Annotated in this window: 52 protein-coding genes, 1 other RNA gene and 1 pseudogene (1 of these 54 cut by a window edge); 12 read left to right on the top strand and 42 right to left on the bottom strand. The window is 64.2% G+C overall.

All coding sequences use genetic code 11. The annotated features are described in order from the left end of the window. The 4 genes from pilB to coaE all read left to right on the top strand — a co-directional run. Positions 1 to 1,552, top strand: the 3' portion of a protein-coding gene (gene pilB / locus PSV05_RS14210) for a type IV-A pilus assembly ATPase PilB (RefSeq protein WP_300066497.1). Its footprint begins 167 nt before the window's first position; the window shows 1,552 of its 1,719 coding nt (coding positions 168-1,719); the start codon falls outside the window, past its left edge; its stop codon occupies positions 1,550 to 1,552. A gap of 10 nt (positions 1,553 to 1,562) precedes the next feature. Continuing rightward, entirely contained in the window at positions 1,563 to 2,828 is a 1,266-nt protein-coding gene (locus PSV05_RS14205) for a type II secretion system F family protein (RefSeq protein WP_300066494.1), read from the top strand. A gap of 4 nt (positions 2,829 to 2,832) precedes the next feature. Further along, positions 2,833 to 3,696, top strand: coding sequence for an A24 family peptidase (locus tag PSV05_RS14200; RefSeq protein WP_300066491.1), 864 nt, complete (start codon positions 2,833 to 2,835; stop codon positions 3,694 to 3,696). A 136-nt stretch (positions 3,697 to 3,832) separates the two neighbouring features. Beyond that, positions 3,833 to 4,444, top strand: a complete 612-nt coding sequence (coaE, locus tag PSV05_RS14195; protein WP_300066488.1) for a dephospho-CoA kinase — start codon at positions 3,833 to 3,835, stop codon at positions 4,442 to 4,444. A gap of 21 nt (positions 4,445 to 4,465) precedes the next feature. Here the strand turns inward: coaE and PSV05_RS14190 are convergent, their stop codons facing one another. The 3 genes from PSV05_RS14190 to PSV05_RS14180 form a co-directional block, all read right to left on the bottom strand. Further along, positions 4,466 to 5,419: a Nudix family hydrolase gene (locus PSV05_RS14190; protein WP_300067031.1), complete on the bottom strand. Its 954-nt coding sequence runs from the start codon at positions 5,417 to 5,419 to the stop codon at positions 4,466 to 4,468. Then, a complete protein-coding gene (secA, locus tag PSV05_RS14185) occupies positions 5,416 to 8,154 on the bottom strand; it encodes a preprotein translocase subunit SecA (protein ID WP_300066485.1) in 2,739 nt (912 codons plus the stop codon). Before secA ends, PSV05_RS14190 begins: the two co-directional genes overlap by 4 nt. Positions 8,155 to 8,349: 195 nt before the next feature. After that, entirely contained in the window at positions 8,350 to 9,201 is an 852-nt protein-coding gene (locus PSV05_RS14180) for a M23 family metallopeptidase (RefSeq protein WP_300067028.1), read from the bottom strand. 144 nt (positions 9,202 to 9,345) lie between these two features. Here PSV05_RS14180 and PSV05_RS14175 point away from each other — a divergent pair, with 144 nt between their 5' ends. Further along, a complete protein-coding gene (locus PSV05_RS14175; protein WP_300066482.1) occupies positions 9,346 to 9,801 on the top strand; it encodes a DUF721 domain-containing protein in 456 nt (151 codons plus the stop codon). A gap of 138 nt (positions 9,802 to 9,939) precedes the next feature. On the opposite strand, the gene lpxC is transcribed toward PSV05_RS14175, so the two are convergent. The 16 genes and pseudogenes from lpxC to rnpB all read right to left on the bottom strand — a co-directional run bounded on the left by lpxC (position 9,940) and on the right by rnpB (position 28,281). Then, positions 9,940 to 10,863, bottom strand: coding sequence for a UDP-3-O-acyl-N-acetylglucosamine deacetylase (gene lpxC / locus PSV05_RS14170; protein WP_300066479.1), 924 nt, complete (start codon positions 10,861 to 10,863; stop codon positions 9,940 to 9,942). Positions 10,864 to 11,258: 395 nt separating this feature from the next. Then, complete coding sequence (gene ftsZ, locus PSV05_RS14165) at positions 11,259 to 12,515, bottom strand: cell division protein FtsZ (protein WP_300066476.1); 1,257 nt, start codon at positions 12,513 to 12,515, stop codon at positions 11,259 to 11,261. A gap of 145 nt (positions 12,516 to 12,660) precedes the next feature. Next, positions 12,661 to 13,896 (bottom strand): cell division protein FtsA, encoded by a 1,236-nt coding sequence (gene ftsA / locus PSV05_RS14160; RefSeq protein WP_300066473.1) that lies wholly within the window; start codon positions 13,894 to 13,896, stop codon positions 12,661 to 12,663. Beyond that, complete coding sequence (locus tag PSV05_RS14155) at positions 13,893 to 14,699, bottom strand: cell division protein FtsQ/DivIB (RefSeq protein WP_300066470.1); 807 nt, start codon at positions 14,697 to 14,699, stop codon at positions 13,893 to 13,895. Before PSV05_RS14155 ends, ftsA begins: the two co-directional genes overlap by 4 nt. Next, on the bottom strand, positions 14,696 to 15,682 hold the full coding sequence (locus PSV05_RS14150) for a D-alanine--D-alanine ligase (RefSeq protein WP_300066467.1): 987 nt from the start codon (positions 15,680 to 15,682) through the stop codon (positions 14,696 to 14,698). Before PSV05_RS14150 ends, PSV05_RS14155 begins: the two co-directional genes overlap by 4 nt. Further along, entirely contained in the window at positions 15,679 to 17,121 is a 1,443-nt protein-coding gene (gene murC / locus PSV05_RS14145) for a UDP-N-acetylmuramate--L-alanine ligase (RefSeq protein ID WP_300066464.1), read from the bottom strand. The genes PSV05_RS14150 and murC overlap by 4 nt, the downstream gene beginning before the upstream one ends. Before the next feature lie 46 nt (positions 17,122 to 17,167). Further along, positions 17,168 to 18,211 (bottom strand): annotated as a pseudogene (gene murG, locus PSV05_RS14140) (undecaprenyldiphospho-muramoylpentapeptide beta-N-acetylglucosaminyltransferase); the annotation flags it as partial. A 44-nt stretch (positions 18,212 to 18,255) separates the two neighbouring features. Then, complete coding sequence (gene ftsW, locus PSV05_RS14135) at positions 18,256 to 19,608, bottom strand: putative lipid II flippase FtsW (RefSeq protein WP_300066461.1); 1,353 nt, start codon at positions 19,606 to 19,608, stop codon at positions 18,256 to 18,258. Position 19,609: 1 nt separating this feature from the next. Further along, positions 19,610 to 20,695 carry a phospho-N-acetylmuramoyl-pentapeptide-transferase gene (gene mraY, locus PSV05_RS14130; RefSeq protein WP_300066458.1) on the bottom strand — a complete coding sequence of 362 codons (1,086 nt, stop codon included), beginning with the start codon at positions 20,693 to 20,695 and terminating at the stop codon, positions 19,610 to 19,612. After that, positions 20,685 to 22,160: a UDP-N-acetylmuramoyl-tripeptide--D-alanyl-D-alanine ligase gene (gene murF, locus PSV05_RS14125; RefSeq protein WP_300066455.1), complete on the bottom strand. Its 1,476-nt coding sequence runs from the start codon at positions 22,158 to 22,160 to the stop codon at positions 20,685 to 20,687. Before murF ends, mraY begins: the two co-directional genes overlap by 11 nt. Continuing rightward, entirely contained in the window at positions 22,157 to 23,746 is a 1,590-nt protein-coding gene (locus PSV05_RS14120; protein WP_300066452.1) for a UDP-N-acetylmuramoyl-L-alanyl-D-glutamate--2,6-diaminopimelate ligase, read from the bottom strand. Before PSV05_RS14120 ends, murF begins: the two co-directional genes overlap by 4 nt. Next, positions 23,743 to 25,494 (bottom strand): penicillin-binding transpeptidase domain-containing protein, encoded by a 1,752-nt coding sequence (locus PSV05_RS14115; protein ID WP_300067022.1) that lies wholly within the window; start codon positions 25,492 to 25,494, stop codon positions 23,743 to 23,745. Before PSV05_RS14115 ends, PSV05_RS14120 begins: the two co-directional genes overlap by 4 nt. 131 nt (positions 25,495 to 25,625) lie before the next feature. Next, positions 25,626 to 25,892 carry a cell division protein FtsL gene (gene ftsL / locus PSV05_RS14110; protein ID WP_300066449.1) on the bottom strand — a complete coding sequence of 89 codons (267 nt, stop codon included), beginning with the start codon at positions 25,890 to 25,892 and terminating at the stop codon, positions 25,626 to 25,628. Then, a complete protein-coding gene (gene rsmH, locus PSV05_RS14105; protein ID WP_300066446.1) occupies positions 25,889 to 26,839 on the bottom strand; it encodes a 16S rRNA (cytosine(1402)-N(4))-methyltransferase RsmH in 951 nt (316 codons plus the stop codon). Before rsmH ends, ftsL begins: the two co-directional genes overlap by 4 nt. A gap of 20 nt (positions 26,840 to 26,859) precedes the next feature. Further along, positions 26,860 to 27,306 carry a division/cell wall cluster transcriptional repressor MraZ gene (gene mraZ, locus PSV05_RS14100; RefSeq protein ID WP_300066444.1) on the bottom strand — a complete coding sequence of 149 codons (447 nt, stop codon included), beginning with the start codon at positions 27,304 to 27,306 and terminating at the stop codon, positions 26,860 to 26,862. Between the two features lie 614 nt (positions 27,307 to 27,920). After that, positions 27,921 to 28,281, bottom strand: an RNA gene (gene rnpB, locus PSV05_RS14095) — RNase P RNA component class A. Between the two features lie 106 nt (positions 28,282 to 28,387). Here rnpB and PSV05_RS14090 point away from each other — a divergent pair. Continuing rightward, positions 28,388 to 29,329 carry an integron integrase gene (locus PSV05_RS14090; protein WP_300066441.1) on the top strand — a complete coding sequence of 314 codons (942 nt, stop codon included), beginning with the start codon at positions 28,388 to 28,390 and terminating at the stop codon, positions 29,327 to 29,329. A 25-nt stretch (positions 29,330 to 29,354) separates the two neighbouring features. Here PSV05_RS14090 and rsmI read toward each other — a convergent pair whose 3' ends face one another. Beyond that, positions 29,355 to 30,212: a 16S rRNA (cytidine(1402)-2'-O)-methyltransferase gene (gene rsmI / locus PSV05_RS14085; protein WP_300066439.1), complete on the bottom strand. Its 858-nt coding sequence runs from the start codon at positions 30,210 to 30,212 to the stop codon at positions 29,355 to 29,357. Positions 30,213 to 30,274: 62 nt separating this feature from the next. Between rsmI and PSV05_RS14080 the strand changes: the two genes are divergently transcribed. The 3 genes from PSV05_RS14080 to PSV05_RS14070 all read left to right on the top strand — a co-directional run bounded on the left by PSV05_RS14080 (position 30,275) and on the right by PSV05_RS14070 (position 32,986). Then, a complete protein-coding gene (locus PSV05_RS14080) occupies positions 30,275 to 31,630 on the top strand; it encodes a penicillin-binding protein activator (RefSeq protein WP_300066437.1) in 1,356 nt (451 codons plus the stop codon). 12 nt (positions 31,631 to 31,642) lie between these two features. Beyond that, positions 31,643 to 32,020, top strand: a complete 378-nt coding sequence (locus PSV05_RS14075; RefSeq protein ID WP_300066435.1) for a YraN family protein — start codon at positions 31,643 to 31,645, stop codon at positions 32,018 to 32,020. A gap of 111 nt (positions 32,021 to 32,131) precedes the next feature. Further along, entirely contained in the window at positions 32,132 to 32,986 is an 855-nt protein-coding gene (locus tag PSV05_RS14070; RefSeq protein ID WP_300066432.1) for an SGNH/GDSL hydrolase family protein, read from the top strand. On the opposite strand, the gene thiL is transcribed toward PSV05_RS14070, so the two are convergent. From thiL to PSV05_RS14025, 9 genes are all read right to left on the bottom strand, one after another. Continuing rightward, complete coding sequence (thiL, locus tag PSV05_RS14065) at positions 32,951 to 33,940, bottom strand: thiamine-phosphate kinase (protein WP_300066429.1); 990 nt, start codon at positions 33,938 to 33,940, stop codon at positions 32,951 to 32,953. The two genes, PSV05_RS14070 and thiL, sit on opposite strands and share 36 nt — an antisense overlap. Positions 33,941 to 33,952: 12 nt before the next feature. Further along, on the bottom strand, positions 33,953 to 34,417 hold the full coding sequence (gene nusB / locus PSV05_RS14060) for a transcription antitermination factor NusB (protein WP_300066426.1): 465 nt from the start codon (positions 34,415 to 34,417) through the stop codon (positions 33,953 to 33,955). Between the two features lie 48 nt (positions 34,418 to 34,465). Beyond that, a complete protein-coding gene (gene ribH, locus PSV05_RS14055; RefSeq protein WP_300066423.1) occupies positions 34,466 to 34,951 on the bottom strand; it encodes a 6,7-dimethyl-8-ribityllumazine synthase in 486 nt (161 codons plus the stop codon). Between the two features lie 44 nt (positions 34,952 to 34,995). Next, entirely contained in the window at positions 34,996 to 36,102 is a 1,107-nt protein-coding gene (gene ribB, locus PSV05_RS14050; protein ID WP_300066420.1) for a 3,4-dihydroxy-2-butanone-4-phosphate synthase, read from the bottom strand. After that, positions 36,099 to 36,701, bottom strand: a complete 603-nt coding sequence (locus PSV05_RS14045) for a riboflavin synthase (protein ID WP_300066418.1) — start codon at positions 36,699 to 36,701, stop codon at positions 36,099 to 36,101. Before PSV05_RS14045 ends, ribB begins: the two co-directional genes overlap by 4 nt. Beyond that, positions 36,701 to 37,822, bottom strand: coding sequence for a bifunctional diaminohydroxyphosphoribosylaminopyrimidine deaminase/5-amino-6-(5-phosphoribosylamino)uracil reductase RibD (ribD, locus tag PSV05_RS14040; protein WP_300066415.1), 1,122 nt, complete (start codon positions 37,820 to 37,822; stop codon positions 36,701 to 36,703). The genes PSV05_RS14045 and ribD overlap by 1 nt, the downstream gene beginning before the upstream one ends. Beyond that, complete coding sequence (nrdR, locus tag PSV05_RS14035) at positions 37,819 to 38,349, bottom strand: transcriptional regulator NrdR (protein ID WP_300066412.1); 531 nt, start codon at positions 38,347 to 38,349, stop codon at positions 37,819 to 37,821. Before nrdR ends, ribD begins: the two co-directional genes overlap by 4 nt. Positions 38,350 to 38,356: 7 nt before the next feature. After that, on the bottom strand, positions 38,357 to 39,643 hold the full coding sequence (glyA, locus tag PSV05_RS14030; protein WP_300066410.1) for a serine hydroxymethyltransferase: 1,287 nt from the start codon (positions 39,641 to 39,643) through the stop codon (positions 38,357 to 38,359). A gap of 69 nt (positions 39,644 to 39,712) precedes the next feature. Then, the gene (locus PSV05_RS14025) at positions 39,713 to 40,630 is read right to left on the bottom strand and encodes a LysR family transcriptional regulator (protein WP_300066407.1); all 918 of its coding nucleotides are present in this window, start codon (positions 40,628 to 40,630) and stop codon (positions 39,713 to 39,715) included. Between the two features lie 91 nt (positions 40,631 to 40,721). Here PSV05_RS14025 and PSV05_RS14020 point away from each other — a divergent pair, with 91 nt between their 5' ends. The 3 genes from PSV05_RS14020 (at position 40,722) to pyrF (ending at position 44,481) form a co-directional block, all read left to right on the top strand. Beyond that, positions 40,722 to 41,759 carry a putative sulfate exporter family transporter gene (locus tag PSV05_RS14020; RefSeq protein WP_300066404.1) on the top strand — a complete coding sequence of 346 codons (1,038 nt, stop codon included), beginning with the start codon at positions 40,722 to 40,724 and terminating at the stop codon, positions 41,757 to 41,759. Between the two features lie 134 nt (positions 41,760 to 41,893). Then, positions 41,894 to 43,558: an energy-dependent translational throttle protein EttA gene (gene ettA / locus PSV05_RS14015; protein WP_300066401.1), complete on the top strand. Its 1,665-nt coding sequence runs from the start codon at positions 41,894 to 41,896 to the stop codon at positions 43,556 to 43,558. Positions 43,559 to 43,668: 110 nt separating this feature from the next. After that, positions 43,669 to 44,481 (top strand): orotidine-5'-phosphate decarboxylase, encoded by an 813-nt coding sequence (gene pyrF / locus PSV05_RS14010; RefSeq protein WP_300066398.1) that lies wholly within the window; start codon positions 43,669 to 43,671, stop codon positions 44,479 to 44,481. Here pyrF and PSV05_RS14005 read toward each other — a convergent pair. From PSV05_RS14005 to gspE, 13 genes are all read right to left on the bottom strand, one after another. Next, positions 44,472 to 45,323: a glycosyltransferase family 2 protein gene (locus PSV05_RS14005; protein ID WP_300066395.1), complete on the bottom strand. Its 852-nt coding sequence runs from the start codon at positions 45,321 to 45,323 to the stop codon at positions 44,472 to 44,474. The two genes, pyrF and PSV05_RS14005, sit on opposite strands and share 10 nt — an antisense overlap. Further along, positions 45,320 to 46,165 (bottom strand): glycosyltransferase, encoded by an 846-nt coding sequence (locus PSV05_RS14000; protein WP_300067020.1) that lies wholly within the window; start codon positions 46,163 to 46,165, stop codon positions 45,320 to 45,322. Before PSV05_RS14000 ends, PSV05_RS14005 begins: the two co-directional genes overlap by 4 nt. Before the next feature lie 50 nt (positions 46,166 to 46,215). Further along, positions 46,216 to 48,363 carry a type II secretion system secretin GspD gene (gene gspD, locus PSV05_RS13995; protein WP_300067017.1) on the bottom strand — a complete coding sequence of 716 codons (2,148 nt, stop codon included), beginning with the start codon at positions 48,361 to 48,363 and terminating at the stop codon, positions 46,216 to 46,218. 2 nt (positions 48,364 to 48,365) lie between these two features. Then, positions 48,366 to 49,130, bottom strand: coding sequence for a hypothetical protein (locus PSV05_RS13990; RefSeq protein WP_300066392.1), 765 nt, complete (start codon positions 49,128 to 49,130; stop codon positions 48,366 to 48,368). Beyond that, positions 49,123 to 49,743 carry a type II secretion system protein GspM gene (gene gspM / locus PSV05_RS13985; RefSeq protein WP_300066389.1) on the bottom strand — a complete coding sequence of 207 codons (621 nt, stop codon included), beginning with the start codon at positions 49,741 to 49,743 and terminating at the stop codon, positions 49,123 to 49,125. The genes PSV05_RS13990 and gspM overlap by 8 nt, the downstream gene beginning before the upstream one ends. After that, positions 49,730 to 50,860 carry a PilN domain-containing protein gene (locus PSV05_RS13980; protein WP_300066387.1) on the bottom strand — a complete coding sequence of 377 codons (1,131 nt, stop codon included), beginning with the start codon at positions 50,858 to 50,860 and terminating at the stop codon, positions 49,730 to 49,732. Before PSV05_RS13980 ends, gspM begins: the two co-directional genes overlap by 14 nt. After that, on the bottom strand, positions 50,857 to 51,723 hold the full coding sequence (locus PSV05_RS13975; RefSeq protein WP_300067014.1) for a type II secretion system protein GspK: 867 nt from the start codon (positions 51,721 to 51,723) through the stop codon (positions 50,857 to 50,859). The genes PSV05_RS13980 and PSV05_RS13975 overlap by 4 nt, the downstream gene beginning before the upstream one ends. Next, complete coding sequence (locus PSV05_RS13970; RefSeq protein WP_300066384.1) at positions 51,723 to 52,445, bottom strand: general secretion pathway protein GspJ; 723 nt, start codon at positions 52,443 to 52,445, stop codon at positions 51,723 to 51,725. Before PSV05_RS13970 ends, PSV05_RS13975 begins: the two co-directional genes overlap by 1 nt. Next, positions 52,442 to 52,927, bottom strand: a complete 486-nt coding sequence (locus PSV05_RS13965; RefSeq protein WP_300066381.1) for a prepilin-type N-terminal cleavage/methylation domain-containing protein — start codon at positions 52,925 to 52,927, stop codon at positions 52,442 to 52,444. Before PSV05_RS13965 ends, PSV05_RS13970 begins: the two co-directional genes overlap by 4 nt. After that, the gene (locus tag PSV05_RS13960; RefSeq protein ID WP_300066378.1) at positions 52,924 to 53,403 is read right to left on the bottom strand and encodes a GspH/FimT family pseudopilin; all 480 of its coding nucleotides are present in this window, start codon (positions 53,401 to 53,403) and stop codon (positions 52,924 to 52,926) included. The genes PSV05_RS13965 and PSV05_RS13960 overlap by 4 nt, the downstream gene beginning before the upstream one ends. A 45-nt stretch (positions 53,404 to 53,448) precedes the next feature. Beyond that, a complete protein-coding gene (gene gspG, locus PSV05_RS13955) occupies positions 53,449 to 53,880 on the bottom strand; it encodes a type II secretion system major pseudopilin GspG (RefSeq protein WP_300066375.1) in 432 nt (143 codons plus the stop codon). A 228-nt stretch (positions 53,881 to 54,108) separates the two neighbouring features. Beyond that, positions 54,109 to 55,326 carry a type II secretion system F family protein gene (locus tag PSV05_RS13950; RefSeq protein WP_300066372.1) on the bottom strand — a complete coding sequence of 406 codons (1,218 nt, stop codon included), beginning with the start codon at positions 55,324 to 55,326 and terminating at the stop codon, positions 54,109 to 54,111. Positions 55,327 to 55,330: 4 nt separating this feature from the next. Beyond that, complete coding sequence (gene gspE, locus PSV05_RS13945) at positions 55,331 to 57,055, bottom strand: type II secretion system ATPase GspE (protein WP_300066369.1); 1,725 nt, start codon at positions 57,053 to 57,055, stop codon at positions 55,331 to 55,333. Positions 57,056 to 57,253 lie beyond the last annotated feature (198 nt).

Genomic DNA, 57,253 nt, shown 5'->3' with positions numbered 1-57,253 from the left:
GCGCGCGCTGGCCGCTGCGCATTCGCTGGAATTCGGGATGCCGCTGATCGATCCGCTGTCCGTGGATCCGACGCAGTCGGCGATCAACCTGGTCAAGGAAGAATTGCTGCGCAAGCATCAGATTTTGCCGCTGCACAAGCGCGGTAACCGGCTGTTCGTCGGTATCGCCGATCCCACCGACATTGGCGCGCTGGAAGAGATCAAATTCCATACCAACCTGACCGTCGAGCCCATCCTGGTTGATGCGGACGGCCTGAAGCGCTGCCTGGATCTGTGGCTGGAAGCCGCCGAGGCATTCGATGATGGAGACGGGGACGGCCTGGAAGGACTGGAAGTCAGCGGTGGCGATGAGGACCTGTCGAACGACACCGGCATCGATGCCAGCGGCGAAGACACGCCGGTGGTCAAATTCATCAACAAGGTGCTGGTGGACGGCATCCGCAAGGGTGCCTCGGACGTCCACTTCGAGCCTTACGAGACCGATTACCGGGTGCGCCTGCGCATCGACGGCATCCTCAAGACGGTCAAGAAGATCCCGAACAAGCTGCACCAGCGCATCGCGGCGCGCCTGAAGGTCATGGCCCAGCTGGACATTGCCGAGAAGCGTGTGCCGCAAGACGGCCGCATCAAGCTCAACCTGTCCAAGAGCAAGCAGATCGACTTCCGCGTCAGCACCCTGCCGACCCTGTTTGGCGAGAAGATCGTGCTGCGCATCCTGGACGGCAGCGCGGCCAAGCTGGGCATCGACAAGCTGGGCTATGAGCCGGACCAGCAGAAGCTATTCATCGACGCCATCCACAAGCCTTACGGGATGGTACTGGTGACTGGCCCGACCGGTTCCGGCAAGACCGTGTCGCTGTATACGGCGCTCGGCATCCTGAACGACGAAACCCGCAACATTTCCACCGTGGAAGACCCGGTCGAAATCCGACTGAACGGCATCAACCAGGTGCAGCAGAACGTCAAGCGCGGCATGACCTTCGCCGCTGCGCTGCGCAGCTTCCTGCGCCAGGACCCGGACATCATCATGGTGGGCGAAATCCGCGATCTTGAAACCGCTGAGATCGCGATCAAGGCGGCGCAGACTGGCCATATGGTGCTGTCCACCCTGCATACCAACGACGCCCCCCAGACGATCGCGCGCTTGATGAACATGGGCATCGCGCCCTTCAATATCACCAGTTCAGTCAGTCTGGTCATCGCCCAGCGTCTGGTGCGCCGCCTGCACGACTGCAAGCGCGCGGTGCATCTGCCCGAACATGCCCTGCTCGCCGAGGGCTTTACTGACGATGAGGTGCATGCGGGTATCACCCTGTTCGAGCCGGTAGGTTGCGAGGACTGCACGGAAGGCTACAAGGGCCGTGCCGGTATCTACCAGGTGATGCCGATGACCGACCAGATCCAGCAGATCGTGCTGGCCGGTGGTAACGTGCAACAGATTACCCAGGCGGCTCTGGTCAGCGGCGTCCGCGACCTGCGCCGATCGGCGTTGGACAAGGTCAAGGCCGGCGTCACCAGTCTTGTCGAGATCAACCGCGTCACCAAGGATTGAGGGAGCCAACATGGCCGCACGCAGAACCGCAATCAGCAAAGCCAGGACCCAGGCCGAATCGCGCCGGTTGAACCCGATGGTGGAGTTCATCTGGCAGGGCCGCGACAAGCGGGGCGTGGTGATGAAGGGCGAACAACTGGCCAAGAACGCCAACCTGCTGCGCGCCGAGCTGCGCAAGCAGGGCATCACTCCTACGGTGGTTAAAACCAAATCAAAGCCCTTTTTTGGAGGCGCCAAGAAGATCTCACCGCGTGACATCGCGATCTTCAGCCGCCAGCTGGCGACCATGATGAAATCCGGCGTGCCGATCGTGATGGCGCTGGAGATCATTGGTGGCGGCAACAAGAACCAGACCATGAAGAAGATGGTCCAAGGCTTGCGCAACGACATCGAGGGCGGCGCGTCGATCTCCGAGGCGCTGGAGCGCTACCCGGTTCAATTCGATGAGCTGTATCGGAACCTGGTCAGTGCCGGCGAGACTTCCGGCGTGCTGGAAACGGTACTTGAGACGATCGCGACCTATAAAGAAAACATGGAATCGATCAAGGGCAAGATCAAGAAGGCCCTATTCTATCCAGCGTCCATTGTTGCCGTGGCCATCATCGTCTGCGGCATCCTCTTGGTGTTCGTGGTGCCTACGTTTGAGGAAGCCTTCCAGTCATTCGGCGCCGACCTGCCCGCCTTCACCAAGCTGGTCTTCGGGATATCCGAAAAACTGGTGGAATGGTGGTGGCTGGTCGCAATCATTGTTGGTGCCGCCGTATTCGCCTTCCTGTTCTTCTACAAGCGCTCGGTGCCGTTGCAGCACTTTATCGACCGGATGATGCTGAAAATTCCCGTGATCGGACAGGTGCTGCACAATTCAGCGGTCGCGCGTTTCGCCCGTACCCTGGCAGTGACCTTCCAGGCCGGCGTACCATTGGTGGAAGCCCTCGACAGCGTAGCCGGTGCCACCGGCAATACGGTCTATGAAAAGGCCGTACGGCGCATGAAAGAGGACGTATCGGTTGGTTACCCGGTTAACGTCGCGATGAAGCAGGTCAACGTATTCCCGCATATGGTGGTGCAGATGACCGCGATCGGCGAAGAAGCCGGCGCACTGGACACGATGCTGTTCAAGGTCGCCGAGTTCTACGAGGAAGAGGTCGCCAATGCGGTGGACGCGATGTCCAGCCTGATCGAACCGCTGGTGATGGTGGTGATCGGCACGTTGGTTGGGTCCATCGTGATCGCGATGTACCTGCCGATCTTCAAGCTCGCCTCGACGGTGATGTAACCGGATGGCTTTCCTGGATGCACACCCCGGCCTCGGCTACCCAGCTGCGGCTGGGCTTGGTTTGCTGGTCGGAAGTTTCCTGAATGTGGTGATCCTGCGCCTGCCGCGTCGCCTGGAGTGGGAGTGGAAGCGCGATGCCCGCGAGATCCTCGACGAGCCCGAGCTGTACGATCCACCGCCACCGGGAATCGTGGTCGAAGGCTCGCACTGCCCGCACTGCAAGAGGGCGCTGCATTGGTACGAGAACATCCCGGTATTCAGCTGGGCGATCCAGGGCGGCAAGTGCCGTGGCTGCAAGGCGCCGGTTTCCATCCAGTATCCATTGGTGGAACTGCTGACGGGTCTGCTGTTCCTGGCCTGCGTCTGGCGATTCGGGTTCGGTTGGAAGGGCTTTGGCGCAATCCTGCTGACCAGTTATCTGGTTGCGCTGTCCGGTATCGACTTTCGGACCCGCCTGCTACCCGACCAGCTGACCCTCCCGCTGCTATGGCTTGGTCTGGTCGCATCGGTGGAGAACCTCTACGTCGGCCAGAAAGCTGCGATGCTGGGCGCGATGGCCGGCTATCTGAGCCTGTGGTCGGTGTACTGGCTGTTCAAGCAGCTGACCGGCAAGGAAGGCATGGGCCACGGTGACTTCAAGCTGCTGGCAGCACTGGGCGCCTGGACCGGGTTGGCCGGTGTACTGCCGACGGTACTGATTTCATCGCTGGTGGGCGCGGTCATCGGTTCGATCTGGCTGATGGCCAAGGGCAAGGACAAAGCCACGCCGATTCCATTCGGGCCCTACCTTGCCATCGCCGGCTGGATCAGTTTTTTCTGGGGCGGACAGTTGGTCGGTGCGTACATGCGGTTTTCAGGATTAGCGTGAAGAGAAATGGGGTCAGAGTGAAGTTTCCTGACCACTTGACCGAAAAAGGGGTCAGAGTGAATTTCCTGCCTACTTCACCCGGTCGTTCCAGATTTACGTCAGGAAACTTCACTCTGACCCCTTTTTTCTGCTGCCCATGAACAACTATGTCATCGGCCTGACCGGCGGCATCGCCTCTGGCAAAAGCGAAGTCACCCGACGCTTCGAGGCGCTGGGGATCGTGGTTGCGGATGCCGACCTGGCCGCGCGCGAAGCGGTGGCGATCGGCAGTGATGGCCTGGCCGATGTCGTCGACATGTTCGGCGCTGGTGTGCTGGCTGCCGATGGCAATCTGGATCGCCCGGCGATGCGCCGCCGCGTGTTCAACGACACGGATGCCCGCAAGCGGCTGGAGGGCATCATCCACCCGCATGTGCGCGAGTTGCTTCATGCGGCGTGCTCCAGCGCAGACACCCCCTACGTGATCGCCGCCGTGCCGCTGTTGGCCGAAAGCGGCGGGCGCAAGGCCTACCCGTGGCTGCAGCGTATCCTGGTGGTCGATGTCCCCGAAGCCGTGCAACTGCAGCGCTTGCTGCAGCGCGACGGCATCGATGAAGCATTGGCCCGGCGGATGATGGCGGTGCAAGCCAGCCGTCAGCAGCGCCTGGCAATCGCCGACGATGTGCTGGTCAACGATGGCCCGCCAAGGCAGTTGGATGCGCATGTGCAAGCGCTGGATCGCTTGTATCGGGCACTCGCTGGCGGGTAAGTGTCGCGCTCTAGCGCGCGTCTACACCCATAGCCCGCGGATCGCGGCGATACCCTGCGCACCGTAATTGCGCGCAGCCGGGATATCGTCCACGCGCATGCCACCCAATGCATAGATCGGGAGTGAAACCTGCTCGCGCATCCGCGAGAACACATCCCACCCGATACCGCTGATGTCCGCATGCGTCACCGTGGCCTGCACCGGGCCGAGCACGACGAAGCCACAGTCCAGTTCCTGCGCACGCACCAGATCCTGCGTTGCGTGGCAAGACGCCGCCAGCACGCGCCCGGCGCTGGCGTGTTGTTTGATCGCTGGCGCACATTCGCGATCATGCAACTGTGTCGAACGCAGGTGCACGCCGCAATCAAGGCGCGCTGCCATCGCGATGTCGCCATTGATGAGCAGTTCGGCCCGTGCATCCCGACACAACTCGGCTGCACTGGCAGCCAGTCGTTCCCAACGCCCGGTTTCGCAATCGCGCGCGCGCAATTGCACGCGCTGGATGCCGGCGGCCAATGCATGTTGCAGAGCTGCAAGCCACGCTGCATCGTCACTGGCGCCTGGTTCGGGCGTGATCAGGTAGCGATCTGGCTGCCGCAACGCCGCGACCACCGGACGATCTGCAGGTGGCATCGGATAGCTGGCCAGCAAATGCGGCGGAGCCCAGATTAGTGCCTGGCCGTCCAGACCCTTGGGCGTGCCTTCGTAGGCATGCACCTCACGCACGTCCAGCACCAGTCGCTTGTCCGGGTATTGCTGCGGCACGCAGATCAGGGGCGTGCCTACGCTGGCATGGATGCCGAGTTCCTCGTGCAGTTCGCGCTGGAGCGCCCGTTCGGACGATTCGCCGGGCTCGACCTTGCCGCCGGGAAATTCCCACAGTCCGGCCAAGTCACGGCCTTCGGTGCGTCGCGCCAGCAGGATGCGCCCGCGCGGGTCGCGGATGACGCCGGCGACGACGTGGATTTGTGTCAGGTCAGCTGCCCGTGGCAGTGCTTGTACTTTTTCCCGCTACCACATGGGCAAGCCTCATTGCGGCCAATCTTGGGCATGGCGCGGGCCGTCTGCTGGAAGCCCTGGCCACCTGGCGAAGCGACATCCGCAGCTTCTTCGTCTGCGCCCAGGCCGCCCATGTCGGCATGCTGGAACTGCATCTGCTGCGCGGTTGATTCGGCTTGTGCACGCTCTGCGGCTTCGGCATTGGCGATCTCGTTTTCGTCACGGATGCGCACGCGGGCCAACAAGGAGATCACTTCGCGCTTGACCTTCTCCAGCAGCTCGGAGAACAGCTCGAACGCTTCCTTCTTGTATTCCTGTTTCGGCTGCTTCTGCGCATAGCCGCGCAGGTGGATGCCTTGGCGCAGATAATCCATGCGCGCAAGGTGTTCCTTCCAGGTTTGGTCCAGCACATTCAACATGACGTGCTTTTCCAGCATGCGCATGGTCTCGCCGCCGACCTGTGTTTCTTTCTCGGCGAACATGCCGGAGACGGTTTCCTGCACTTTCTCCTCGATCTGTTCAGTGTCGAGTTCCTCGTGTTCGGCATGCAGCTTCACCAGGTCCATCTGCACGCCGTACTCGGCGACCAGTTCCGCCTGCAGGCCGGCCAGGTCCCATTGCTCATCGACAGAATTGGGCGGGATGAAACGCTCGACCATCTCGCCGACCACGTCCGAACGGATGCCGTCGACGTTGCCCTGGATGCTTTCGGCTTCCAGTAGTTCGTTGCGCTGGGAATAGATCACCTTGCGCTGGTCGTTGTTGACGTCATCGAACTCCAGCAGGTTCTTGCGGATGTCGAAGTTGTGCGCTTCCACCTTGCGCTGCGCATTGGCGATCTGCTTGGTCACCAACGGGCTTTCAATGATGTCGTCTTCCTTCAGGCCCATCCGCTGCATCACCTTCTGCACCCAGTCGGCAGCGAAGATGCGCATCAAATTGTCTTCCAGCGACAGGTAGAAGCGGGACGAACCCGGGTCACCCTGGCGGCCGGAGCGGCCACGCAGCTGGTTGTCGATGCGCCGCGATTCGTGGCGTTCGGTGCCGATGATGTGCAGACCGCCTGCAGCCTTGACCGTGTCATGGCGCACCTGCCATTCGGCCTTGAGCCGCGCGCGGGTGACGTCGTCGACTTCGCCCTGCGCTTCGAGGTCGGCCATTTCGGTTTCCAGCGAACCGCCCAGCACGATGTCGGTGCCGCGACCGGCCATATTGGTGGCGATCGTCACCGCGTCCGGCGCGCCTGCGTTGGCGACAATAATTGCTTCGCGCTCGTGCTGCTTGGCATTGAGTACCTCATGCTTGATGCCGGCAACCTTCAGTTCTTCACTGAGCAGTTCCGACACTTCGATCGAGGTCGTGCCGACCAGCGTCGGCTGACCGCGCTCTACGCAATCAATAATGTCCTTGACCACTGCGCGGTACTTGCCGGCGCGATTGAGGAACACCAGGTCGGAATGATCCTTGCGGACCATTGGCCGGTGGGTCGGCACCACGGTCACTTCCAGCCCATAGATGTTCTGGAACTCATAGGCCTCGGTGTCAGCGGTGCCGGTCATGCCGGCCAGCTTGTCGTACATGCGGAACAGGTTCTGGAACGTGACCGATGCCAGGGTCTGGTTCTCGCGCTGGACCTGCACGCCTTCCTTCGCCTCCACCGCTTGGTGCAGGCCATCCGACCAGCGCCGGCCCTGCAGGGTGCGACCGGTGAATTCATCGACGATGATCACTTCGTCATCGCGCACGATGTAGTCCACGTCGCGCTGGTAGATCGCATGCGCGCGCATCGCGGCGTTGAGATGGTGGACAACGTGGATGTTCTGCGGGGCGTACAGGCTGTCGTCCTCGCCGAGGATGCCTGCGCCGCGTAACAGGTGCTCGGCGTGTTCCTGGCCTTCTTCGGACATGTGAACCTGCTTGCCCTTCTCGTCCACCCAGAAATCGCCTTCATCTTCCTCGGTCTTCTGCCGGACCAGCGAAGGCACGATCTTGTTGACGCTCAGGTACAGCTCCGGCGAGTCGTCCGATGGGCCGGAAATAATCAGCGGTGTACGCGCCTCATCGATCAGGATCGAGTCGACCTCATCGATGATCGCGTAGTGCAAGCCGCGCTGGAACCGGTCTTCCTTGGCCAGCGCCATGTTGTCGCGCAGGTAGTCGAAGCCGATCTCGTTGTTGGTCGCGTAGGTGATGTCGGCGGCGTACGCAGAGTGCTTGTCCGAATGCGGCATGCCCGGATACACCACACCCACGCTCAGTCCCAGCCAGGTGTAGAGCTTGCCCATCCAGGCGGCGTCGCGACGGGCCAGATAGTCGTTGACCGTAATGACATGGACGCCATTGCCTTCCAGCGCATTGAGGTAGACCGCCAGCGTACTCATAAGGGTCTTGCCCTCGCCGGTGCGCATTTCCGCGATCTTGCCCAGATGCAGCACCATGCCGCCGATCAGCTGGACGTCGAAATGGCGCATGTCGAACACACGGACCGAGGCCTCGCGGCAAACCGCAAAGGCTTCCGGTAGCAAATTGTCCAGCGACTCGCCCTTGGCGATGCGTGCCTTGAACTCCTCGGTACTGGCTTTCAGGACTTCGTCGGACAACGCCTGCATTTGCGGTTCCAGCGCATTGATCTTCTTGACCTGGCTGTTGAGTTGCTTGAGCAGGCGTTCGTTGCGGCTGCCGAAGACGCTGGTGAGCAAGCTGTTGAGCATGGTGCGAGGAATCCGGTCTGGGGGATGCGCGCATCCGGAAATGCAGCGGCATCACGTGGCGATCAATGAAAACGGGCGAATGAAAACGGGCGCCATGCGCCCGTTTTGGCAGTCCAATAGTGTAGCTGGAGGCGACGGCCGGCGTTTACAAGGTAAGTTGTGACCGGAAAAGGTGAGCTTGGTTCAAACGAAAAATCAGCCGCGACGGCCCTGCGACGCACTGGCCAGGAACTTGAGCGGATTGATCACTCGGCCGTCTTGCCACACTTCCAGATGGACATGCGCGCCGGTGGATCGTCCAGTGGAACCGGCCTTGGCGATTTCCTGGCCGCTGCGCACCAGGTCGCCGACCGTGCGCTCCAGCCGGGAGTTGTGGGCGTAGCGCGTCACGTAACCGTTGCCATGGTCGATCTCGATCACGTTGCCATAGCCCGAGCGCACGCCGGAAAAGCTGACCACGCCATCGGCGACGGCCAGCACCGGGTCGCCAACGCTGGCCTCGAAATCGATCCCTTTGTGGAACTGGTGGCCGCCGCCAAACGGATCTGCGCGCCCGCCGAAGCCCGAAGTGATGTAGCTGTTGGCGATTGGATCGCCGGATGGAATCGCGTTTCGATCCAGTTCGCGGTTGAACAACAGGCTCTCCAGCACCGACAGCTGGGTGTCGGCATCATGGAACTGGCCTTCAAGGCCTGCCAGGCGCTGGTGCAGTTCGCCCGGTGGCATGTCGCTGGCGCGTCCCACGCCACCCTGGCCGACAGGCTTGTCGAAGTCGAACTCACCGTCCTGCAACTGGCCCGCCTGGGTCAGGCGTGCACCGAGCGCATTCAGGCGGTTGGCCTGTGCCTGCAGTTCAGCCAGCCGTGCGGCCAGCGCATTGACCTCATGCTGGGCATTGCGGCGCACCTGCTTCAACTCGGCCTGGCGTGCGGCGTCGGCCGTCTGCATCGCTTCGACCTGGGCCATGCCGGCGGCGCTACGCACCCCTGCGCCGGCCAGGATGCCGACGGCGAGCACCACGCCGGCAGCGGCCAGCGGATGCTGCATCGACCAGAAACGGAGCCGGTAGCCCAGTGCGCGAATCTGCGTCAGCACCCTTGTCTGCGTGCTTGGGCGAGTCGAGGCGTTATGGTGTGGACTGGTTGTTTCGGTCATTGAGTCATGTCTCGTTCGCGGTCCACGCCCCGCTCCATGTCCTTCGACAAAGAAGCCAAGCCGCCTGCCGGGCCCCGCGCCGCGCTGGATGCGCTGTTCGCTGGAAGCACCGGAGACCCGTTGCGCCGCGCCTTGTGGCTCGATGCAATGGACCAACTGTTGCGTCCCTGCCTGCCGCCTTCACTGGCTGCACACTCGCGATTGGCGAATGTGCGTGGCGACAAGCTCGTTTACGTCGTTGATGCGCCGGTCTGGCATGCCAAATTGCGGCTGGCCACATCCGAATTGCTCACCGCCGCCCGCTCCATCGGGCTCGATGTGGCGGCGCTGCACGTCAAGACGACGCTGCAGCCGTTGCGACCGTTACCGCCGGCCGCACGCTCCACTCCACCGATGTCGGCGGCCACCCGATCAGGATTGGCGACTGCCTTGGCATTGCTGCGGTCTGACGCGCCCGATGACATAGCACCAAGCGCTGGGGAAGACCGATGACCAAGCCGGACAGGCACGCAAAACGATCACCCAACCGGCCAACGGGGCATCCTAACGTCATAAGTATGTGATTTTGTTAAAAAACCCGTAATCAGCAAGCTGAATACGTGCGTGGGGTCACAGCCCGTGGCATCTCACTCAGGCCATCGCGCCGGCAGGGGTTGCCGTGGAATACAGCAGTGGCGGGGCTATTTCGGGGTCCAAATAGCTGATTTCTTCCCAGGCACTGGCATCAGCCAGCAAGGCGCGCACTAGCCGGTTGTTCAGCGCGTGGCCGGATTTGAAGCCTTCATAGGCGCCGATAATCGCGTGGCCCGCCAGATACAAGTCGCCGACCGCGTCGAGGATCTTGTGGCGGACGAACTCGTCGGCGTAACGCAGGCCGTCCTCGTTCAGCACCCGGAATTCGTCCAGCACGATGGCGTTGTCCATGGATCCGCCAAGCCCGAGATTGCGCTCGCGCATGTATTCCAGGTCGTGCATGAAACCGAACGTGCGGGCGCGACTGACTTCGTTGATATAGGCGCTGGTGGAAAAATCCACTTCCGCGCGCGACCGCGAGCTCGGGATCGCCGGGTGGTTGAACTCGACCGTAAAGCCGATCCTGAAGCCCTGGTGCGGAGTGAAGCGTGCGAACTTGTCGCCCTCGCGCACCTCGACTGGTTGCAGGATGCGGATGAATTTCTTGGCCGCATTCTGCTCGGCGATACCGGCAGACTGCAGCAGGAATACGAACGGGCCAGCCGAGCCATCCATGATCGGGACTTCGGGCGCGGTCAGCTCGATATAGGCATTGTCGATGCCAAGCCCGGCAAGCGCCGACATCAAATGCTCGACCGTCATCACCTTGCCGCCATCGCGCGACAGCCCGGTGCACAGCACGGTTTCAGTGACTAGTCCGGCATGTGCCGGAATGTCCACCACTGGTTCGAGGTCGGTGCGACGGAACACGATACCGGTATCCACCGGGGCCGGGCGCATGGTGAGAAAGACTTTCTCGCCGCTGTGCAGGCCCACGCCGGTGGCGCGGATCAGGTTCTTGAGGGTGCGTTGGCGCAGCATCGTCGGAAGTGGGGTCCTGCAAAGTCAGGGACGATCTGGGATTGGATTGCTTGGGCCTGATCGCTATCGGAAATGGCGCCCGGGCACAGTCTGCGAGCCTAGCATGCACCAAGCTGAACGCGAGCGGAAGTCACGCTGGCGCAACGCAGCGGAACGAAAACCGGTCGACTGGCGAATGATCGCCAGTCGACCGCAAGACCGTCCGGGCCGGCGTGGCCCGGATGGGGACATGGAGCAGTTCCAGCTCCCTCCCCTGTTTACGGGGGAGGGTTGGGGTTGGGTTGGGGTTGGGGTGGGGGTGAGTTGAGAGGGAGGAGAGCGCCCGTTGCCCCCATCCCAGCCTTCCCCCGCTGGCGGGGGAAGGGGCATGACAATGCCGGGATGTCAGCTCGGTCTCAATCCGCCTGGCGACGCAGGAACGCCGGGATATCCAGATAGCCGCCATCCTGTGGCAACTCCGCAATGGCAGGCGCGGACGACGCCGTTTCGGCGCTGCGACGCAAGCCGCTGACGAAGCTGCCGCCGGCGCCCGGCACGAACGGATCGGACACTTCGTCGATCATCAGGCCGGTGGTGCCGTCGCGCTTGCCCTGGGTGCTGACCAGCTGCACTTGCGGACGACGCGGCGCATCAAAGCCGGTGTCGAAGCGGGCTTCGGGGCGGTCGCGGCCCGCCGTCTGGCGGCCGGTAACCCGGTTCAAGCCGGTAGCCACGACAGTCACCCGGACTTCGTCCTGCATATCCGGATCCAGCACGGTGCCGATGACCACGGTCGCGTCTTCCGAGGCAAACGCTTCGATGGTGCGACCGACTTCGTCGAACTCGGCCATGGTGAAGTCGGGGCCGGCGGTGATGTTGACCAGGATGCCATTGGCGCCCTGCAGGTTGACGTCGTCCAGCAACGGGTTCTGGATCGCCGCCTCGGAGGCAGCCTGCGCGCGGTCGTCTCCGCGAGCGCTGCCGGTGCCCATCATCGCCAGGCCCATTTCGGACATGACGGTGCGCACGTCGGCGAAGTCGACGTTGATCAGGCCCGGACGCACGATCAGGTCGGCGATGCCCTGCACCGCGCCCAGCAACACGTCGTTGGCGGCGCGGAAAGCCTGGATCATGGTCGCGTTGCGGCCGAGCACGGTGATCAGTTTTTCGTTCGGGATGGTGATCAGCGAGTCGCAATGCTGGCTCAGTTCCTCGATGCCCTTCAGCGCGACCTGCATGCGCCGGCGACCTTCGAACGGGAACGGCTTGGTGACCACGGCAACCGTGAGAATGCCCATTTCCTTGGCCAGCTGCGCCACTACCGGCGCGGCGCCGGTGCCGGTGCCGCCACCCATGCCGGCGGTGATGAATACCATGTCGGCGCCTTGCAGCGCGTCCATGATCACCTCGCGGTCTTCCAGCGCGGCCTGGCGGCCGACTTCCGGATTAGCACCCGCGCCCAGGCCCTTGGTGACGTTGCCGCCCAATTGCAGTTGCAGCTTCGCGCCGCAGTTCTTGATCGCCTGCGAGTCGGTGTTGGCGGTGATGAATTCCACGCCGTCGACATTGCTGCTGACCATGTGTGCCACGGCATTGCCGCCGCCACCGCCCACACCTACAACTTTGATGACCGCGTTGGGGGCCATCTTTTCAACCAGTTCGAAATGCGCCATGTCCGTGTCCTCTTGTTATTCATGAATTTCTTGTTTTGAATCGGCTTGTATTGAATCGGCTTGTATTGGATGCCTTGCCTGATGCCGCATCACCGTCTTCGTCGTCCTGCGTATTGCCTTGATCCTGGATCAATCGTTTTCATCACTAGAACTCGCCGCGATACCACTTCGACAATTTCCCGAACAGCCCGCCGACCTTGCCGGCCGGCATCATCGAGCGCCGCGGATTCTCGATCTGGCTGCCCATCAGCAGCAGGCCCACGCCAGTGGCATGCACCGGGTTGCCAGTCACCTCGCCCAGCCCGCTGACATGCTGCGGGATGCCGATGCGCACCGGCATCTGCAGCATTTCCTCGGCCAGTTCGACCACGCCTTCCATCTTCGAAGCTCCACCGGTCAGCACCATGCCGGCACGTACGTGCTGCTCGAAGCCGCTGCGGCGCAGTTCGGCCTGCACCATCTCGAAGATTTCCTCGTAGCGCGCCTGCACGGCCTGCGCCAATGCATGCCGTGGTAACCGCCGTGGTGGTCGGTCGCCGACGCTCGGCACCTGGATTGATTCTTCTGCGCGCGCCATCTGTGCCAATGCGCAGGCGTAGCGAACCTTGATCTGCTCGGCCTCGGGCGTGGGCGTGCGCAGCATGTGCGCGATGTCCTCGGTGACCTTGTCGCCGGCCACCGGCAGCGACGCGGTATGGCTGATCGCGCCATGCACGTAGACCGCCAAGTCCGTTGTGCCGGCGCCCATATCGACCAGCACCACGCCCAGTTCGCGCTCATCCGGGGTCAGCACCGCGGTGCTCGATGCCAGCGAGGACAACACCAGGTCATCCACCTGCAGGCCGCAGCGCTGCACGCATTTGGTGATGTTGGCCGCCGCCGATTGCGCACACACGACAAGATGCGCATGCACTTCCAGGCGCACGCCGCTCATCCCGACCGGGTTGCGAATGCCTTCCTGCGAATCATCCAGCACATAGTCGCGCGGGATTGCGTGCAGGATGCGCTGGTCGGCCGGGATCGCGACGGCCTTGGCCGCATCCAGCACGCGGTCGAGGTCTGCATAGGTCACTTCGCCATCGCGGATCGGAACGATGCCCTGCGAATTGCGGCACTGCACGTGGTTGCCGGAGATCGATGCGTACACGCTGCGCACTTCGCAGCCGGCCATCAATTCGGCTTCCTCCACCGCGCGCTGGATCGACTGCACGGTGGAGTCGATGTCGACCACGACGCCCCGGCGCAGGCCCCGAGACTCATGGCTGCCGATGCCGATCACTTCGATCGGCTCGCCCGGCGAATATTCGCCAACCAACGCGGTGACCTTGGAGGTGCCGACGTCGAGGCCGACGATCAATGATTTGTCGCCCTTGCGATTCATGTGGTTCCTTGCAGCGAACGCCCGTCACCCGATTGCAGTGCGGTGATGGGCTTGGGGAGAGGTGGCATGGCAGGCGTTGCCGGTTTGACGTCGCCTGCTTCCGGAAGCTCGGCCCAAACCAGGGCGAAGCCATTGGTGTAGCGCAGGTCGGCGCGTGCCAACCGCTGACCCGGGTGCTGCGCGACCAGCCGCGGCAACAAGTGCGCGAAGCGTTGCAGGCGTGTATCGGAATCGTTGCGGCCCAGCACCACGTCGGTGCCGCTAGCCAGCGTGATCGACCAGCTACCCCGCCGGTCTACCGCCACCCCGCGAACGCCACCGGCATTGGCCAAGCGCTCGCGTGCCTGGTTGTAGAGCGCCACGACCTCCGGCACACGTGCATCGGGGCCATCCAGCAGCGGCAAGCCCTTGGGCACATCCACCGCGTTAATCGCCGCGAACAACTTGCCCTGTTCCGACAGCAATCGATCCTTGCCCCAGCGCGCATATGGGCGATGCTCGCTGATGCGCACTTCCAGCACGTCCGGCCAGTGCTTGCGCACTTCCGCGTGCTCGACCCAGGGCAACACGTTCACTGCGGCCTGGATGCGATCCAGTTGCACCGCGAAGAAGCCGCGCTTGGCGAACGGCAATACCGTGGCGCGCAGTTTGGTTTCGTCCACGCGATGCAGGTCGCCCTGTACGCGCAGGGTGCGCAGCGGCCAGCGCTCACCGCCGACCCAACCGTTGACAACGGCGACCACCGGCAGCGCCACCAGCGCTAGCGCCAGGATCCAGCCCATCAAACGCAGCATCGCGCTCATGTGCCCGCCTCATGGGTCGATGCCGGCAAGCTCTGCTCGAGGATGCGCCAGCACAGTTCTTCAAAGTCGATGCCCATTTGCGCAGCAGCCTTGGGCACCAGCGAATGGTTGGTCATGCCCGGCGCGGTGTTCACTTCCAGCAGGTGCATCGCGCCCGTCTGGCGGTCGCGCATCACGTCGACCCGGCCCCAACTGCTGCAGCCGGCAGCGCGGAACGCGGCCAGCGCCATGCGACGGATCTCGTCCTCGTCGTCGCCCTGCAGGCCGGGGCACAGGTATTGGGTGTCGTCGGCCACGTACTTGGCGTTGTAGTCGTACCACTCGCCCTTGGGCACGATCCGAATCGAAGGTAGCGCAATATCACCGAGGATGCCGACGGTCAGTTCATCGCCGACGATCATCTGTTCCATCAGCATCTCGCCGCCGTATGCGCGAGCGACCTGGATGGCGTTGTCGATGCCCGCTTCATCGGTCACCCGCGCCACACCCACGCTGGAGCCCTCACTGGACGGCTTCACGAACACCGGCAAGCCAAGCTCAAACGCCGCGCTGCGCAGATCTGCTCCCGGCGCCAGACGCACGAAGCGCGGTGTCGGCAAACCCATGCTCATCCAAACCTGCTTGGTGCGGATCTTGTCCATTGCCAGCGCGGTGCCGAGTACGCCAGAACCCGTACACGGCACTTCCAGCGCCTCCAGCAGGCCCTGCAGTACGCCGTCTTCGCCACCACCCTTGTTGCCGTGCAGGATGTTGAACACGCGATCGAACTTCCCGTGCACCAGTCCATCGATCAGTTCCGGGATGCCGTCCACCGCATGCGCGTCCACGCCGCGTTCCTGTAGCGCGGCAAGAACCTTGCGCCCGGAATCCAGCGAGACCTCGCGCTCTGCACTGCTGCCGCCCATCAGCACAGCGACGCGACCGAACGCGCGCGGATCGGTGGTGCGCAGCGGCGCGAACACGTTGTCTTGAGCGACGGTCATGACGCGTCTCCCTGCAGGCCTTCACTGGCCAGCAATTGCGAGATCTGGCCGATGTCGCCGGCGCCCATCATCAGCAGCAGGTCGCCATCGCGAAGCACGCCAACTAGTGCATCCGGCAACTCCACCGCACTGCCGACTACTACCGGATCAACTCGGCCGCGGGTGCGGATCGAGCGCGCCAGCGACTTGGCATCGGCGCCCGCAATCGGCGCTTCGCCAGCCGGATAGACCTCGGTCAGCACCAATGCATCGACAGTGGAAAGCACCGCCGCGAATTCATCGAACAGATCGCGTGTGCGCGAATAGCGATGTGGCTGGAACGCCACCACCAGGCGGCGTTCAGCCCAACCGCCGCGTGCGGCCTCGAACACTGCCGCGAGTTCCTTCGGGTGGTGGCCGTAGTCGTCGACCAGAATGGCGTCGCCACCGGTGGCCAGCGAGAGTTTCGCCAGCTGGTTGAAGCGCCTGCCAATCCCGGCGAAGTTTTCCAGCGCGCGTGCAATCGCGTCATTGCCAACGCCCAATTGCCATGCCACCGCCGACGCGGCCAAGGCGTTCTGCACGTTATGGCGACCCGGCAAGGCCAGCGTGACTTGTGTGCGGGTGCCATCTGGCAGGCACAGCGTGAAGTGCATGCGCCCGCCCTGCTGGCTCACGTCTTCGGCACGGATGTCGGCTTCGGCAGCGAAGCCATAGGTCACCACGTGGCGCGGCGTGGCTTCGGCCAGCACGGCAACCTCGGGATCGTCGATGCACAGCACCGCCAGCCCATAGAACGGCAGCCGGTGCAGGAATTCGGAGAACGCCTGCTTGACCCGTTCGAAATCACCGCCGTAGTTCTCCAGATGGTCGGCATCGATATTGGTGACGATGGCGACCGCCGGGTTCAAGCGCAGGAAACTGCCATCGCTCTCATCGGCTTCGGCGACCAGCCACTTGCCACTGCCAAGCCGTGCGTTGGCGCCGGCCGCGAGCAACTGCCCGCCAATCACGAAAGTCGGATCCATGCCGCCTTCGGCCAGCACGCTGGCAAGCAACGACGTGGTGGTGGTCTTGCCATGCGTGCCGGCAACTGCAATGCCGTGGCGAAAGCGCATCAGCTCGGCCAGCATTTCCGCGCGCGGCACCACCGGGATGCGCTGCGAACGTGCTTCCAGCAACTCCGGATTGTCCGGCTTGATCGCGCTGGAGACCACCACGCAGTCGGCGTCCAACACATTCGCTGCCGCGTGACCCTTGCAGACATTGATACCGAGGCCGGCAAGCCTGCGGGTAACTGCGTTGTCGGCGCTGTCGGAACCGCTGACCTGGTAGCCGAGCGTGCACAGCACTTCGGCAATGCCACTCATGCCGACGCCACCGATGCCGACGAAATGCACGCGCGGGAACGCTTTCGCAAGGTCACCAATTTGCTGCAGGCGCAGGCTATGCACGGGCATCAGGCAGCCCTCTTGATTGAGGCCGGGTTGAGGTCGAAATAGTGGCTAGCACCGCATCGGCGACGTGCTCGGCGGCATCTGGCTTGGCTAGCGCGCGCGCGGCGTCGGCCATGGCGAAGCGCTTGTCCGGATCGGCCGCAAGTTCAGCCAACACTTCGCGCAGGCGTGTGGGCAAGGTGTCGTCCTGCTTGAGCAGCAGCGCTGCGCCGCGCTCGACCAGGTATTCGGCATTGCGGGTCTGATGGTCATCGACGGCTTGCGGGAACGGCACCAGCACGCTGCCCACGCCGACTGCGCACAACTCGGCCAGGGTCAATGCGCCGGCGCGACACACGACCAGGTCCGCCCAGGCATAGGCGCCGGCCATGTCGGCGATGAAGGGTTCGACATGCGCTTTGATCCCGGCTTCGGCATACGCACGGCGTGCTTCTTCAAGCATTTTTTCGCCGCACTGGTGGACGATTTCGAATGGCCGGTCGAGTGACTGACCAAGCGCGGCCGCTGCTTGTGGCACCGCGTTGTTCAAGGCGCGCGCGCCCTGGCTGCCGCCTAGCACCAACAGGCGCAGCGCGCCGTCATGGTGGAAGTCGCGCTGTGCCGGCGCAGCGACGGCGGTGATCGCCTCGCGCACCGGATTGCCGACGACGATTTCATGCGCGAACGTCTGCGGGAAACCGGTCATCACCACCCGCGCGACCTTGGCCAGCACCTTGTTGGTCAGGCCGGCAGCGCGGTTCTGTTCGTGCACCAGCAGCGGGATGCCGGCGATGCGCGCGGCAATACCGCCTGGTCCCGCTGCATAGCCGCCGAAACTCACCACCGCAGCCGGCCGCCGGTTGCGCAGCACGCGCGCAGCATCGCGCACCGCACGCAATACCCGCAGCGGCGCAGTGAGCAACGCACCCACGCCTTTGCCGCGCAAACCCTTGACCGCAATGGTGTCGATGACGATGTCGTGTTGCGGCACCAGCCGGGTTTCCATGCCGCCATCCGCGCCCAACCAACCAACCCGCACGCCACGCGCACGCAAGGCATGCGCGACTGCAAGGCCGGGGAAAATATGCCCACCGGTGCCACCGGCCAGGATCATGACCAGCGGTTCTGCCAGGAATGCGGTCATGGGTGCGGGCGCGCTCAACGCTGCCTCCGCAAGGTTGCGATGGCATCGACCACGTCACGCGAACCCAGGCTCGGCTCGACCCGCTGGCGCAGGCGGCTGGTGCCGCGCGCGCTGGCGTCGGCCGGAATGGGCGGCTGCGACGTGGCCGGCGGGCTGCCCACTGGCGGCGCCGAACCAACGCCTCGCAGCTTCGCGACTTGTCGTGCCGCGCGCTCATATTCGTAGGACACCCGCAGCAGAAGGCCGAGCGCCGCGCAGGTCATCAGCACGCTGGAACCGCCAGATGAAATCAGCGGCAAGGTGAGCCCCTTGGTCGGCAACAAGCCCAGGTTCACCCCGATCGAGACCACGCTTTGGAGCGCCATCCACAGGGCGATCCCGAACGCGCAGTAGCCGGCGAAGTGGCGCTTCATTTCCACACACTTCAGTCCCACCCAAAACGCGCGCGCAGTCAGCAGCGCGTACAGGCCGACCACCAGGCAGGCGCCTGCGAAACCGAGCTCCTCGGAAATCACCGAGAAGATGAAATCGGTATGTGCTTCCGGCAGGTAGGACAGCTTCTGTACCGAAGCGCCCAGGCCCACGCCGAACCATTCGCCTCGGCCAATCGCCATGAGCGCATTACTCAGCTGGTAACCGGCACCGAGCTGGTCCTGCCACGGATCCATGAACGACGTCACGCGGCGCATGCGGTAAGGTTCGAACACCACCAGCGCCACCAGCGCCGGCACCAACAGCACGAGTGGCAGGATGATCCGTCGGATCGGGGCGCCACCCAACAGCAGCATGCAGGTCGTGATGCCCAGCAGCAGTACCGAAGAACCGAAATCCGGCTGCAACAGCAGCAGGATGACCAGCATACCCACCACGCCTACCGGCTTGAGCATCGCCATCCAGGTAACCGCCACGTCCTCGCTGTAGCGCTTGAGGTAACTGGCCAACCACACGATGTAGAGCAGCTTGACCGCCTCCACCACCTGGAACTTCGAGATGCCCAGGTTGATCCAGCGCTTGGCGCCATTCACCGAGCTGCCGATCCCGGGTACGAACACCAACAACAACAACGCAAAGCAGGCCAACAGCAGCAACTGGCTGCGCTGTTCGATGAACTTGAGTTCAGTACGCATCAACACGCCGGCCAGCACCAAGCCTCCGGCCAGGAACATCACGTGGCGGATCAGGAAGTACCACGGGCCAACATTCATGCCGGCGCCGGCCACGGCGGCCGACCCGACCATCACCACGCCCATGCAAGCCAGCACGATGCAGCAACCCAGCAGCCACGGATCATAGCGGCCGCTGATGTCGTCGACACGCGTGGCCTGGCGGCTGCCGTATCCGGTGTATCCGTTGGCGACGGCACTCATCTCAGCGCACCTTCAACGTGGCCAGACCGACCAGCACAAGCACCACCGAGATGATCCAGAAGCGCACGATCACGCGCGGTTCCGGCCAGCCCTTGAGTTCGAAGTGGTGGTGGATCGGCGCCATCTTGAACACGCGCTTGCCGGTCAGCTTGAAGCTGGCGACCTGGATCATCACCGACAGGGTTTCGATCACGAAGATCCCGCCCATGATCACCAGTACCAGTTCCTGGCGCACGATCACCGCGACGGTACCGAGCACCGCACCAAGCGCAAGCGCACCGATGTCGCCCATGAACACCATCGCCGGATACGTGTTGAACCACAGGAAACCAAGACCCGCGCCGGCAATCGCCGCGCAGAACACCACCAGTTCACCCGCGCCCGGCACTCGCGGGATCTGCAGGTACTCGGCAAACACCGCGTTGCCCGAGGCGTAGGCGAATACGCCAAGCGCGCAGGACACCAGCACGGTCGGCATGATCGCCAAACCATCGAGGCCGTCAGTCAGGTTGACCGCGTTGGAAAATCCGACGATCCAGAAATAGGCGATCGCCACGAAACTGATCCCGACCAATGGCAACGCCACCGACTTGAAGAACGGCACATAAAAAGTCGTAGCCGCCGGCACGTCGGCATAGGCGTACAGGTATATGCCCGCGGCCAAACCGAGAATCGATTGCAGCGCGTACTTGGTGCGCGAACGCATGCCGTTGGGATCACGCTTGACGATCTTGATCCAGTCGTCCCACCAGCCGATCGCGCCGAAGCCCAGCATCACCGCCATCACCACCCAGACGTACTTGTTGCGCAGGTCCGCCCACAGCAGCACTGATGCGGCGATGGTCAGCAGGATCAACGCACCGCCCATGGTCGGCGTGCCGGCCTTGGCAAAATGCGACTGCGGGCCATCGCTGCGGATCGGCTGGCCGCCCTTGAGCGTGGCCAGCTTGCGGATCGTCGCCGGCCCCCACCACAGCGACAACGCAAGCGCGGTCAACGCGCCCAGGATCGCCCGGAAAGTCAGGTAGTTGAACAGGCCGAAATGGTGCTGCAGTTGTTCCAGCCAGCGTGTCAGCTCAAGCAGCATCGACCTCTCCCTTTTCGTTCGCGGCGTCGTGCTGCAACAGTTGTTTGACGATGCGGTCCATCGCGCTGCCGCGTGAACCCTTGACCAATACGCGCATGCCGGCACCGAGTCCGGCGATCAACGCATCGGCGAGTTCTGCGTGACTATCGAAATGACGCGCGCCATCGCCGAAGCCCTGCACCGCCGCTGCACTCAGCGGACCGAGCGCATACAGATGCGCAATGCCGGCCGCCTTCGCGCGCTGGCCGGCCTGCAGGTGCAGCGCCATTTCATCCGCACCGAGTTCGCGCATGTCGCCTAGTACCAACCAGGCTTCGTTGCCGTCTTTGGCCGAGGTCGCTGCCGCCAATGATTCGATCGCTGCATCCAGAGAACCTGGATTGGCGTTGTAACTGTCGTCGATGAGCACCGCGCCGCTTCGCAGGCGATGGCTGACCTGCCGCCCAGCGACCGGTTGCACGGCGTCCAGACCGTCACAGACCTCCTGCAAGCTGGCCCCAACGGCAAGCGCCATGCTGGCGGCGGCCAGCGCATTGCGCAGGTTGTGGCGACCCGGCATCGAAAGGGTAATCGCGACTTCGCCATCCGGCGCGACCAGCATGAAACGGGTGCGATCACTATCGAGCTGGACATCGCGCGCGCTGATCTCGGCGCTGGCATCCAGTCCGAAGCGCAACACACGACGACCGGCCGCGCGCTCGATGAAATACGGCGCAAACGCGTCGTCGGCATTGACCACTGCCACGCCCGGCCTTTCATCGACATGTCCGGGCAGCGCATCGTAAATCGCCGCCTTGGTATCAGCCACACCGAGCAAGCTACCAAGACGCTCCAGATGCGCGGGCGCGATGTTGTTGACCAAGGCCACATCCGGACGTGCAATCGCGGTCAGATAAGCGATGTCGCCGGGCTTGCCCGCACCCATTTCGTAAATCGCGAAATCGGCATCTTCCGGCGCATCGATCACCGCCAACGGCAGTCCGATCTCGTTGTTGCGGTTGCCGGGATTCGCATACGCCTTGCCGCAGCGCTCGAGGATCGGCAACAGCATGCTCTTGACGCTGGTCTTGCCGTTGCTGCCAGTGATCGCGAGTATTTTAGTGACGCGTTCCCGCTGCATTGCCGCGGCAATAGCGGCGAGCGCGCGTTCGGTGTCAGCGACCAACACCTGCGGCAGGTCGACATCGACACAACGGCTGACCAGCGCGGCGATGCAGCCACCCGCTGCCGCTGCGGCGACATGCTCATGACCATCGGAGTTCTCGCCTTTCAGCGCTACGAACAGTGTTCCCCCACCCGCTTGCGCGATGCGCTCGCCTCCCTCCCCCGCGAGCGGGGGAGGGTTGGGGTGGGGGCGCAATACGCGAGTGTCGATCGCAACCGCATCGACATGCTGATCTGCATAGGCGCCATGCAACTGGCCACCCGTAGCCTGCGCAATCCAAGCCAGCGTGCGCGGCGTCATGGCTGCTTCTCCGCGTCCTGCGGACGCAGCACTTGCACATGCATGTGCTGCGGCTGCTTCTCCGCGTCCTGCGGACGCAGCACTTGCACATCCATGTGCTGCGCGCGCTTGCCCAGCACATCGCGGGCGACCAAAGTATCCGCAAATGGATGGCGAACACCGTTGACCTCCTGGTAAGGCTCGTGGCCCTTGCCAGCGATCAGCACCACGTCATCTGCATCGGCCATGACGATCGCATCAGAGATCGCACGTGCGCGATCACGCTGCACGATGGCGTGTGATGCGTCGGCAAAGCCGGCCAGGATGTCGGCGACAATCGCATCGCCATCTTCACTACGCGGGTTGTCGTCGGTGACGATCACCACGTCCGCGCCGCGCTCGGCGATCGCGGCCATTTGCGGGCGCTTGCCGGTGTCGCGTTCACCGCCACAACCGAACACGCAGACCAGCTTGCCGGCGGTGTGCGCACGCAATGAAGACAACGCCTGCTCCAGCGCGTCCGGTGTGTGCGCGTAATCCACCACGACCAGCGGTAGGACAATGCCGTTCTCCGACACTTCGCCACCCAACCGATTCATGCGGCCATCGATGGGATGCAGTTGCGACAGGATCTCGGCGACCATGGCCGGCGCCATGCCGAGCGCCGACAGGGTTGCAGCGACGGCGAGCAGGTTGTCGACATTGAACCGGCCCAGCAACGGCGAGCGCACCAGGTGCGCCTGGCCACTGACATGCAGCATGAAGCGGATGCCGCGCGCATCCAGCATCACCTCTTCGGCGCGGATGCTGGCGCCACTGGCGCCACGCGAACTGAAACCGACCACGCGCAGGCGCGGGCTGACCGCAGCGAACAGTTCGCGGCCATACGCATCGTCGAGATTCACCGCCGCCGAGCGCAAGCCCGGCCAGTCGAACAACCGTGCCTTGGCCGCGCCATAGCTGGCCATGTCGCCGTGGTAATCCAGATGATCGCGGGTGAGGTTGGTGAACACCGCCACGTCGAAATGCACGCCGTCCACGCGGCCCTGGTCGAGCGCGTGCGAGGACACTTCCATCGCCACGGTCGATGCGCCTTCGTCGCGCAGCTCGGCCAGCAGTTCGTGCAGGCGCAGCACCAGCGGCGTGGTGAAACCGGTCGGCACGATATTGGGATAGATGCCGGCGCCGAGCGTGCCAATGGTGCCGCAGCGTTCGCCGCGCAGCGTCCACGCCTGGGCTAGCAATTGCACGGTCGAGGTCTTGCCGTTGGTGCCGGTCACGCCAACCGTGGTCATCGCCGCGCTGGGCTGGCCATGGAAAGCATCGGCCATCGCGCCCATGCGCGCGCGCAAGTTGACCACCGGGATCGCATCGTCAGGTGCCGACAGGTCGTCCGGTGCGGGTGGCTCGAACAGGATGGCTGCGGCGCCCGCGGCGCGCGCGGTCTCGGTGAAGGCCAGGCCATGCGTGCCGAATCCACCGATCGCCACGAACGCATCGCCAGTACGGATTGCGCGGCTGTCCTGCACCAGCCCGGTGATGGCGAGGTCCCGGGACAGGCCCTCGAGCTCCGGCAGCAACTCGCTCAGCAGCATCGCACGGGTCATTGCGGCGCCCTCGCGGTGGCGGCAGCCGGAATCGATGCGGTATTGCTGGCGAGTGGCGGCGCTGCATGGCCACTGGCCTTGCGGCGCTTGGCTTCGGCTTCGGCCTGTGCGGCCAGCCAGGCATCCAGGTCGTCCGGCGCCACGTCCATCAGACGCAGTGCGCCTTCCATGACGTTGCGGAATACCGGCGCAGACACCGTGCCACCCACGTAGCCCTTGGCGGGATCGGGATCATTGACCATCACCACCATCGAGAACCGTGGGTTCTCCACCGGCACCAGGCCTGCGAAATAGCCGATGTAGCGGCGCGAATAACCGCCCGCGCTCGCCTTGCGCGAGGTCCCGGTCTTGCCGGCCACGTGGTAACCCAGGATCGCCGCACGCGTCGCGGTGCCGCCAGGTTCGGTCACCGTCTGCATCATGTGCAGGATTTCATCAGTAACCATCGGATCCAGCACCCGATGCGGCTTCGCGTGCTGGCCCTTGATGAAACTGGGCGGCGTCAGCATGCCGCCGTTGCCCAGTGCGGCATACGCCGTGGCGATCTGCAGCGGGGTGACCGACAGCGCGTAGCCATAGCTCATGGTCTGCTTGCTGGTGCCATCCCAACGGTCCGGCGCCGGGAACACGCCAGCCGATTCGCCAGGGAAGCCACTGCCGGTCTTGTGGCCATAGCCGAAGCGGCTCACGAAGTCGTAGAACTGTTGATTGCTCAGCCGCCTGGAGATCAGCGACGCGCCGACGTTCGAGCTCTTGCGGATCACCCCGGTGGTGTCCAGCACACCGTAATTGTGGGTATCGGTGGTGCGGTAGCGACCGTTGGCAATCGAACCGGGGCTGGTGTTGAACAAGGATGTCGGCGTAATCACGCCCGCTTCCAATGCGGCGGCCACGGTCAGCGGCTTCATCGTCGAACCCGGCTCGAACAGGTCGGTGACCGCGCGGTTGCGGTGCGCGTCACGCGGACTGCTGCCCACTGCGTTCGGATTGAATGTCGGGAAATTCACCATCGCCAGCACCTCGCCAGTGGCGACATCGAGCACCACCGCCGACCCGCTGCTGGCACCGAACTGGTTGATCGCGTTGCGCAGCTCGCGATGCGCCAGGTACTGGATGCGGCGATCGATGCTGAGGGTAAGGTCGTGGCCCGGTTGCGCAGCGCGCACCAGGTCGACGTTCTCGACGATGCGGCCGCGACGGTCGCGGATGACGCGCTTGGCGCCCGGGGTGCCACGCAACCAGTCGTCGAATGCCAGTTCCAGGCCTTCCTGGCCGCGGTCGTCGATGTTGGTGAAGCCCAGCACATGCGCCATCGCCTCGCCCTGCGGGTAGAAGCGGCGGTATTCGCGCTGCGACGCCACGCCGGGGATGTCCAGCGACAGGATCTTGTGCGCTTCGTCCGGGTTGATCCGGCGCTTGAGGTAGATGAATTCCTTGTCCGCGCGCTGGCTCAGGCGACGGCTCAATTCGTCCAGCGGCATGGCTAGCGCTTCAGCCAGCTGCGGCAGCCGTTGCGGCGCCTTCAGCAGTTCCTGCGGGTTGCCCCAGATAGATTCCACCGGCGAGCTGACCGCGAGCGGCTCGCCATTGCGGTCGGTGATCATCCCGCGCGAAGTAGCGATCGGGATTTCGCGCAGGAAGCGCGCTGCGCCCTGCCGCTGGTAGAACTCGTTGTCGATCACCTGCAGGTCCAGCGCGCGCGCCAGCAGCGCCGCCGAACACAGCGCCAGGGTGCCGCCGACCAGCATCAGGCGGCGGCGCAGGTCGAACTGCTGGCTGCGCGCGCGTGGGCGATTGTTGGCTGCTCGCGAAGCCTCGCGCCGATTGCGCTCGCGTGAATCATGTTGGCGGGTGCCGGGGACGTGGCGGCCGAAGATGTTCATGGGCGCAGCACCACGATGTCTTCAGTACGCGGGAACAACATGCCCAGACGCTCACGCGCGACCTGGTCGACGCGATTGCTTTCGGCCCATGTCGCCTGCTCCAACTGCAGGCGGCCAAATTCGATGTTCAGTTCGTCGCGCGCCTTCTCCAGCTTGCTCAGGGCAATGAACTGCACACGGTGTTCGTGGCGATCGCGCACCAAGGTCAATGCCGTGGCGACATTTGCCAACACCAGCACGGCGAGCAGCACGTAGCGGCTCATGCGGCCACCGCAGCGTTGTCGGCTTGCAACTTCTCGGCCACGCGCAACACCGCACTGCGCGCGCGCGGGTTTGCAGCCAGTTCGGCAGCGCCGGCTTTCTGCGCGCCGCCCAGCAAGCGCAGGGTCGGGGTGAACTCAATTGCCACTGGCATGCGTCGATTGGCCGGTGGCGCCTTCGCAAGCCGGGCCATGAACTGCTTGACGATGCGATCTTCCAGCGAATGGAAGCTGATCACCGTCAACCTGCCGCCAGGCTTCAGGCAGGCCAACGCGGCATCCAATCCAGCTTCCAGATCGAGCAGTTCCCGATTGATATGGATGCGGATGCCCTGGAAGCTGCGCGTCGCCGGATGCGCTTTCTTGTCATTGCGCGGCATCAGCCGGGCAATCAATCCAGCCAGCTGCGCGGTGCGGGTGAACGGCTGGGCGACGCGGTCCTGCACGATCGCGCGGGCGATCCGGCGTGACTGTTTTTCCTCACCCCAGGTCCACAGCACGTCGGCGATCTCTTTTTCGTCGGCACGCGCCAGCCACTGCGCGGCGCTTTCGCCGCTGTCCGGATCCATGCGCATGTCCAGCGGACCATCCTTGGTGAACGAAAACCCGCGCTCGGCCACATCGAGTTGTGGCGATGACACTCCAAGATCCAGTAGTACTCCATCCAAGCCGCCATCCAGCCCCGCATTGGCTGCAGGCCAAGCGGCGAGGTCGGCGAAGCTGCCCCGACGCAGGGACACGCGCGCATCATCGCCACACAACCTTTCGGCCACGGCGATCGCCTCGGGATCCTTGTCCATCACCAGCATGCGGCCTCCAGGCCCCAGCTTGTCCAATACGCCCTGGGCGTGTCCGCCACGCCCGAAGGTGCCATCCAGATATGTTCCATCCGCCTTCACCGCCAGGCCCTCCATGACCTCGGCGAACATCACCGGGAGGTGGGCAGGCACCGGGCCCGCGCCACCGGTGGTCACAACGCCAGGCCCAGCAGGTCCTCGCCCAGGTCGGCATCGCCAAGCGTCTGCCGGATCTGGGCGTGATGAGCCTGCTCACTCCACAATTCGAATTTGTCGCCCATGCCCAGCAGCACTGCTTTCTTCTCGATGCCGACCGCATTGCGCTGACTGGCCGGGATGGAAATGCGTCCGTTGCCATCGGGCTCCGCGAACGCCGCCGCGCCGACCAGCTTCAGCTGCAACAGGCGACTGGTCTTTTTGGTGCGCGGTAGCTTGTTGACTTCGTCGCGCACTTTTTCCCAAACCGGCATTGGATACAGGTACAGGCAGCCAACCTCGAACGGGTTGTAAGTGATGACCAGCCGGTTGCCACACTCACGCTCAACAAGGTCCCGGTAGCTGGTCGGAATGGCCAGCCGGCCCTTGTCGTCGATGGTGATGGCGGTTTCGCCCTGGAACATGCCCTGCCTCGCCCGTCTGCGCGGGTTTTAAGTAAGAGAAAACCACGTATTCCCCGGTTTTCCCACGAGACACCACAGTAGGCACGGCCTTGGGGGTTGTCAACAACTCCACAACGGAACTTTCACTTTGCAGGTCAATGACTTGCAATGAACTTCAGAGACTTGTTCAAGCTTTATCCACAAGCTGCTGTTTCGTCTCAAATTTTGAGAATGCGTGACCATTGACTCGATTTCGGTGGAAGCGCCCGCGAGGGCCAGGATCCCGTGCTGCAGCGCAGCGAAACCAGAGATGGCGCTTTCGGCCCAAGATTGGGCATATAGAGGCGGGGATTGGCAAGCGAAGTCACTGGATCCCCGCCTACGCTGGGATGACGAGCGAGTGCGCAGCTTCCAACCGAGTGGTTGATCGAGGCTACGCGGGCACTTGCGTGGACATTTGGAGAAGCACCAGCCCCAAGTCAGGTGCGCTTGGATTCGCCAGAATCTTTCAGAATGCCTAGCCTCCTTTAGTAAAGGGGGCGCCGCGAAGCGGCGGGGATTTGGAGGCGTCTGCCCGGGGCCCAAAGTTTGCGAAGCCGACTTTGGGGGTTTTTCGGCACTGCGTGCCGAAAAAGTGGCGGAGTCGGCCGATAAGCCGGGTCCTGTCGTGGACAGTCATTCCTCTAGGCGCATCGTCACCGATACGCTCAAGCAACCTACCCGGACCTGACGCGGGCAACGTCATGGGGTCCCTATTCGGTCTTGCTCCCGGTGGGGTTTGCCGTACCGGCCTGTTGCCAGGCTCGCGGTGCGCTCTTACCGCACCATTTCACCCTTACCGACGAATCCCGAAGGATCTGAAGGCGGTATCTTTCTGTTGCACTTTCCGTCGGCTCGCGCCGCCCAGGCATTACCTGGCACCGTGCCCTGTGGAGCCCGGACTTTCCTCGGCATCGCACATTTGCATGTGGATGACGCGACTGTCTGGCCGACTCCGCCACGCTCATTGTGTCACGCATGCCCGCTAGGATGATGTTTTTGTCCTCCACCGGAGCCAAGCATATGGGGTGACTCACCGAGTCTGTTTCCCCCGCAGCGACTGATGGACGTGGTCACGGCCACCTGTCGCCGCCGCCACCTCAGCCCCAACACCGAAGATGCCTACAAACTGTGGATCCGGCACTACATCCGGTTCCATCAAGGCCGACACCCACGGGATCTCGGGGTGGACGGCATCGCGCCGTTCCTCACCCATTGCGCAGAGGTGCGTCGGATCTCGGCATCGACCCATATGCAGGCCTTGAGCGCCCTGTTGTTCCTGTATCGGGACGTGTACGGCAAGGATGTCGGGCACCTGAAAGGGTTGCGCAACGTCCGGCGCATGGCCACGGTGCCGGTAATCCTGACCAAGGATGAGGTGCGCACAGTGTTGCTGCGGTTGCAGGGCATTCCGCGCCTGGCCTGCCTGTTGATCTACGGCAGCGGCATGCGTGTCATGGAATGCGTGACCCTGCGCGTGCATGACATCGATGCCGCCAATCGGTTGGTCCGCGTGGCTGCGGGCAAGGGCGGGAAATCCCGCAATGCGATGTTGTCCGAGCGCCTGTTGCCTCGACTGCAGCAGCATCTGCAGCAAGTGGTCGCGCGCCACCGACTGGACGTCAACAACGGCGCCGGATACGCGCCACTGGCCAGCGCCCTGCAGCGCAAACATCCATCTGCCTCACGCGCGACTGGCTGGCAGTTCCTGTTCGGCTCGCAATTCATTCGTACGTGTCCGCATTCAGGCCGCCACCAGCGCTGGCATCTGTCGCCATCCACTTTGCAGGTCGCCTTTCGTGAGGCCCTGCTGAGTGCAGGGATCCACAAGCAAACAAGCCTGCACGGCCTCCGGCACGCATTCGCGACCCATTTGCTGGCCGCTGGCACGGACATACGCACGATTCAGGCCTTGCTAGGGCACAAGCACCTGGACACCACCATGCGTTACACCCATCTGCTGAGACCCGTCCAGAGCACGCGCAGTCCGGTGGATTTGCTGTAGCTGCTCTTGCTCTAGCTGACCAAGGTTAGCCTTGCCCGCCGTAAAGCGCCTTGCGTGGCGCCCCGCTCAGTTCGGCCGCCAATTTCGCGGCGGTCGAGGGCGGCAGGTGTGCGACCAGCTTGGCGTACATGCGCTGGCCTTCGGCCACCTTGGCATCGGCATCCTCGCCTGCGCCCTGCACGAGCAGCACGAACTCGCCCTTGCGCTGGTTAGGATCCGCGCGCACGCGTTCGGCAAGCTCGGCCAGCGAGCCATCCAGCACGGTCTCGAACAGCTTGGTCAACTCACGGCCGATCACCGCATGCCGCTCCGCGCCAAATGCAGTGATTGCATCGTCCAGAGAATCTTCGATGCGATGCGCGGATTCGTAAAAGATCAATGTGCGCGGCTCGCTGGCAAGGCGTATCAGATGCTCGCGCCGCGCACTGGCCTTGGCAGGCAGGAAACCCTCGAACACGAATCGGTCGCTCGGCAGGCCTGCCACGCTGAGCGCAGCAATCAATGCGCTGGCGCCCGGTACCGGGCTGACTTTGATCCCGGCCGCGCGCGCGGCGCGCACCAGCCGGAAACCGGGATCGCTAACCAGTGGCGTGCCGGCATCGGACACCAACGCCAACGAATCACCCGCCAGCATGCGCGTGACCAGGGCTGCAGCCGCCTCGCCTTCGTTGTGCTCATGCAGGGCAATCAGCGGGCGCTCGACGCCGAAGTGCGACAGCAGCTGGCGCGTATGTCGGGTGTCCTCGGCGCAGATCGCAGCCACCGTTTTCAATGTCTCCAGCGCCCGTGGGCTGAGGTCGCCGAGGTTGCCTATCGGGGTGGCAACGACATGGAGTTTTCCAGCGGTTGGCTTTCCAGAACCTGTTATTCCCGGATGCTGCATTGCATTCCTTCACTGACGTCACGGGTAGAATCCTAGCGGGTTCCCGAACGAGCACCGCTGCCGTGGCTTTGAAACACCTTGCAATCGCCCTGCTGCTGGCCATCATGGCCGCGGTCGCCGGCTGTGCCAGTGTCGAGGTTCAACACATCGCGCCCGTAGTCGCGCACAACCCTGTCTTCGCCGAGGCGCGCACGCTTGCCAGCCAGCAGGCCAGCCTGCCGGCAGCGGCGCGCGCCGCCAATGCCGCGCGGATCGAGACCCTGCTTGCACAACTGGACGATGCCAGCCTGAGCCGTGGCGCCAGCGATCTGCCCACCGGCGACCCGCTCTACAACTTTGCAGGCCGCGCCCTGCTCAATCGCGGCCTGCCGTTGCCGCGCGCGTTTGATCGCGGCGACTGGCAATTCGATGCCGCCAATCGCCCACCCGCGGACCGCGATGGCTATCGCCCACCGGTCAAGGTCGCGTTGCTGCTGCCGCTGAGCGGCAACCTGGCGGCGGCGGCCGAACCCGTGCGCGACGGTTTCCTGACCGGCTATTACGGCGAACGCCGGCATCGCCCGGAACTGCGCTTTTACGACACCACGGCAGGTGCCAGCTTGGCGTATGCGCGCGCAGTGGCCGAAGGCAACGATTTCGTGGTCGGCCCGCTCAGCCGCGAGGAAGTCGACGCGGTGTTCGCCAACGCCGCGCCACCCGTTCCGCTGCTGGCCTTGAACCGCGGCAGTCGGATGCCGCCCCCGGGCAGCGCCAGTTTTTCGCTGTCGCCGGAGGACGAAGGCATCACTGCCGCCGAATACATCCTCGACAGCGGCGCACGCCGGGTCCTGATCATCAGTGGCAATGACGATGCCCAACGTCGCGCCTCCGGAGCGCTGGCCGAACACCTGCTGCAGCGTGGCGGGCAAGTCGCCGCACGCCTCGACTACCGTCCCGGCGCCACCCTCGTGCTGCCTGCAGACAGCAACATCGATGCGGTATTCCTCGCCCTCAAGGGCAGCCAGGCACACGAACTCGCGCCTCGACTGGCTGCGGCCGGGCTAGCCGGGAAACCACGCGTGGCGACCTCGCAGATCGTGTCCGGCACCGGCAAGGCCAGCGAAGACCTGCTGCTGGACGGCATCGTTTATCCCACCGAGACCTGGGGTGTGCGCGACGTGCCCGGCATCCCGTCCCAGGCCAGCGCGGCAGCCCGCACCAACAGCGCCAGGGGGCCGGCCGCCCGGTTGTTCGCATTCGGCTATGACGCCTGGCTGCTGACCGCCTACCTGGAACGCCTGGCGCTGTCGCCGAACAGCGACATCGCCGGCGCGACCGGCCGCCTGAGCCTGGACGGTTTCGGCAACGTGCTGCGCCGGCCAAGCTGGTCACGCTTCACCGGCGGCGTCGCCGTACCGGTCGCTGACGACGCCCACTGAGCCGATGACAGCGTGCCTATAACTGCGGGCCGCGCCCGCGGCGACGCAGTCGAGGCTGTCGCCCTCTCCCACCTGCAGGCGCATGGTCTGCAACTGCTCGCACGCAACGCGCATTCGCGAGGCGGAGAACTCGACCTGGTGATGCTCGATGCCGATGTAGTGGTCTTCGTCGAAGTGCGCTATCGCGCCAGCGCCGCGTTCGGTGGCGGCATCGCATCGGTGGATGCGCGCAAGCGCCGCAAACTGGTGCATGCAGCGCAGGTATTCCTGATGCGTAACCCCAAGCATGCGCAGGCCGCCTGCCGGTTTGACGTGGTCGATGCCTCCGGTGATCCGGCAGCCCCGTGCCTGCAATGGTTGCGTGATGCGTTCCGTGCAGATGAGGCCTGACCGGCGGAATCACGCATCCAATTGGCATCGATGCCCAACCAATGGCACTCGCATCTGACGCTGCGACTCCTTAGTCTGCTATGTCCATATACCCACCCATCGGTTGTCGTCATGTCCCTGCCGCGCTTCGTTCTGCTCCTGTCCTGCGCGGTGCTGTTCGCCACTCCACTGCGATCCAATGCACAGCAAGCCCCATCGCCCCGCGAATATCACGTGCTGATGGTGGGAAACAGCCTGACCTACACCAACAACCTGCCTGCCTTGCTGCGTGCAGTCGGCGCCTCGCAAGGCACCACGATCACCACCGAAACCTATGCCGCGCCAAACGGCATGCTGTCCGAACGCTTGCACGATGGCCATGCCGCGGAGGCCTTGCGCACGCGCAAGTTCGATGTCGTGGTGCTGCAGGAGATAGGCGGCAAGCTCGCGGCATGCATGGCAACGCCAGATGCACGCAAGGCGCCGTGCGCGGCAAGCGTGCATGCCTACACGGAACTTGCGGCACTGGCCAAGGCAAGCGGCGCCAGGACATTGGTGTTTACCACCTGGGCACCTGATGATCGCTGGCAAGGGAGCTTGAACCGCAGCGCGCGCATGATTGCGGTAAAGACGTCGGCGAAGGTGTTCAACGCGGCAGGCGTGTTGGACGCATTGCGCAAGGCCGATCCAAAGGCGAATCTGTTGCCGGATGGCATCCATCCAAGCACGCGTGGCTCCTTGATCATTGCACTGGCCCTCTACCGCGAGATCACCGACACCGCACCTGTCGCCAAGGACCTGCTCATCACTGCACCCTTTCTGCCGCAGAACGCTGCAGTCTCGGCAGACACTGCAATGGAATCGCAACCTGGCCTTGCCGGCGACGGCAAGGCCACGGTGATCCCGGCCAGCCTGGTTGAACCACTCATCCAGGCCTTGCCGGCCCCTGGCTCAACCGAAATGGACCCACCCGGCCGCGGGCGCTGACCACGCGCCTTCAGCCGTCCGCGTTGCCACGCCCGGCGTGGCGATGATCACGCCGATCCGGGTGAGTTCCAATTCCATCTCGCGCGCAACCGCATCAACCGCAGCGCGCGCATCCGGCGCCACGGTGAAACACAGTTCGTAGTCGTCGCCGCCGGTCGCCTGCAGGCGCTGGCGCACCTGTTGATCGAAGGCCGCGCAAAGCGCTTCGGAAGCAGGCAATGCATCGATATTGACCTGTGCACCAACGCCGCTGGCTTTGCACAGATGACCGAGGTCGGCGAGCTGGCCATCGGACACGTCGATGCAGGCATGGGCGATGCTTTGAAGGGCCCGGCCCAGTACGATCCGAGGGGTTGGTCGATCCAACCGTGCACGTAAAAGGGGGTCAGAGTGGCCGTTAGCAAGCGAAAGGCCACTCTGACCCCCTTTTACGGTTCTTTCTCTCCACTGCTGCAATCCACCCGCCGCATCACCCAATGTACCGCTGACCCAGATGTCATCGCCGATGCGTGCTGCATCGCGGCGCAATGCAGTGCCCGCTTCAACGAAGCCATGCACGGTCACGCAGATGGACAATGGACCGCGCGTGGTGTCGCCACCGACCAATGCGACATCGTGCTGGCTGGCAAGCGCAAGGAAGCCATCCAGGAACCCGTCGACGAACGCGGTATCAGCCTCCGGCATCGACAGCGACAAGGTGCACCATGCTGGCTGCGCACCCATCGCGGCCAAATCGGATAGGTTCACCGCCAGCGCCTTCCAGCCGATATCGGCCGGCGCGGTGTCCTCCGGAAAGTGCACGCCAGCATTGAGCGTGTCCATCGCGACCACAAGCTGCTGGCCGGCGGGCACCTGCAACAGGGCAGCATCGTCGCCGATGCCCAGCACCACATCGTCGCGCAGCGCAACGCGTGCACGGATGCGGGCGATCAGTTCGAATTCCCTGGTGCTCACAGAGATGCGCGCTCAGCGCGTGCGCGGTGCCTGCGCTTCGCTACCGCGCAGCGCGAGCGCGGCCTTGTCGAGCACGCCGTTGACATAGGTATGGCCGTGCTCGGAACCGAAACGCTTGGTCGAATCGATCGCCTCGTTGATCACCACCCGGTACGGCACGTCGGGCCGGTGGATGAGTTCATAGGCGGCGATGCGCAGCGCGGCGCGTTCGATCATGTCGACCTCTTCGACCGTCCTGTCCAGGTGGCCAGCAAGCGCGGCATCGAGTTCGGCGACATGGCGCAGTACGCCGCGCACCAGGTCCTCGAAGTATTCGAGGTCGGCAACTTCATGCGCCTGCTCATGCGCGAACTCCGCGATCAGGGCCTGCTCGTTCGGGTGGTTCAGTTGCCAGGCGTAGATCGCCTGCAACGCGCGTCGCCGTGAACGCGAACGTGCGACGGGATCAACCCCATCACTCCGATGTTTTTTATGCATGACTCGATCCCGTGTCTTGGCCATCGATGCCATCGTGCCTATGTCGATTCATCGCGGATTTCCTTGTGTCTGCAGTTTTTGCGCCAGGTCGGCCATCTCGATCGCCACCAGCGCGGCTTCCTCGCCCTTGTTGCCATGACTGCCGCCAGCGCGCGCCGCGGCATCCTCGAAGCGCTCCACCGCCAGCACGCCATTGATCACCGGCACGCCAGTATCCAGCGCAACCCGCATCAGGCCTTCGGCGGCGCCATCGGCGACATGTTCGTAATGGCGGGTGTCGCCACGCACCACGCAACCCAGCGCCACCAGCGCCGCATGCCGGCCGGCCATGGCCAAAGTCCGTGCGGCCATCGGCAATTCCCATGCACCCGGCACGCGGATCACGTCGAGTGCGGCTTCGTCCACGCCATTGGCAGCGAAGGTCTGGCGCGCGGCGGCCACCAGCGTATCGGTGATGCGCGGGTTCCAGCGGCTGGCGATGATCGCGAAGCGTGCGCCTTGCGGGGCACGCAGCTCGCCTTCTAGATGCGGCATCGAGGTTAGTCCGGAGACATCCGGTCGTAGCGGGGTCGTGCAGTTTAGCGCGGTGGCAGCGCCACGTACTCCACGATCTCAAGCCCGAACCCGGCCACTCCGACCTGCCGGCGCGCGCTGCCGAGCACACGCAGTTTCGACAGCCCTAGGTCGGCCAGGATCTGCGAGCCCACGCCCGTCCGCCGCCATTGCGCCAGCGCGCCAGTCTTGCCGGCAGCCGGTTCGGGTTGTTCACGGATCCGGGCCAGGGTCGCCTCGGTGTCTTCAGGTTCGCCCAGCAGGACCAGCACGCCGCGGTCTTGCGCATCGATCAATGCCAGCACGTCGCCGACCAGTGGACCGAAATCGCTGCGCCGCCAGTGCAGCGCGTCTGCCAGCGGGTTCTGCGCCTGCACCCGCACTAGTACCGGTTCTGCCCCACCGACCTCGCCGCGCACCAGCGCGTAATGCAGGGCGCGACTCAGACGGTCGTGGTAGGTATGCAGGACGAAGCCGCCGTGGTCAGTGTCGACCGCGCGACTGTCGATGCATTCGACCGTGTGCTCGGTTTCCGAGCGGTGACGGATCAGATCCTCGATCGAGCCGATCTTCAGGCCGTGCTCGGCAGCGAAGGCTTCCAGTTGCGGGCGCCGCGCCATCGAGCCGTCTGCATTCAGGATTTCCACCAGCACGCCAGCCGGCTCGAAGCCCGCGAGCAGGGACAAATCTGCGGCAGCTTCGGTATGCCCGGCACGGGTCAGCACACCGCCGGGCTGCGACATCAGCGGGAAGATGTGGCCAGGCTGCGACAGGTCCTGAGGTTTCGCATCCGGCCGCACCGCAGTACGCACGGTATGCGCACGGTCGTAGGCGCTGATGCCGGTGGTCACGCCTTCGGCAGCCTCAATGCTGACGGTGAAGTTGGTGTGGTGCTGTGAGGTGTTGTCGCGCACCATTGGATTGAGCCCAAGTTGCGCGCAACGCTCACGGTTCAGCGACAGGCAGACCAATCCGCGCGCATGGGTGACCATGAAATTGATGTCGGCTGGCCGCACGAGTTCGGCCGGCATGATCAGGTCGCCCTCGTTCTCGCGATCCTCGTCATCGACGATCACCACCATGCGCCCGGCGCGCAGTTCTTCCAGTAGTTCGGGGATTGAAGCAAAACTCATTGCGCATCCTTGGTAGCCAGCAGGCGCTCGACATAACGCGCCAGCAGATCAATTTCGAGGTTGACCGCATCGCCTTCGCGCAATGCGCGGAATGCGGTGTGTTCGACCGTGTGCGGGATCAGGGCGACCTCGAAGCCAGTGTCATCCACCGCATTCACTGTCAGGCTGACGCCGTCCACACAGACCGAGCCCTTGTGCGCGATGTAGCGCAGTACATCCATGCTCGCTTCGATCCGCCAGCGCACCGCGCGCGCATCGTCCCAACGGCGCACGGCATGGCCGAGGCCATCGACATGCCCACTGACCAGATGGCCGCCGAGGCGATCGGTCGGCAGCATCGCGCGCTCAAGATTGAGCGGTGCGCCGATGGCCAAACTGCCGAGCGTGGTCAATGCCAATGTCTCGTTCGAAGCATCCACGGCAAACAACACGGCATCGAATTCGACCACGGTCAGGCACACGCCATTGACCGCGATGCTCTCGCCCAACGCCACGTCGTCAAATGGCAGGTTGCCGACATCGACCGTCAAGCGCACATCACCGCCGCACGGTTCGCGCGCGGCCAGGCGGCCAACGCCCGCGATCAATCCAGTGAACATCAGCTTGCGTCCGCAGGTGGCCGCAACAGCAAACGCAGGTCGTCGCCGACATGGCGTGTATCGACCAGCTTGAGTTGCAGGCGCTCGGTCATCTCGTCGATGTGCAGGCCGTCGAACAGCGGACGCGCGCGTTCGCCGAGTAGTACTGGTGCGATGTAAAGAAGCAGTTCATCGACCAGCCCGGCGGCGAGAAAACTGCCGGCCAGGGTAGCGCCCGCTTCCAGCTGGACTTCGTTGATGCTGCGCTCGGCGAGCAGGCGCAGCACCGCGTGCAAGTCGAACAGGCCGCGCTGGACCGGCACGGCGGCGTGCTCGGCCCCGTGCCCTGTGCTTAGCAGGCGGGGCGGCTTGGCGTCGGGCGCGTGCAGGTACAGGGTTGGTGCATTGCCTTCGCGCACGCGACCACGCGCGACCGTCGCCAAGCCAGGGTCCAGCACCACCCGCAACGGCGGCACGAAGTCATCGCCAGTTTCCAAACGAACCGTCAGCCGTGGGTCGTCCACCAGCACAGTGCCGGCGCCGGTTAGCAATGCGCCGCTGCGCGCACGCCAGCGCTGCACGTCCTGCCGCGAGGCTTCGCTGCTGATCCATTTGGAATCGCCGGACGCGAGCGCGCTGCGCCCGTCCAGGCTGGTCGCCAGCTTGACCCGCAGCCATGGCCTGCCGCGCACGATCCGCGACACGAAGCCACGGTTGAGTTCGCGCGCCTGTGCATCCATCAGGCCAACCTCGACCTCGATGCCGGCCGCACGCAACATGTCGATGCCGGCACCATCCACTTTCGGGAACGGATCGCGCATCGCGCAGACCACGCGCGCCACGCCTGCCGTGATCAGTGCATCTGCGCACGGACCGGTGTCACCACTGTGCGCGCACGGCTCAAGCGTCACATAAGCCGTCGCGTCCTTCGCGCGGTCACCGGCCGTTTCCAGTGCGAAAACTTCCGCATGCGGGCCACCCTTGCGCTGGTGCCAACCCTCGCCTACGACCTCCTCGCCATGCGCGATCACGCAGCCGACCATGGGATTTGGACGGGTGGTGAATGCGCCGCGTTCTGCCAGCCGCAGTGCACGCGCCATCATCTCGTGATCGGTCGTGGAGAATTTCGCGGTTTGACTCATCGCTTGCGGCCCTTCTCGGTCGATTCCGTGCCCGGACTCGCGCCGCCAAGCAGTGACAGCTGGCCTTCTCCGGGCAGGTCATGTTCCAACCGATCCAGTTCCTCGCGAAAATCGGCCACGTCCTCGAACGCGCGGTACACCGACGCGAAGCGCACGTAGCCGACATGGTCGAGTTTGCGCAGCTCGCCCATCACGAATTCACCCAGTCGGCGCGAGGCGATCTCGCGTTCGGCGGTCATCCGCAATTGGTGCACGACCGCGCGCACCGAGGCTTCGACATGCTCTTCCGATACCGGCCGCTTCTGCAGCGCGCGATCAAAACCCAGCCGCAACTTGCGCGCGTCGAAATTCTCGCGCCGACCATCGGACTTGATGATCGTCGGCAGTTTCAGTTCGATCGTTTCCAGCGTGGAGAAACGCTCGCCGCAAGCCTCGCACTCGCGGCGCCGACGAATCGTCACGCCGTCATCGCTGACACGCGAATCAATCACACGGGTGTTTTCGTGCTGGCAGAACGGGCAATGCACGCCAGCGTCAGTCGCCGTATACCGGGAACTGCGCGCACTGCCTGGTCACATTCTCGCGCACGCCGGCGATCACGGCCTCGTCGTTCGGGTTGTCGAGCACGTCGCAGATCCATTCGGCCAGTGCCACGCAGTCGGCTTCGACGTAACCACGGGTGGTCACTGCAGGGGTTCCGATGCGCAGGCCCGAGGTCACGAAGGGCTTTTCCGGGTCGTTCGGCACCGCGTTCTTGTTGACGGTGATGTGGGCCTTGCCGAGTGCGGCCTCGGCCGCCTTGCCGGTCACGCCCTTGCCAATCATGTCGATCAGCATCAGGTGATTTTCGGTGCCGCCGGAAACGATCTTGTAACCACGGGCAATGATCGTTTTCGCCATCGCCTGCGCGTTCTTCACGACCTGCGCCTGGTAGGTCTTGAATCCGGGTTCGAGTGCTTCCTTGAACGCCACCGCCTTGGCCGCGATCACGTGCATCAGCGGGCCGCCCTGGATGCCGGGGAACACGATCGACTGCAGCTTCTTCTCGATCTCTTCCGCTGCATCGCCCATGCCGACGCGGCTCGCAACAATAATCCCGCCGCGCGGACCGCGCAGCGTCTTGTGGGTGGTCGACGTCACCACATGCGCATGCGGTACCGGATTCGGATAAACGCCGGCGGCGATCAGGCCGGCCACATGCGCCATGTCCACGAACAGGTAGGCGCCGATCTTGTCGGCAATGGCGCGGAAGCGCGCCCAGTCCACGATCTGCGAATACGCGCTGAAGCCGGCAACCACCATCTTCGGCTTGTGCTCCAGCGCCAGCCGTTCGACTTCGTCGTAGTCGATCATGCCGTTCTCATCGACGCCGTACTGCACGGCGTTGAAGAGTTTCCCGCTGAAGTTGACTTTGGCCCCGTGAGTCAGGTGACCGCCATGGGCCAGCGACATGCCGAGAATGGTGTCACCCGGCTGCAACAGCGCAAAATACACTGCTTGGTTGGCCTGCGAGCCTGAATGCGGCTGCACGTTCGCATACATCCCTTCTGAAGAACCTTCCCCGAACAATTCCTTGCAACGTTCGATCGCCAAACGCTCGGCGACGTCAACGAATTCGCAGCCGCCGTAATAGCGCTTGCCCGGATAGCCTTCGGCGTACTTGTTGGTCAGCTGGCTGCCCTGCGCTTCCATCACCCGCGGGCTGGCGTAGTTTTCCGAGGCGATCAGCTCGACGTGGTCCTCCTGTCGGCGGGTTTCATCGGCGATGGACTTGGCCAGCTCAGGATCGTATCCGGCAATCAGGTGGGCACGGGAAAACATCGCAGCTCCGGCATCAGGTGGGGATTCCAATTGTAGCCGGAGGCCGGGCCGGAGGCGGTCAGGCCGACGTCAACGCGCGGGTTGGGCTGCCTTGGGCGATGGTTTAGCTGATGGCGTGATTGATGCCAGAAAGGTGCGCAACGCTGCCCCTTGGTATTGATCGCGTTGCCAGAGCAGCGACAGGGTTCGGCGCAATTGCGCGAATGGCGTATCCAGCACCGCCAACCTGCCCGCGGCGACGGCGTCGGCCAGCGCCACTTCCGGTAGACAGGCCAGGCCCAAGCCGGCGACCACCGCCTGCTTCACTGCTTCGGTCTGGTCCAGTTCCAGCAGGCCAGCCGGCGTCGGTAATTGCGCCAGCAGGCGTTCGCTCATTTCGCGGGTCGCCGAACCCGGTTCGCGCAACACCCAGCGCGCGTCGCGGAAGTCGTCGGGCACCAAGCCGCGGCGGCCAGCGAGTGGGTGGTCAGCGGCGGCGCAGACCACCAACAGATCATCGCCCCAGCGCCGGCGCTGCAGTTCCGCATGCATCACCGGACCCTCCACGCAGCCCACGTCCAGGCTGCCATCGAGCACGGCGGCGGCAATCACGCGGGTGTTTTCCACCCGCAGCCGCAGGCGCACGTCGGGTTGCGCGCGGGCGAATGGTCCCAGCAATTCACCAATCCGGTAGTTGCCCACGGTATTGCTGGCGCCGATGCGCAACTCGCTACCCGGGGCGATGCCGTGCGTATCGAAACCAATGAACTCGCGATGGCGTTCCAGCAATTCCTTGGCCAATGGCAAAAGAGCACGCCCACGTGAGTTCAGGTGCAGGCGACCACGGCGGCGTTCGAACAGTTCGCCTCCGACCAGGCGCTCGAGTTCCGCCAGCGCCATGCTGGCGGCCGGCTGGGTCATGTGCAGCAGCTCGGCAACGCCCCGCAGGCTGTCGCAGGCAACGGTCTGCACGAAGACTTCGAGCTGGCGCGGGCTAGCGTAATGCATCAAATAATCTTATCGCATGAATAAATAATCGAAACTATTTTTTATTCGTAGCGAGGCACACACTTTTGCCATTCCAAACTCGTGCATCGCAATGAACGCCGCATCCCACGCCTCCCTGCCAATCCGCCCGATCCTGCTCCAGGAGTGGCGTGCACGGTCCAGTGGACTGCTGCTGGTAGCACTGGTGGTGGCGCCGGCGATGCTGGTCGGCGCGTGGGTGCCGGTGGTGGGCGGGGCGGTGTCGGCCCTGCTGCTAGGGCTTGCGCTGGGCGCAGCCGGGATCGTTCGACCGCAGCACCAGCCAGGCATCAAGTTTGCGCAAGGACCCATACTGCGCGCCTCAGTGGTGATGCTCGGGTTCGGGCTGTCGCTGTCACAGGTGGCGAAGACCGGCCTGGCGTCGCTACCGTTGACCCTCGTCACGCTCGCAATCGCCTTCCTCACTGCGTGGGGGCTCAGCCGACTGCTGCGCCTGAGTGGCGCGCTGCCGGTGCTGATCGGCGTGGGCACCGCGATCTGTGGTGGCTCGGCGATCGCCGCAACCGCGCCGGTGATTGGCGCACGCGACCACGAAATCGCCCTGTCGATGACCACGATCTTCCTGTTCAACGTCGCCGGTGCACTGCTGTTTCCGCCACTGGGACACCTGATGGGGCTAAGCGACCACGGCTTCGGGCTGTGGGCAGGTACTGCGATCAATGACACCTCCTCGGTGGTCGCCGCCGGCTATCAGTACAGCCAAGCCGCTGGTGAACTGGCCACCGTGGTCAAGCTCACCCGTGCCAGCCTGATCGTGCCGGTGACCCTGGCCTTGGCGATGTGGCTGGCCCGGCGCAACCGCGGCACGACCGGCAACACTTCGGTCGGCAGCGCGTTCCCGTGGTTCATTCTTGGCTTCGTGGCCGCAGCCGCCATCGGCAGCACAGGCTTCTTGCCGCCCATGCTCCTGCACCTCCTGCACGTGGCCGCGCAGGTCTGCATCGTGGCAGCGCTGGCCGGCATCGGCCTGTCAGCCGACCTCAGGCAGATGCGCGAAACCGGCCCGCGCCCGATCCTGCTCGGCCTCGGCACCTGGTTCGCGGTCGCGGCCGGCAGCCTGCTCGCGCAACAGGCGATGGGCCTGACCTGAAACTGGCGTAACGCTCGCACCCGCACGTGGGCTGCACGATACACGCAGCGCGAACCGCTATAATCGCGGCTTCCGAACACCCCTTTCGCGGCCCTGCCCTGTGCAGGCGCTGCTGCATGCCTGCGGAGCCCCCGATGTCCCAATTCATCTACACCATGAGTGGTGTCAGCAAGATCGTCCCGCCCAAAAAGCAGATCATCAAGGACATCTCGCTGAGCTTCTTTCCCGGCGCCAAGATCGGCCTGTTGGGGCTAAACGGCTCCGGCAAGTCGACCGTGCTGAAGATCATGGCCGGCGTCGATACCGACTTCCAGGGCGAAGCCCGTGCGCAGCCGGGGATCAAGGTCGGTTACCTCGCGCAGGAACCCGAAATCGATCCCGAGAAGACCGTGCGCCAGGCGGTCGAGGAAGGCGTCGGCGAAGTGCTGAATGCACAGGCCGAACTGGATGCGGTGTATGCCGCATATGCGGAAGAAGACGCCGACTTCGATGCGCTGGCCAAGCGTCAGGAAAAGCTTGAAGCCATCCTCGCCGCAGGCGATGCGCACACCCTGGAGAACCAGCTGGAAATTGCTGCCGACGCGCTGCGCCTGCCGCCGTGGGACGCGATCATCGGCAAGCTGTCGGGTGGCGAGAAGCGCCGCGTCGCGCTGTGCCGGCTGCTGTTGCAGAAGCCCGACATGCTGCTGCTGGACGAACCGACCAACCACCTGGATGCCGAGTCGGTGGAATGGCTGGAGGAGTTCCTGGCCCGCTATACCGGTACGGTCGTTGCGGTTACCCATGACCGCTACTTCCTCGACAACGCCGCCGAATGGATCCTGGAACTGGATCGCGGCCGCGGCATTCCGTGGAAAGGCAACTACACCGACTGGCTGACCCAGAAGGGTGATCGCCTGAAGCAGGAAGACAACCAGGAAAAGTCGCGCCAGAAAGCCATCCAGAAGGAACTGGAATGGTCGCGGCAAAATGCCAGGGGCGGTCGCAGCAAGGGCAAGGCGCGCCTGGCGCGGATGGAAGAGTTGCAAGCGGTCGACTACCAGAAGCGCAACGAGACCAACGAGATCTTCATCCCGCCGGGCGAGCGCCTGGGCAACAAGGTGGTGGAGTTCAAGAACGTCAGCAAGGCTTACGGCGATCGGGTGCTGATCGACAACCTCAACTTCAGCGTGCCCAACGGCGCGATCGTCGGCATCATCGGCCCCAACGGCGCCGGCAAGTCGACCCTGTTCCGCATGATCACAGGCCAGGAAACGCCGGACTCCGGCGAGATCACCATGGGTCCAACGGTCAAACTGGCGTATGTCGACCAGAGCCGCGAGGCGCTGACCGGCAACCACAACGTGTTCCAGGAAGTCTCCGGCGGCCTGGATATCCTCAATATCAACGGCATCGAGATCCAGTCGCGCGCCTACCTCGGCCGCTTCAATTTCAAGGGACAGGACCAGCAGAAACTCGTCGGTACCCTGTCCGGTGGTGAACGCGGGCGCCTGCACATGGCCAAGACCCTGCTGCAGGGCGGCAATGTGCTGCTGCTCGACGAACCGTCCAACGACCTCGACATCGAGACCTTGCGTGCACTCGAAGATGCGCTGCTGGAGTTCCCCGGCAACACGTTCGTCATCTCGCATGACCGCTGGTTCCTGGATCGCATCGCGACCCATATCCTCGCCTTCGAAGGCGACTCGCACGTGGAGTTCTTCCAGGGCAATTACCGCGAGTACGAGGAAGACAAGAAGCTGCGCCTCGGCGCGGAAGGCGCGCGGCCCCACCGGCTGCGGTTCAAGGCGCTGAAGTAACCGAAGCAATGTAGGAGCGCCCCTTGGGGCGCAATCATGGCGTCGGCATCCCAATCGCGCCCATGCTCAATACGGCACGGGCGCTCCTAAAATCTGGATTGGAGTCCGCAATGACCTTCATCGAACAACTTCGCGCTCGCTGGCAAGCCAGCAACTCACTGGTCTGCGTCGGTCTGGATCCGGATCCATCGAGATTCCCGGCAATGTTCAAAGAACGCGATGACGCGATCTTCGAATTCTGCCGCGACATCGTCGACGCCACTGCGCGTTACGCCTGCACGTTCAAGCCGCAGATTGCCTACCTCGCCGCGCACGCCGCCGAAGACGCACTGACTCGCCTGATCGCGTACATCCACGATTCGCATCCGGGCATCCCGGTAATTCTGGACGCCAAGCGCGGTGACATCGGCAGCACCGCATCGATGTACGCGATCGAAGCGTTCGATCGCTTCGCTGCCGATGCGGTCACGCTGAATCCGTACATGGGTCGCGACTCCGCGCAGCCGTTCCTGGATCGCGCGGGCAAGGGCTGCGTGTTCCTGTGCCATACCTCCAATCCCGGTGCGCGCGATTTCCAGGAGCTCGATGCAGCGGGCCAGCCGCTCTACCAGCGCGTGGCCGAGGTGATCAGCCAGCACTGGAACGACAGCGGTAACTGCGCGCTGGTGCTTGGCGCCACATTCCCGGAAGAACTCAAGGTGATCCGCGGCATCGTCGGCGACATGCCGCTGCTGATTCCCGGCATCGGTGCACAGGGTGGCGATGTCGAAGCCACCGTGCGCAGTGGCAAGACGGCCGATGGCAGCGGCCTGATGATCAATTCCTCGCGCGGCATTCTGTATGCGTCGCAAGGCAGCGATTTTGCGAGTGCCGCCGCCGCTGCGGCCAAGACATTGCGCGACGAGATCAACCGCTACCGCTGAGTGCGCAGCAACGCCCGCAACGCCGCGAATGGAAAACGCACCCAGATCATCGCGAACACAGCTGCACGCACGAAGCCACTGCGCCGTGGCGCTTCGAACTTGCCGAAATAACGCCACAGGCCGCGATGCTTGTGCCATTCCACGAACACCGGGCGCGAGCGGCTGGATACGCCGCGCACATGCACCACGCGCACCTCGTTGGCGACCGCAACCCGCGCGCCGACATCGCGCACGCGCCGACACAGGTCGAGATCCTCGGCGTGCAGACGATAGCCGACGTCGAAACCTCCCACACGTTCGAACAACCAGCGCGGCAGCAACATCAATGCACCGGAGACTGCATCGACATGCTGCAACGATGCCGTAGTATCGATTTCAACCCCTAGCCTGGCCGCCGCAGGCGAACGCAGCATCGCCGCGAAGTCCGGGTCGTGGCGGCGCGCAGCCACATCACGCACGCCATCCTCATCAACCAGATCGGCACCAACCAGCGCAGGCGCTTCCTGCTCGGCATGCTCGCGCAGCCGCGCCAGCGTGTCGACTTCGACCAGGCAATCCGGATTGACGAAGGCCAGCCACGGCACACTGCTGTCGGCCGCGCCCTGGTTGCAGGCCACCGCAAAGCCGGGATTGTCCGGATTGGCAATGAAGCGCAGGCGCGGATCGGCCACTGCATGCCGCTGCACGATCTCCAGCGACGCGTCGCTGGAATCGTTGTCGATCACGCGAATTTCGGCCACGCCATCTGCATTGCGCAGGCGCTGCAGGCAATCGTCGAGGGTTTCCTCGCTGTCGTGGGATACAACAATCGCGGCAATGCCAGCAATATCCGGCACGCTCATGACGGGAACCGAAACAGGTCGGCCTGCGGTGAACCGCTGTCGAGCCCGGCCAGCGTGTCGCCCAACTGCGTGCGCAATCCACGCAAGGGATCGTCCATCAGGCACTGCGCGAGCCGCGCATGCCAGCCCGGCCAGCGCACCGACAACCGGTCCATGTCGCCGTTACTGGAATGGCCTTCATCGTCGCGCAAGACAAAGGCTTTTTCGCACAGGACATTCCGCCAACCCAGGCCGGACAGGCGCAGCGAAAAGTCGGTCAACGCCGCGTACCAGGAATGGAAACTCGCGGCGTCCAATCCACCGGCGCGCTTGCGCGCAGTGCCACGCACCAGTACCGCGTGACCGACTGCCGCCGGCAGGTCGGGATGGGTCGCCGGCAATTGCGCGCAAGCGCGCGCGAGCCGCGACGGTTCCTCGTCGAGCGCCACTATCTCGCCGATCCGCGGCCATGCAGCGGCTTCGCCGGCATTGCTCCAGGGCGTGGCAGTCGCAATCGTCGGATCGTGCGCCAGGCAGGCGATGAGTTGCTGCAGCCAACCGGGTGTCGGGCGCGCATCGGCGGCAAGAATAGCCACGTCCGCATCGCCACAGGCGCACAGTGCTTCGTCCAGGTGCGCAGCTTCACCGATGCTGCGCACACGGCGGGTATGCGCAGCCTGAAGGCGCGTGCGCGCCAGCCAACCTTCGATAATCGCGCCGGCACGTGGGCCAGCCTGTGCATCGTCGGCCAGCCACACCCGCGTACCGGCCGGGGTGGACGCCTCAAGCGCCGCCAGGCAGGCATCCAGCGCATCCTCGTCGACGCCAACTGGCACCAACACGACGGGCTGAACGGCCGCCAGCTGGGCGGCGGCGGGCTGGCTGGTGGCCGGCATGGGCGCGCCGGCCTGGCTCACTTCGCCTTGGGGCGGTACAGCGGATCCAGCGCGCGGAAACGGCGGCCGTAATCGTCAGTCATCTCGCGCGCTTCCTGGGGGTTGCGGACCACGGTCGGTGTGATCAACACGATCAGCTCGTCGCGCGTGGTGCTGCTGCCCTGCTGGCCGAACAAGCCACCGATGATCGGGATCCGGCTCAGACCGGGAATGCCGGACGAGGTACGTCCTGTGCTGTCGGAGATCAGGCCAGCCAGCATGATGGTCTCGCCGCTGGGCACCGCCGCGCTGGTACGCACTTTATTGGTGTCAATGCGCACATTGCCATTAACACCTTCAATAGTTGTGGGTTTGCTGACTTCCTGAACGATGTCGAGGAACACCATGCCATCACGGGTGATGCGCGGACGCACCTTCAGGATGATGCCGGTCTCCAGGTACTGCACCTGACTATAGGTGCCGTTGTTGGTACCACCGGTGTTGGGATTGAAACTGACCGAGGAAATCGGGATGCGTTGGCCGACGTTGAGGCTGGCTTCCTTGTTGTTCTGGGTAAACACCGAAGGCGCGGACAGCGTGCGCACGTCGGTCACGCTGTCGAGTGCATTCACGATCGCCGCAGCGCTTTTGCCGAGGAATTTGTAACTCAGCGCGCTACCACCGCCCACGATGGGCGCCAGCGAACCGGCAAAGCTGCCAAAGCTGTTGCGGGTGTTCGGGTACTGCAGGCCGGGGACATCGTTGATCGCATTGTCGAGGTACCAGCTGACGCCATATTGCAGCGCGCCCTTCAGCGTCACGCTGACCACTTGCGCCTCGATGTGCACCTGCATCGGCATCACGTCCAGGCGGTCAATGACCTCGCGGATCGACTTCCACTGCGCAGGGCTGGCGCGAACCAGCAAGGCGTTGGTGTCCTCAACCGCGGAGACACCCACCTCGGTGCCGTCCACCTTGAGCGTCACCCTGCCATTGCCATTGGACTTGTTCGGCAGGCTTCCGCCATCGCCCAGCCCATTGGCCACCTGCGCGCTGGAGGTGCTGGACTTGTCATCAACGCCGGAGTCGCGGATTTCGGTGGAGTCCACGCCAGGCATCATCGAGGGCGCATCGCTGCTGCTGCCACGGCCGCCGCCGAAGACTTCGGACAGGCGATCGGCCAAGTCGCGCGCCTTGATGTATTTCAGCTCGTAGGAGAACAGGCGGCCATCGCCGCTGCCGCCTTCGATGCGGTCAATCCATTGCTGGATGTCGTCCAGGTACTTCGGCTGGCTGGTGATGACCATTACCGAATTGCTGCTGTCCAGCGGCATGAAGCGGAACATGCCGGCGGTCGGTGACTTGCCCTGTTCGCCGAATACGCGTTCCAGGTCCTGCACCACCGCACTGGCACGCCCCGACTGGAGTGGATACACGCCAACCGACATGCTGGCCATCCAGTCCACGTCGAAAACCTGGATCGTGCGCAGGTAATTTTCGAGTTCTGCACGGGTACCGGCAATGGTGATCATGTTGCGCGAACCATCCGCGCTGACGATCGCGCCCTGCCTGGCGTAAGGCTTGAGGATCTTTTCCATCTCGCTGGCGGAAACAAACCGCAGTGGCACCACCCGCGTCTCGAAGCCGCGTGCCAGCGCCGGCGAGCCGGTGCGCGGAACCACGCCGCTGGTCATTGCCTGGTCGGCAGGCACGATGTTGTAGCGGCCATTGCTGTAGACCATGCGCGCATTGTTCTGCGCCAGCACGTCATCCAGCAGGCTCAGCGCGCCCGCGGCGCCGACCGGCTGCTGAGTATTGATGGTCACAATGCCTTGCACGCCGGGTGCGATGCTGTAGCTCTGCCCGAGCATGTCGCCCAGGATGGCCTTGACCACCACCTGCAGGGAATCGCCCTCGAAGTTGAAACGGGCCTGGCCGCTGCTACCCAGTGATGGAGGCGCTGCACTGGCTGCAGCCTGGTTGATCGTAGCGCTGCTACCACGCCGTATCACCGGCATTGGCCCCGAATTGCCGAATGCCTCCGGCAGGCGCTCCTGCTGAACACCATCGGCACCGGGCAGGCGATCGGCATGTCGCATCTGCGGAGGCGGCAGGCTGGCGCATGCGGCAAGCAGGGCGGTCATCAGTGCGATCAGGAACGGACGCAGGTTCATTCGGAACTCCAGCTTCATTGCGTTGGTCGTGCGCTCGAGGATGTCGGTGCACTGCTGTTGGGTGTGTTGCTGCGCATCTGCGCGCGACGTGCTTCGATGCGGTTGCGGATCGTCTCGATCCTGGCGGCTTCACTGATCGGAATCGGGGCCGCGGCGGCGGCGTCTTTCGCGGCGGCGTCCGCTGCATCGGCAGCCGCATTGGCGGCCGTAGCGGCATCGCGGACCATACCAGCCTTGCCTGGATTGGCGGCTTCGCCGAACACGCGCAAATCCAGGCTCGACTCACCGTCACTGCCTGCGAAGATCGCCCGGCGCGGCTGTACTTCCACCAGGCGCCAACCGGACGCGCCTTCCGGAGACGCGCCTTCGCGCACACGTATGGACTCACCGCCACCGGTGGGCTGCAGGATCGCCAGCCGCACCTGCGGGCTGATCAACACGCCGGTCAGGATGAAATCCAGCGATTGGCTTTGCGCACCCATCGCAGCACCACCGTCGGGTCCGGTTGCCATGAAGCTGTGCGGACGCCGATCCGAGGTGAACACCGGGCGCGCGGCCGCTTCCGCATATTGGGCCAACGGACCGATCCGGTCGGGGCTGGCAGGCTTGGCCTGCGGCAGCGGCACATCAGACGCGATGCTGGGCGTAGGCGCCACTGCATTGCCCAGGCCCAGCAATGCCGCCAACCACAGCAGCAAGGCCCAACCCGCGCAGCCAGCCAGCAGCCAGGTCAGCGGCCCGGCCTGTTCGAAGCGATGCAGCACGCTACGCTCAGCCATGGGGCGCGCCATTGCCTGCAGCGCCCGGGGCAGGACGCAGGTAACCGTAGAGATCGAAGCTGACGTCCAGCCCGCCTTCCTGTGGTGGATTGTTGCCCGGGATCGCGAAATAACGCTGCGATGAAATGTTCAACGTATCCACGAACAGATACGGCCGTGCCGACTCAAGCGCATGCAGCACGGCCAACGTCTCCGCGTTGCCGCAACGCAGGCGCACCTGCACGGTGACCCGGTGGAAGCGGCCCGGCGGCGGCTCGCCGCTGAGCGGCGCGCGGTTGGTAATGGCGCATCCACGATTGCCGGGGGTGACTTCTTCCACCACCCGCTCCAGTTCCTGGATCAGCGCAGCAGTGGCCAGTTCGGTGGTGGGCTCGACCAGGAAGCCGGCAGCGTTGCCGCGGGCATCCAGTTCGGCCAGCCGCTTGTTGATCTGGGGTGCTTGCGCGAGTAGCGCACGCACCCGCGCATCGCGGTCGCGCAAGTCGGCGATGCGCGCATCTGTTGCACGCAACGGCTGGGTGAACAACGGATGCACGACTACCAGGTACAACAGGCCAAGTACTGCCAGCAGCAAAATCATGGCCAGCAGACGGTCGCGTTCAGCGCGCGGCATGGGTCTGGCCCTCCGTCGCCGAGGCATCGTTGAGCTGCGCCACCAAGGTGAAGCGGTCGCTGCGCGTGCGCAAATCCGGCTGCAGCACACCGCTCAGGGCCGGTGCGTGCCATTGGCGCGCACCTTCCAGCTTGCCCACCAGTGCTGCGGCCTGGTTGGACAAGCCAACGACAGTCAATTGACTGCCTTCGATCCCCGTCTTCTCCAGGTAGGTGCCATCCGGCAGGCGTCGTGCCAATTCGTCCAGCACCTCCACCACCGAAGGCCGCGCATTGCGTTGCTGCTGCAGGTAGATGCCACCTTCCACGGCATCGACCAGACGCTGGCGCTGCTGGGCGACAGTCCGCGCCTGCGCGCTGCGAGCGCCGACATCGGCCTGCAATTGCTGCGCGGCATCGCGCCGATTGGCCAGGATCTGGGCCAGGCCCAAGGTCAATCCCGACATGAACACAAGCACCAGCAGCAGGTTCCACCAGCGCCAGGGATTGGCGCGGGCATGGCGCTGCACCACAGGCAAAAGATTGATGCCGAGCGGCCGGCCATCGGCATCGGCCAAGTCGACGCCCGCCAGCCACGTGGACAGCCCCGCCAATGCGTCGTTGGCAGCATCGAAACGGGTGCGCGGCACGACCACGAGCTCCACCTGCAACTGGCCATCGTCGCGGACGTGCAGCACGCGACCGTCGTACACCACATCCTTGGCGGCAAACGGTGTCTGGCGTTCGATCTCGAAGCCGAGCACCTCGCGCAGGCGTTCACGTGCGGCGCCCGGCAGTTGCAGGGTGCGGCGCAGGCCACTTGCGGCCGGCAACAGCAACCAACGCGGCAACTCGGCGGCATTGCCCAGCAACACGTTCGCCAGCGGATCGTCCTGCCTGCCTCGCGATGCTGGAAGCGGCAGGGTCGCCAGGTCCTGCAGTTCGCCTGCCACCTGGCGACGCAGGCGGATGCCATCGGCTTCGACCTGCAGCAACATTCGATCGGCGGAAGTTCCCAGCAATTGCCGCCAACGCGGCGGCAGCCAGCTGGCAAGGCCTGCGCCCCACCACGCAAGGAAACCACGGATGCCCCGACCAGCGGTTTGGAACCGTTCGAAGGACAGCGCTGCCTCGCTCATGGCGCGATCTCCCCATCCTGCCAGCGCAGTGGCGTGTAGCTGGATCCAGTCAACCCGTTACCCCCCACCCGCAGAATGACCGAAAGATGCGCGCGGCGACCATTCGCGAGTCGTGCACGGCTGTCGATACTATACGTGCCGCTGCCATTGACCGGCAGGGTGTCGCCGCTCGGTTGCGGACGTTCTACGCCTATCGCCTGCAACACCGGACCGTCCGCAAAGGTCGCATCCGGCATCGGCAAGCCACCGTGCACGGTCAGGTAGGGCGCAACGGACCGGAACAGATCCGGACGCATTCCCAGCACCTGCTCGAGTTCCGCCACGGTTTCGAACGGTGCGTCCTTCGCGCCCCAGGCCAAGCCCGCGGCTGCGTAATTGGGATCTTCGGCACCCCCAGCTACCTGCACCAGGCTGTCTTCGTCGCGCCAGTCGACGATCGCGCCGGCTAGCCGGGTGGCTGATTCGGCCGGCTCACCCTGAACACGCAGCAAGCTGGCAAGCAAATTCGGGGTCGCGACGTTGAGGTCGACCTTGCCGGTCTCGTCGCGCATCGACACCTCGACTTGTGCACCGTCGAAACTGAAGCGATAGGTGCGTCCATCCGGTACCCAATGCTGCGCGGGGTCGGCATCCAGCAGCCGCGAGACCGCATATTCGACGCCGGCACGCGCGGCCTCGCGCGCGGCCACGCTGCGGGCAAGTCCATTGCCTTGCATCGATTCGATGCGCGCCGACATCGCATAACCGGCGACCAGCCCGCTGAGCAGCAGAATCATCCACATCACCAGCAGCAGCGCGGCACCGTGTTGGCTGCGCACGGACAGGGCGCGCGTGCTGATGGCGCGCCTGGCCGGCACGCGCATCATTTGTCGCGCTCCACCGCGATGCCGGCATTGGCCGCAAGCGGCAGCGCGACGACCAGATCCGGCCATGGCCCCCGTGCATCGGCGATCTGCACGCGCACCTGCAACGGCAACGACTCCGGAAAGTCCCATTGCGGTTGCCATGATCCTGGCTTGCCGTCATGTGCATTGGTGCGATAAGCGAAACGCACGCTGCGCAGGCCATCCGCCAACGGTTCCGGCGGACGCGCATCAGGCGTGGCCAGGGTCTGGCCCGCGACCACCATGCGAAAATCGACCAGCAGCGCCTGCTCGCTGTCGCGACCATCGACGCCCAGCTCATGCAGGTGTGGACCGCCGCGACCAAGGTAGTCCGGCAGATCGGCAACGAAACGCATGCTGCGCGCATCGCCGATGAAACGCTGCGCCTGCCCGCTGGCCTGATCCAGGTTGAATACGATGCCCTGAGCGCCACCGATGCGGCTGCGCAGGAATTGCGACACCGCGCGCATGCGTTCGTTGCGCGCGGCCATTGCCTCGCCACGCTCGGCGGTGGCACCGGCCGCACGCACGGTGGCGAAGCCCAGCGCCAGGCCAGCCGCGAGCAGCATGGTCGCCAACAGCACCTCGATCAGGGTGAAGCCGGCTGCCTTGGCGGCACTGCCGCCAAGCCGGCTGAACGCCCGAGGGCTATGCCCGAGGGCCGGATTGAATCCACGCGGCCGCACGATTGCCTTGTTCATGGCGCTGAAACCCCTTCGGCCGGCGGCAACACCAACCGCAGCGACGTTACCTCGATGCGCTGCGCGGGCGTGCCATCGCCCCATTCCACCTGCAGGCGCAGGTGCACCAGGTGCGCGCCATTGGGATCGGTGGGCGACGCGGCGGTCCGCGGCGATGGATCCTGCCAGGGCTCGACATCCAGTCGCCAGCGGTAGCGGCCCTGTTCCAGTTCGCCATCGCGATGTTGCGGCTGCGGCAGGTTGCCGAACTCGTCCAGCAGCGATTGCGCATGCAAGGCCGCGCGCCCGGCATCGCCTGCGGCGCGCACTTGGCGAGTCGCACCGGACAGCGTGCCAAGCAGCAAGGTCAGGCCGAGCGCGAGGATCGCGAACGCCACGATGATTTCGATCAGCGTGTAACCACGCTGCCGCGCGCGCCCTGGTGTCCTTGCAACGATGCCGTTACCACGGCTTGTGCGAATGAAAAGCCGGGTTTTGTTCATTCTGAAGCCCGCACGCGCTTGAGCTTTACTTCGCCGGTCAACCAGGCCACGTCCACGTCCCAGCCACCGCCGTTGGCGAGTAGCCGCACGCGTCCGCCGGTTGCCGCGCCATCCGGAAAGAAGCGCACAGTGCCTTTGGCATCATTCTGTTCGCCCGGCGCGAACTGGGTGGCACGCGCGCCAGTGAACACGACCTCGCCGACATTCGGCAGGTCGCCGCTGCGGCCCTTGGCACCCTGCCAGTGTCGGCCCGCGGGATCGATAATGACGTCCTGCGGCTGGCCAGAGCTGATCGCCACCGCGCGCGCGAAGCGCATCTGCGCCGCGACATTCTTCGCCCCGGCACGCAATTTCATGCCCTGCATACCGCCACCGAACGCCGCCACCGCGAGCAGGCTGGCCGCAGCGATCAAGGCCATCACCAGGATCATCTCCAGCAACGAAAATCCAGATGAGCGCTGGCGCAGATGCGTCATCGCGGCAGACTCGTCGACGGCTCGGGCGCGTTGTATTCGACGCGATTATTCGTAGCGGATGTCGGCATTCACGCTGTCGCCGCCGACCTTGCCATCCGCGCCCAGGCTGATCAGGTCGAAGGGCTTGCCCTCACCCGGCACCGTGTAGATATACGGGTGGTTCCACGGGTCCTTCATCTCGGCGTCCTTGGCATACGGGCCCAGCCATCCCGCCGCACCGCTCGGTGCTTTCACCATGTCGCCGAGGCTACCCGGCAAGGACCCGGTATCGCCTTCGTACTGCTGGATCTTTTCCGCCAGCGTCTGTACCTGCGCCTTGGTGAGATTGACCTTGGCGCGATCGCCGCCGCCGAGGATGCGCGATGCCGCGAACGCGACGATGCCACCGATCAACACCACCACCAGGATGATCTCGATCAGCGAAAAGCCGGCCTGTGCAGCGGCAGCAGGTGAACTGGTCAATGAACGGTTACGCATGGAATTTCCCGATTTCGATGTTGAGCCGATGATGGCTGGTAATGGCCCGACGATGGGTAATGCTGCCACGGAATGGCGCTTGGACTTTGAACCTGCCTCAAACCCGTGCGAGCGATGAGGATTTGGCGTCGCCCGCAGCGCAGGAACCGGAGTGTACGTGCGAGTACACGAGGATTCCGAGCAGCGGACGGCGCCAAAGCATCGAGCGCAGCAGGGTTTCAGGCAGGTTCACCCGATGACACTGGTCAGGTCATAAATTGGCGAAAGCACCGCCAGGATCACGATGCCGACCACCAGCGCCAGCACCAGGGTCACCGCCGGTACCAGCGCGGCCAGCAAGCGGTCCATCGCGACCGAGGTTTCCTGCTCGAAGGTGTCGGCAGTCTTGAGCAACATCGTATCGAGTGCGCCGGATTCCTCGCCAACCTGGATCATCTGCAGGGCCAGCCGCGGGAAGCGCTTGCCCTTGCCCAGCGCCAGCGACAAGCCAACGCCGTTCTTGACGTCGGCGGCGGCGGCATCCACATCGTTGGCAAGCACGCGGTTGTCGAGCACGTTGCGGGCGATGCCCAGCGCGGACAGCAGTGGCACGCCATTGCGCAACAAGGTGCCCAGGGTGCGTGCCAGCCGTGCAGTCTCGACCCGGGCCACCAGGGTGCCGGCCAGCTTGCGTTGCAGCAGCCAGCCATCGAACTTAAGCATGAACGCGGGGTCGCGGCGCTTGCGGTCCAACCACAGCAGCGCCAGCACCGGGATAGCCAAAATGATGATCCACCAGCTGCGCACGAATTCGCCCAGCCCCAGCACCAATTTTGAGAACCACGGCAGGTCGGCGTCCAGGCTTTCATACATCGACGAAAATTGCGGCACCACGTAGCCCAGCAGGAACAGCAGCGACAGGCCAACCATGAACAGCAGGATCGCCGGATACACCAGCGCATTGATCACCCGCGCCCGCATCGCGCTGGAGCGCTCCAGGTAATCCGCAAGCTGCTGCAGGGTGTCGTGCAGGTTGCCGCCAGCCTCGCCGGCACGAACCATGTTGACGTACAGCCGGCCGAAGTCGCCGTGCTGGCGTTCAAGCGCCGCCGACAACGATGCACCGCCGCGTACCGCCTCGCGGATTTCATGGATGGTGCGCCGCGCGACGTCGTCCTCGGGCAACTCCAGCAGGATTGAAAGCGCACGATCCAGCGGCTGCCCGGCACCCAGCAAGGTCGCCAGCTGCTGGGTGAACTGCACCAGGCGTGCGCCGGCGAAAGGCTTGGGCTTGAACAGCGCGCGCCAGGCGGACTCGCCGCTGCTTTCGCTGGCAAGCTTTGCCTCGACCGGCAGGTGGCCCTGCTCTTGCAGGCGCAGCGCCACCTCGCCATCGCTGGCGGCCTCCATCTGCCCGTCCAGCATTTCACCGCGCGCGTTCAGTGCCTTGTAGCGGTAAAGCGCCATCGGCTCAGGCGTCCTCGCTCACGCGCAGCACTTCCTCGATCGTGGTCAGCCCGGCCAGCGCCTTGGCGATGCCGTCCTCGTACATGGTGCGCATGCCGGCATCACGCGCGAGTTTTTCGATCTCGCCCATGCCGGCGTGGCGCATCACCGCGCGACGCAGTTCGTCGTTCATGACCAGGAATTCCATGATCGTGGTGCGGCCCAGGTAACCGGTCGGCGACAACGCCGACGCCCGCGCCCGATACAGGCTGATCTCGCCTTCCGGCTGGTATTTGCGCAGGCCGAATTTCTCGATTTCCTCTGGCGACGCCGCGTAAAGCTCGGCATGCGTCGGTTCCAGCTTGCGCACCAGGCGCTGGGCCAGGATGCCGTTGATGGTGGAGGTCAACAGATAGTCCTCCACGCCCATGTCCAGCAAGCGGGTGATACCACCAGCCGCGTTGTTGGTATGCAGCGTGCTCAGCACCAGGTGGCCGGTCAACGCGGACTGGATCGCGATACGCGCGGTTTCCAGATCGCGCATTTCGCCGATCATGATGATGTCCGGATCCTGTCGAACAATACTGCGCAGCGCATTGGCGAAATCCAGCCCGATCTGCGGCTTGGCCTGGATCTGGTTGATGCCCTCGATCTGGTATTCGATCGGGTCCTCGACCGTGATGATCTTGACGTCCGGGGTGTTGAGCTTGCTCAGCGCCGTGTACAGCGTGGTGGTCTTGCCCGAACCCGTCGGCCCGGTCACCAGAAGGATCCCGTGCGGCTGTTCGAGCACTTGCTGGAAACGCGGCAGGAAGTTGTCGGTGAAGCCCAGCCGGTGGAAATCCAGCACCACGGTTTCGCGGTCCAGCAGGCGCATCACCACTGACTCGCCATGCGCAGTGGGAATCGTGCTCACGCGCAGGTCCAGTTCCTTGCCCTGCACGCGCTGCATGATCCGCCCATCCTGCGGCAGGCGGCGCTCGGCGATGTTGAGCTTGGCCATGATCTTGATGCGGCTGATCACCGCCGCGGTCAGGTTTGGTGGTGGGCTTTCGCCTTCCTCCAGCACGCCATCGATGCGGTAGCGCACCTTCAGCCGGTTCTCGAATGGTTCGATGTGGATGTCCGAGGCGCGCAGCTCCACTGCACGCTGGATGATCAGGTTCACCAGCCGTATCACCGGCGCTTCCGAAGCCAAGTCGCGCAGGTGCTCGACATCGTCGAACCCTTCTTCTCCTTCAGCCGTGTCCACGATGCCTTCCATCGCGCTGCGGCCCTGGCCGTGCCAACGCTCGATCAACTCGTCGATCTCCGAACGCAACGCCACCGCCGGGCGCACCTCGCGCGCCGTCGCCAGTCGCACCGCGTCCATCACGTACACGTCCTGCGGATCGGCCATCAGCACGTCCACTGCACCGGCATCGGCAGCCACTGCGACCACGTGGAACTGCTTCATGAACTTGACGCTGATTGACAGCTGGCCCAGCGCCGCGTCTTCCGGCGGCAATTCCGGCACGTCGCGCGCGCTGCGCAGCCGCAGGTTCATTTCCGATGCGCAGGCTTCGGCATGGTCGCGTTCGGACACCAGCCCCAACCGACCCAACAGGGCCAGCAGGCTGCCGCCGTCTTGCTCCTGCAGGCGGCGGGCGCGAACCAGGTCGGGTTCTTTCAATTTGCCGCGCTGCAGCAACGCCGCAACGATGCGTTCATCGGCGCTGTCGGAGCTGGGATCGGAAAGGACTGCGCTCATGCGGGGGTCGAATCTGGCGTTGCTTACGCGGAAGCGCGAGGGTAGCAGGCGGGCCGAGCGGCGTCAGCGCATGTGAAAGCGAGACGAGCCGTGGCCGTATTTCCGAGTCTTTACGTTTACCCTACAACAGGTGCCCTTGGCATCTGGCTCAACTGGCTCAACTGGCTCAACTGGCTCAACTGGCTCAACTGGCTCAAC

The sequence above is a fragment of the Thermomonas sp. genome (genome assembly GCF_029945965.1).
Classification (GTDB): Bacteria; Pseudomonadota; Gammaproteobacteria; order Xanthomonadales; family Xanthomonadaceae; genus Thermomonas.
This window is presented reverse-complemented; position numbering and strand designations above follow the sequence as displayed.

Bases quoted from the DNA above. Each gene is read 5' to 3' on its own strand.
- PSV05_RS14205 (WP_300066494.1), top strand. From the start codon at position 1,563: ATGGCCGCACGCAGAACCGCAATCAGCAAAGCCAGGACCCAGGCCGAA.
- PSV05_RS14200 (WP_300066491.1), top strand. From the start codon at position 2,833: ATGGCTTTCCTGGATGCACACCCCGGCCTCGGCTACCCAGCTGCGGCT.
- coaE (WP_300066488.1), top strand. From the start codon at position 3,833: ATGAACAACTATGTCATCGGCCTGACCGGCGGCATCGCCTCTGGCAAA.
- secA (WP_300066485.1), bottom strand. From the start codon at position 8,154: ATGCTCAACAGCTTGCTCACCAGCGTCTTCGGCAGCCGCAACGAACGC.
- PSV05_RS14180 (WP_300067028.1), bottom strand. From the start codon at position 9,201: ATGCAGCATCCGCTGGCCGCTGCCGGCGTGGTGCTCGCCGTCGGCATC.
- PSV05_RS14175 (WP_300066482.1), top strand. From the start codon at position 9,346: ATGTCCTTCGACAAAGAAGCCAAGCCGCCTGCCGGGCCCCGCGCCGCG.
- lpxC (WP_300066479.1), bottom strand. From the start codon at position 10,863: ATGCTGCGCCAACGCACCCTCAAGAACCTGATCCGCGCCACCGGCGTG.
- ftsZ (WP_300066476.1), bottom strand. From the start codon at position 12,515: ATGGCGCATTTCGAACTGGTTGAAAAGATGGCCCCCAACGCGGTCATC.
- ftsA (WP_300066473.1), bottom strand. From the start codon at position 13,896: ATGAATCGCAAGGGCGACAAATCATTGATCGTCGGCCTCGACGTCGGC.
- PSV05_RS14155 (WP_300066470.1), bottom strand. From the start codon at position 14,699: ATGAGCGCGATGCTGCGTTTGATGGGCTGGATCCTGGCGCTAGCGCTG.
- PSV05_RS14150 (WP_300066467.1), bottom strand. From the start codon at position 15,682: ATGACCGTCGCTCAAGACAACGTGTTCGCGCCGCTGCGCACCACCGAT.
- murC (WP_300066464.1), bottom strand. From the start codon at position 17,121: ATGCCCGTGCATAGCCTGCGCCTGCAGCAAATTGGTGACCTTGCGAAA.
- ftsW (WP_300066461.1), bottom strand. From the start codon at position 19,608: ATGAGTGCCGTCGCCAACGGATACACCGGATACGGCAGCCGCCAGGCC.
- mraY (WP_300066458.1), bottom strand. From the start codon at position 20,695: ATGCTGCTTGAGCTGACACGCTGGCTGGAACAACTGCAGCACCATTTC.
- murF (WP_300066455.1), bottom strand. From the start codon at position 22,160: ATGACGCCGCGCACGCTGGCTTGGATTGCGCAGGCTACGGGTGGCCAG.
- PSV05_RS14120 (WP_300066452.1), bottom strand. From the start codon at position 23,746: ATGACCCGTGCGATGCTGCTGAGCGAGTTGCTGCCGGAGCTCGAGGGC.
- PSV05_RS14115 (WP_300067022.1), bottom strand. From the start codon at position 25,494: ATGCTGGTCGGCGGCACCCTGGCGCTGTGTTCGGCGGCGCTGCTGGCG.
- ftsL (WP_300066449.1), bottom strand. From the start codon at position 25,892: ATGAGCCGCTACGTGCTGCTCGCCGTGCTGGTGTTGGCAAATGTCGCC.
- mraZ (WP_300066444.1), bottom strand. From the start codon at position 27,306: ATGTTCCAGGGCGAAACCGCCATCACCATCGACGACAAGGGCCGGCTG.
- PSV05_RS14090 (WP_300066441.1), top strand. From the start codon at position 28,388: ATGGACGTGGTCACGGCCACCTGTCGCCGCCGCCACCTCAGCCCCAAC.
- rsmI (WP_300066439.1), bottom strand. From the start codon at position 30,212: ATGCAGCATCCGGGAATAACAGGTTCTGGAAAGCCAACCGCTGGAAAA.
- PSV05_RS14070 (WP_300066432.1), top strand. From the start codon at position 32,132: ATGTCCCTGCCGCGCTTCGTTCTGCTCCTGTCCTGCGCGGTGCTGTTC.
- nusB (WP_300066426.1), bottom strand. From the start codon at position 34,417: ATGCATAAAAAACATCGGAGTGATGGGGTTGATCCCGTCGCACGTTCG.
- ribH (WP_300066423.1), bottom strand. From the start codon at position 34,951: ATGCCGCATCTAGAAGGCGAGCTGCGTGCCCCGCAAGGCGCACGCTTC.
- ribB (WP_300066420.1), bottom strand. From the start codon at position 36,102: ATGAGTTTTGCTTCAATCCCCGAACTACTGGAAGAACTGCGCGCCGGG.
- PSV05_RS14045 (WP_300066418.1), bottom strand. From the start codon at position 36,701: ATGTTCACTGGATTGATCGCGGGCGTTGGCCGCCTGGCCGCGCGCGAA.
- ribD (WP_300066415.1), bottom strand. From the start codon at position 37,822: ATGAGTCAAACCGCGAAATTCTCCACGACCGATCACGAGATGATGGCG.
- glyA (WP_300066410.1), bottom strand. From the start codon at position 39,643: ATGTTTTCCCGTGCCCACCTGATTGCCGGATACGATCCTGAGCTGGCC.
- PSV05_RS14025 (WP_300066407.1), bottom strand. From the start codon at position 40,630: ATGCATTACGCTAGCCCGCGCCAGCTCGAAGTCTTCGTGCAGACCGTT.
- PSV05_RS14020 (WP_300066404.1), top strand. From the start codon at position 40,722: ATGAACGCCGCATCCCACGCCTCCCTGCCAATCCGCCCGATCCTGCTC.
- ettA (WP_300066401.1), top strand. From the start codon at position 41,894: ATGTCCCAATTCATCTACACCATGAGTGGTGTCAGCAAGATCGTCCCG.
- pyrF (WP_300066398.1), top strand. From the start codon at position 43,669: ATGACCTTCATCGAACAACTTCGCGCTCGCTGGCAAGCCAGCAACTCA.
- PSV05_RS14005 (WP_300066395.1), bottom strand. From the start codon at position 45,323: ATGAGCGTGCCGGATATTGCTGGCATTGCCGCGATTGTTGTATCCCAC.
- PSV05_RS13990 (WP_300066392.1), bottom strand. From the start codon at position 49,130: ATGGCTGAGCGTAGCGTGCTGCATCGCTTCGAACAGGCCGGGCCGCTG.
- gspM (WP_300066389.1), bottom strand. From the start codon at position 49,743: ATGCCGCGCGCTGAACGCGACCGTCTGCTGGCCATGATTTTGCTGCTG.
- PSV05_RS13980 (WP_300066387.1), bottom strand. From the start codon at position 50,860: ATGAGCGAGGCAGCGCTGTCCTTCGAACGGTTCCAAACCGCTGGTCGG.
- PSV05_RS13975 (WP_300067014.1), bottom strand. From the start codon at position 51,723: ATGCGCGTGCCGGCCAGGCGCGCCATCAGCACGCGCGCCCTGTCCGTG.
- PSV05_RS13970 (WP_300066384.1), bottom strand. From the start codon at position 52,445: ATGAACAAGGCAATCGTGCGGCCGCGTGGATTCAATCCGGCCCTCGGG.
- PSV05_RS13965 (WP_300066381.1), bottom strand. From the start codon at position 52,927: ATGAACAAAACCCGGCTTTTCATTCGCACAAGCCGTGGTAACGGCATC.
- PSV05_RS13960 (WP_300066378.1), bottom strand. From the start codon at position 53,403: ATGACGCATCTGCGCCAGCGCTCATCTGGATTTTCGTTGCTGGAGATG.
- gspG (WP_300066375.1), bottom strand. From the start codon at position 53,880: ATGCGTAACCGTTCATTGACCAGTTCACCTGCTGCCGCTGCACAGGCC.
- PSV05_RS13950 (WP_300066372.1), bottom strand. From the start codon at position 55,326: ATGGCGCTTTACCGCTACAAGGCACTGAACGCGCGCGGTGAAATGCTG.
- gspE (WP_300066369.1), bottom strand. From the start codon at position 57,055: ATGAGCGCAGTCCTTTCCGATCCCAGCTCCGACAGCGCCGATGAACGC.